The organism is Cognatishimia sp. WU-CL00825, assembly GCF_040364665.1.
Classification (GTDB): domain Bacteria; phylum Pseudomonadota; class Alphaproteobacteria; order Rhodobacterales; family Rhodobacteraceae; genus Cognatishimia.
Genome location: NZ_BAABWX010000006.1, coordinates 1 through 55,589 on the forward strand (window position 1 = coordinate 1; position 55,589 = coordinate 55,589).

Annotated in this window: 59 protein-coding genes and 1 pseudogene (1 of these 60 running past the window's edge); 34 read left to right on the forward strand and 26 right to left on the reverse strand. The window is 55.6% G+C overall.

Annotated elements, in window-relative coordinates:
• The first annotated feature begins 349 nt into the window (after window positions 1-349).
• Window positions 350-2,566 (forward strand): NADP-dependent isocitrate dehydrogenase, encoded by a 2,217-nt coding sequence (locus ABXG94_RS15640; protein ID WP_353535767.1) that lies wholly within the window; start codon window positions 350-352, stop codon window positions 2,564-2,566.
• A gap of 352 nt (window positions 2,567-2,918) precedes the next feature.
• Here ABXG94_RS15640 and ABXG94_RS15645 read toward each other — a convergent pair whose 3' ends face one another.
• Window positions 2,919-3,572, reverse strand: a complete 654-nt coding sequence (locus tag ABXG94_RS15645; RefSeq protein WP_353535769.1) for a GntR family transcriptional regulator — start codon at window positions 3,570-3,572, stop codon at window positions 2,919-2,921.
• 133 nt (window positions 3,573-3,705) lie between these two features.
• Here ABXG94_RS15645 and ABXG94_RS15650 point away from each other — a divergent pair, with 133 nt between their 5' ends.
• The 13 genes and pseudogenes from ABXG94_RS15650 (at window position 3,706) to ABXG94_RS15710 (ending at window position 15,295) form a co-directional block, all read left to right on the forward strand.
• Window positions 3,706-4,980 carry an ABC transporter substrate-binding protein gene (locus ABXG94_RS15650; RefSeq protein ID WP_353535770.1) on the forward strand — a complete coding sequence of 425 codons (1,275 nt, stop codon included), beginning with the start codon at window positions 3,706-3,708 and terminating at the stop codon, window positions 4,978-4,980.
• Window positions 4,981-5,048: 68 nt separating this feature from the next.
• Complete coding sequence (locus tag ABXG94_RS15655; RefSeq protein WP_353535772.1) at window positions 5,049-5,933, forward strand: carbohydrate ABC transporter permease; 885 nt, start codon at window positions 5,049-5,051, stop codon at window positions 5,931-5,933.
• On the forward strand, window positions 5,930-6,745 hold the full coding sequence (locus ABXG94_RS15660) for a carbohydrate ABC transporter permease (RefSeq protein ID WP_353535774.1): 816 nt from the start codon (window positions 5,930-5,932) through the stop codon (window positions 6,743-6,745). The genes ABXG94_RS15655 and ABXG94_RS15660 overlap by 4 nt, the downstream gene beginning before the upstream one ends.
• Before the next feature lie 13 nt (window positions 6,746-6,758).
• Entirely contained in the window at window positions 6,759-7,811 is a 1,053-nt protein-coding gene (locus tag ABXG94_RS15665; protein ID WP_353535776.1) for an ABC transporter ATP-binding protein, read from the forward strand.
• Between the two features lie 14 nt (window positions 7,812-7,825).
• Window positions 7,826-8,953, forward strand: a complete 1,128-nt coding sequence (locus tag ABXG94_RS15670; protein ID WP_353535777.1) for a cupin domain-containing protein — start codon at window positions 7,826-7,828, stop codon at window positions 8,951-8,953.
• Window positions 8,953-9,741, forward strand: a complete 789-nt coding sequence (locus ABXG94_RS15675; protein ID WP_353535778.1) for an HpcH/HpaI aldolase family protein — start codon at window positions 8,953-8,955, stop codon at window positions 9,739-9,741. The genes ABXG94_RS15670 and ABXG94_RS15675 overlap by 1 nt, the downstream gene beginning before the upstream one ends.
• Window positions 9,731-10,438: an alpha/beta fold hydrolase gene (locus ABXG94_RS15680; RefSeq protein ID WP_353535779.1), complete on the forward strand. Its 708-nt coding sequence runs from the start codon at window positions 9,731-9,733 to the stop codon at window positions 10,436-10,438. Before ABXG94_RS15675 ends, ABXG94_RS15680 begins: the two co-directional genes overlap by 11 nt.
• Complete coding sequence (locus ABXG94_RS15685) at window positions 10,425-10,703, forward strand: hypothetical protein (protein ID WP_353535781.1); 279 nt, start codon at window positions 10,425-10,427, stop codon at window positions 10,701-10,703. Before ABXG94_RS15680 ends, ABXG94_RS15685 begins: the two co-directional genes overlap by 14 nt.
• On the forward strand, window positions 10,700-11,974 hold the full coding sequence (gene otnK, locus ABXG94_RS15690) for a 3-oxo-tetronate kinase (protein ID WP_353535783.1): 1,275 nt from the start codon (window positions 10,700-10,702) through the stop codon (window positions 11,972-11,974). The genes ABXG94_RS15685 and otnK overlap by 4 nt, the downstream gene beginning before the upstream one ends.
• Window positions 11,971-12,621, forward strand: coding sequence for a 3-oxo-tetronate 4-phosphate decarboxylase (gene otnC, locus ABXG94_RS15695; RefSeq protein ID WP_353535784.1), 651 nt, complete (start codon window positions 11,971-11,973; stop codon window positions 12,619-12,621). The genes otnK and otnC overlap by 4 nt, the downstream gene beginning before the upstream one ends.
• Window positions 12,618-13,376: a hydroxypyruvate isomerase family protein gene (locus ABXG94_RS15700; RefSeq protein ID WP_353535786.1), complete on the forward strand. Its 759-nt coding sequence runs from the start codon at window positions 12,618-12,620 to the stop codon at window positions 13,374-13,376. Before otnC ends, ABXG94_RS15700 begins: the two co-directional genes overlap by 4 nt.
• Window positions 13,377-13,425: 49 nt before the next feature.
• A pseudogene (locus tag ABXG94_RS17810) lies at window positions 13,426-13,527 on the forward strand (NADP-dependent isocitrate dehydrogenase); the annotation flags it as partial.
• A gap of 523 nt (window positions 13,528-14,050) precedes the next feature.
• On the forward strand, window positions 14,051-15,295 hold the full coding sequence (locus ABXG94_RS15710) for an APC family permease (RefSeq protein WP_353535788.1): 1,245 nt from the start codon (window positions 14,051-14,053) through the stop codon (window positions 15,293-15,295).
• A gap of 383 nt (window positions 15,296-15,678) precedes the next feature.
• Here the strand turns inward: ABXG94_RS15710 and ABXG94_RS15715 are convergent, their stop codons facing one another.
• The gene (locus ABXG94_RS15715; RefSeq protein WP_353535789.1) at window positions 15,679-16,644 is read right to left on the reverse strand and encodes a GntR family transcriptional regulator; all 966 of its coding nucleotides are present in this window, start codon (window positions 16,642-16,644) and stop codon (window positions 15,679-15,681) included.
• Window positions 16,645-16,885: 241 nt separating this feature from the next.
• On the opposite strand from ABXG94_RS15715, the gene ABXG94_RS15720 reads away from it, so the two are divergent.
• From ABXG94_RS15720 to ABXG94_RS15770, 11 genes are all read left to right on the forward strand, one after another.
• Window positions 16,886-17,248, forward strand: coding sequence for a DUF1330 domain-containing protein (locus tag ABXG94_RS15720; protein WP_353535790.1), 363 nt, complete (start codon window positions 16,886-16,888; stop codon window positions 17,246-17,248).
• Entirely contained in the window at window positions 17,248-18,375 is a 1,128-nt protein-coding gene (locus ABXG94_RS15725; RefSeq protein WP_353535792.1) for a glycerol dehydrogenase, read from the forward strand. Before ABXG94_RS15720 ends, ABXG94_RS15725 begins: the two co-directional genes overlap by 1 nt.
• Before the next feature lie 68 nt (window positions 18,376-18,443).
• Window positions 18,444-19,460: a sugar ABC transporter substrate-binding protein gene (locus ABXG94_RS15730; protein WP_353535794.1), complete on the forward strand. Its 1,017-nt coding sequence runs from the start codon at window positions 18,444-18,446 to the stop codon at window positions 19,458-19,460.
• A gap of 109 nt (window positions 19,461-19,569) precedes the next feature.
• Complete coding sequence (locus ABXG94_RS15735; protein ID WP_353535796.1) at window positions 19,570-20,580, forward strand: ABC transporter permease; 1,011 nt, start codon at window positions 19,570-19,572, stop codon at window positions 20,578-20,580.
• A complete protein-coding gene (locus tag ABXG94_RS15740; RefSeq protein ID WP_353535798.1) occupies window positions 20,580-21,539 on the forward strand; it encodes an ABC transporter permease in 960 nt (319 codons plus the stop codon). Before ABXG94_RS15735 ends, ABXG94_RS15740 begins: the two co-directional genes overlap by 1 nt.
• Before the next feature lie 3 nt (window positions 21,540-21,542).
• Window positions 21,543-23,090, forward strand: coding sequence for a sugar ABC transporter ATP-binding protein (locus ABXG94_RS15745; RefSeq protein ID WP_353535800.1), 1,548 nt, complete (start codon window positions 21,543-21,545; stop codon window positions 23,088-23,090).
• Between the two features lie 12 nt (window positions 23,091-23,102).
• Window positions 23,103-24,089: an aldo/keto reductase gene (locus ABXG94_RS15750; RefSeq protein ID WP_353535802.1), complete on the forward strand. Its 987-nt coding sequence runs from the start codon at window positions 23,103-23,105 to the stop codon at window positions 24,087-24,089.
• A 50-nt stretch (window positions 24,090-24,139) separates the two neighbouring features.
• The gene (locus tag ABXG94_RS15755; RefSeq protein ID WP_353535804.1) at window positions 24,140-25,054 is read left to right on the forward strand and encodes an amidohydrolase family protein; all 915 of its coding nucleotides are present in this window, start codon (window positions 24,140-24,142) and stop codon (window positions 25,052-25,054) included.
• Window positions 25,055-25,144: 90 nt separating this feature from the next.
• Window positions 25,145-25,672 (forward strand): 2,4'-dihydroxyacetophenone dioxygenase family protein, encoded by a 528-nt coding sequence (locus tag ABXG94_RS15760; protein ID WP_353535805.1) that lies wholly within the window; start codon window positions 25,145-25,147, stop codon window positions 25,670-25,672.
• A gap of 9 nt (window positions 25,673-25,681) precedes the next feature.
• A complete protein-coding gene (locus tag ABXG94_RS15765) occupies window positions 25,682-26,413 on the forward strand; it encodes an SDR family NAD(P)-dependent oxidoreductase (RefSeq protein WP_353535807.1) in 732 nt (243 codons plus the stop codon).
• A 75-nt stretch (window positions 26,414-26,488) separates the two neighbouring features.
• The gene (locus ABXG94_RS15770; protein WP_353535809.1) at window positions 26,489-26,713 is read left to right on the forward strand and encodes a beta/alpha barrel domain-containing protein; all 225 of its coding nucleotides are present in this window, start codon (window positions 26,489-26,491) and stop codon (window positions 26,711-26,713) included.
• Window positions 26,714-28,014: 1,301 nt separating this feature from the next.
• On the opposite strand, the gene ABXG94_RS15775 is transcribed toward ABXG94_RS15770, so the two are convergent.
• The 7 genes from ABXG94_RS15775 to speB all read right to left on the reverse strand — a co-directional run bounded on the left by ABXG94_RS15775 (window position 28,015) and on the right by speB (window position 34,123).
• A complete protein-coding gene (locus ABXG94_RS15775) occupies window positions 28,015-28,746 on the reverse strand; it encodes an amino acid ABC transporter ATP-binding protein (protein WP_353535811.1) in 732 nt (243 codons plus the stop codon).
• A 64-nt stretch (window positions 28,747-28,810) separates the two neighbouring features.
• The gene (proC, locus tag ABXG94_RS15780; protein WP_353535812.1) at window positions 28,811-29,626 is read right to left on the reverse strand and encodes a pyrroline-5-carboxylate reductase; all 816 of its coding nucleotides are present in this window, start codon (window positions 29,624-29,626) and stop codon (window positions 28,811-28,813) included.
• 11 nt (window positions 29,627-29,637) lie between these two features.
• Window positions 29,638-30,303 carry an ABC transporter permease gene (locus ABXG94_RS15785; protein WP_353535813.1) on the reverse strand — a complete coding sequence of 222 codons (666 nt, stop codon included), beginning with the start codon at window positions 30,301-30,303 and terminating at the stop codon, window positions 29,638-29,640.
• The gene (locus ABXG94_RS15790; RefSeq protein ID WP_353535815.1) at window positions 30,303-30,983 is read right to left on the reverse strand and encodes an ABC transporter permease; all 681 of its coding nucleotides are present in this window, start codon (window positions 30,981-30,983) and stop codon (window positions 30,303-30,305) included. The genes ABXG94_RS15785 and ABXG94_RS15790 overlap by 1 nt, the downstream gene beginning before the upstream one ends.
• 41 nt (window positions 30,984-31,024) lie before the next feature.
• Complete coding sequence (locus tag ABXG94_RS15795; protein ID WP_353535817.1) at window positions 31,025-31,786, reverse strand: transporter substrate-binding domain-containing protein; 762 nt, start codon at window positions 31,784-31,786, stop codon at window positions 31,025-31,027.
• A 32-nt stretch (window positions 31,787-31,818) separates the two neighbouring features.
• Window positions 31,819-33,138 (reverse strand): aspartate aminotransferase family protein, encoded by a 1,320-nt coding sequence (locus ABXG94_RS15800; RefSeq protein WP_353535819.1) that lies wholly within the window; start codon window positions 33,136-33,138, stop codon window positions 31,819-31,821.
• Window positions 33,139-33,142: 4 nt separating this feature from the next.
• Window positions 33,143-34,123, reverse strand: coding sequence for an agmatinase (gene speB, locus ABXG94_RS15805; RefSeq protein WP_353535821.1), 981 nt, complete (start codon window positions 34,121-34,123; stop codon window positions 33,143-33,145).
• Window positions 34,124-34,340: 217 nt separating this feature from the next.
• Between speB and ABXG94_RS15810 the strand changes: the two genes are divergently transcribed.
• Window positions 34,341-35,000, forward strand: coding sequence for a GntR family transcriptional regulator (locus ABXG94_RS15810; RefSeq protein WP_353535823.1), 660 nt, complete (start codon window positions 34,341-34,343; stop codon window positions 34,998-35,000).
• Window positions 35,001-35,095: 95 nt separating this feature from the next.
• On the opposite strand, the gene ABXG94_RS15815 is transcribed toward ABXG94_RS15810, so the two are convergent.
• Complete coding sequence (locus ABXG94_RS15815; RefSeq protein WP_353535825.1) at window positions 35,096-36,151, reverse strand: response regulator; 1,056 nt, start codon at window positions 36,149-36,151, stop codon at window positions 35,096-35,098.
• 315 nt (window positions 36,152-36,466) lie between these two features.
• Between ABXG94_RS15815 and ABXG94_RS15820 the strand changes: the two genes are divergently transcribed.
• From ABXG94_RS15820 to ABXG94_RS15830, 3 genes are read left to right on the forward strand one after another with little or no spacing between them, the layout of a single operon-like run.
• A complete protein-coding gene (locus ABXG94_RS15820; protein WP_353535827.1) occupies window positions 36,467-36,865 on the forward strand; it encodes a flagellar biosynthesis regulator FlaF in 399 nt (132 codons plus the stop codon).
• Between the two features lie 3 nt (window positions 36,866-36,868).
• On the forward strand, window positions 36,869-37,285 hold the full coding sequence (locus tag ABXG94_RS15825; protein ID WP_353535829.1) for a flagellar biosynthesis repressor FlbT: 417 nt from the start codon (window positions 36,869-36,871) through the stop codon (window positions 37,283-37,285).
• Window positions 37,286-37,290: 5 nt separating this feature from the next.
• The gene (locus tag ABXG94_RS15830; protein ID WP_353535830.1) at window positions 37,291-38,115 is read left to right on the forward strand and encodes a DUF1217 domain-containing protein; all 825 of its coding nucleotides are present in this window, start codon (window positions 37,291-37,293) and stop codon (window positions 38,113-38,115) included.
• A gap of 4 nt (window positions 38,116-38,119) precedes the next feature.
• Here the strand turns inward: ABXG94_RS15830 and ABXG94_RS15835 are convergent, their stop codons facing one another.
• From ABXG94_RS15835 to fliF, 5 genes are all read right to left on the reverse strand, one after another.
• A complete protein-coding gene (locus ABXG94_RS15835) occupies window positions 38,120-39,142 on the reverse strand; it encodes a flagellar motor switch protein FliG (RefSeq protein ID WP_353535832.1) in 1,023 nt (340 codons plus the stop codon).
• A gap of 122 nt (window positions 39,143-39,264) precedes the next feature.
• Window positions 39,265-40,041, reverse strand: coding sequence for a flagellar type III secretion system pore protein FliP (fliP, locus tag ABXG94_RS15840; protein ID WP_353535940.1), 777 nt, complete (start codon window positions 40,039-40,041; stop codon window positions 39,265-39,267).
• A gap of 59 nt (window positions 40,042-40,100) precedes the next feature.
• The gene (gene fliN / locus ABXG94_RS15845) at window positions 40,101-40,457 is read right to left on the reverse strand and encodes a flagellar motor switch protein FliN (RefSeq protein WP_353535834.1); all 357 of its coding nucleotides are present in this window, start codon (window positions 40,455-40,457) and stop codon (window positions 40,101-40,103) included.
• A gap of 17 nt (window positions 40,458-40,474) precedes the next feature.
• On the reverse strand, window positions 40,475-41,131 hold the full coding sequence (locus ABXG94_RS15850) for a FliH/SctL family protein (protein ID WP_353535835.1): 657 nt from the start codon (window positions 41,129-41,131) through the stop codon (window positions 40,475-40,477).
• Complete coding sequence (fliF, locus tag ABXG94_RS15855) at window positions 41,128-42,909, reverse strand: flagellar basal-body MS-ring/collar protein FliF (protein ID WP_353535837.1); 1,782 nt, start codon at window positions 42,907-42,909, stop codon at window positions 41,128-41,130. The genes ABXG94_RS15850 and fliF overlap by 4 nt, the downstream gene beginning before the upstream one ends.
• 135 nt (window positions 42,910-43,044) lie before the next feature.
• On the opposite strand from fliF, the gene ABXG94_RS15860 reads away from it, so the two are divergent.
• From ABXG94_RS15860 to ABXG94_RS15875, 4 genes are read left to right on the forward strand one after another with little or no spacing between them, the layout of a single operon-like run.
• Window positions 43,045-43,707: a flagellar basal body-associated FliL family protein gene (locus ABXG94_RS15860; protein WP_353535838.1), complete on the forward strand. Its 663-nt coding sequence runs from the start codon at window positions 43,045-43,047 to the stop codon at window positions 43,705-43,707.
• A gap of 8 nt (window positions 43,708-43,715) precedes the next feature.
• A complete protein-coding gene (locus ABXG94_RS15865) occupies window positions 43,716-44,669 on the forward strand; it encodes a flagellar motor switch protein FliM (protein ID WP_353535840.1) in 954 nt (317 codons plus the stop codon).
• Window positions 44,650-45,018 carry a flagellar motor switch protein gene (locus ABXG94_RS15870; RefSeq protein ID WP_353535842.1) on the forward strand — a complete coding sequence of 123 codons (369 nt, stop codon included), beginning with the start codon at window positions 44,650-44,652 and terminating at the stop codon, window positions 45,016-45,018. The genes ABXG94_RS15865 and ABXG94_RS15870 overlap by 20 nt, the downstream gene beginning before the upstream one ends.
• Before the next feature lie 3 nt (window positions 45,019-45,021).
• Complete coding sequence (locus ABXG94_RS15875) at window positions 45,022-45,687, forward strand: MotE family protein (protein WP_353535844.1); 666 nt, start codon at window positions 45,022-45,024, stop codon at window positions 45,685-45,687.
• A gap of 34 nt (window positions 45,688-45,721) precedes the next feature.
• On the opposite strand, the gene ABXG94_RS15880 is transcribed toward ABXG94_RS15875, so the two are convergent.
• The 9 genes from ABXG94_RS15880 to ABXG94_RS15920 all read right to left on the reverse strand — a co-directional run bounded on the left by ABXG94_RS15880 (window position 45,722) and on the right by ABXG94_RS15920 (window position 52,749).
• A complete protein-coding gene (locus tag ABXG94_RS15880; RefSeq protein ID WP_353535846.1) occupies window positions 45,722-46,387 on the reverse strand; it encodes a hypothetical protein in 666 nt (221 codons plus the stop codon).
• A 147-nt stretch (window positions 46,388-46,534) separates the two neighbouring features.
• On the reverse strand, window positions 46,535-47,662 hold the full coding sequence (locus ABXG94_RS15885) for an EscU/YscU/HrcU family type III secretion system export apparatus switch protein (RefSeq protein ID WP_353535848.1): 1,128 nt from the start codon (window positions 47,660-47,662) through the stop codon (window positions 46,535-46,537).
• Between the two features lie 6 nt (window positions 47,663-47,668).
• On the reverse strand, window positions 47,669-48,424 hold the full coding sequence (locus ABXG94_RS15890) for a flagellar biosynthetic protein FliR (RefSeq protein ID WP_353535850.1): 756 nt from the start codon (window positions 48,422-48,424) through the stop codon (window positions 47,669-47,671).
• A 2-nt stretch (window positions 48,425-48,426) separates the two neighbouring features.
• Window positions 48,427-50,526, reverse strand: a complete 2,100-nt coding sequence (flhA, locus tag ABXG94_RS15895; protein WP_353535852.1) for a flagellar biosynthesis protein FlhA — start codon at window positions 50,524-50,526, stop codon at window positions 48,427-48,429.
• A 6-nt stretch (window positions 50,527-50,532) separates the two neighbouring features.
• Complete coding sequence (locus ABXG94_RS15900) at window positions 50,533-51,333, reverse strand: lytic transglycosylase domain-containing protein (protein ID WP_353535854.1); 801 nt, start codon at window positions 51,331-51,333, stop codon at window positions 50,533-50,535.
• The gene (gene fliQ / locus ABXG94_RS15905) at window positions 51,334-51,603 is read right to left on the reverse strand and encodes a flagellar biosynthesis protein FliQ (protein WP_353535856.1); all 270 of its coding nucleotides are present in this window, start codon (window positions 51,601-51,603) and stop codon (window positions 51,334-51,336) included.
• A 34-nt stretch (window positions 51,604-51,637) separates the two neighbouring features.
• Window positions 51,638-51,970: a flagellar hook-basal body complex protein FliE gene (gene fliE, locus ABXG94_RS15910; protein WP_353535858.1), complete on the reverse strand. Its 333-nt coding sequence runs from the start codon at window positions 51,968-51,970 to the stop codon at window positions 51,638-51,640.
• Between the two features lie 9 nt (window positions 51,971-51,979).
• Window positions 51,980-52,390, reverse strand: a complete 411-nt coding sequence (gene flgC, locus ABXG94_RS15915) for a flagellar basal body rod protein FlgC (protein ID WP_353535859.1) — start codon at window positions 52,388-52,390, stop codon at window positions 51,980-51,982.
• 8 nt (window positions 52,391-52,398) lie between these two features.
• Window positions 52,399-52,749, reverse strand: a complete 351-nt coding sequence (locus ABXG94_RS15920) for a flagellar basal body rod protein FlgB (RefSeq protein WP_353535861.1) — start codon at window positions 52,747-52,749, stop codon at window positions 52,399-52,401.
• A gap of 68 nt (window positions 52,750-52,817) precedes the next feature.
• Here ABXG94_RS15920 and ABXG94_RS15925 point away from each other — a divergent pair, with 68 nt between their 5' ends.
• Window positions 52,818-54,179 carry a FliI/YscN family ATPase gene (locus tag ABXG94_RS15925; RefSeq protein ID WP_353535863.1) on the forward strand — a complete coding sequence of 454 codons (1,362 nt, stop codon included), beginning with the start codon at window positions 52,818-52,820 and terminating at the stop codon, window positions 54,177-54,179.
• 115 nt (window positions 54,180-54,294) lie between these two features.
• On the opposite strand, the gene ABXG94_RS15930 is transcribed toward ABXG94_RS15925, so the two are convergent.
• Both ABXG94_RS15930 and ABXG94_RS15935 read right to left on the reverse strand, forming a co-directional pair.
• Complete coding sequence (locus tag ABXG94_RS15930) at window positions 54,295-55,128, reverse strand: flagellin N-terminal helical domain-containing protein (RefSeq protein ID WP_353535864.1); 834 nt, start codon at window positions 55,126-55,128, stop codon at window positions 54,295-54,297.
• 133 nt (window positions 55,129-55,261) lie between these two features.
• Window positions 55,262-55,589 carry the 3' portion of a flagellar biosynthesis protein FlgI gene (locus tag ABXG94_RS15935; RefSeq protein ID WP_353535866.1) on the reverse strand. 173 nt of this gene lie beyond the right edge of the window, so the window shows 328 of its 501 coding nt (coding positions 174-501); its start codon lies beyond the right edge, outside the window; it ends in the stop codon at window positions 55,262-55,264.

Consider the following 55,589-nt stretch of genomic DNA (forward strand, 5'->3'; position numbering starts at 1 on the left):
GCAAGGATGCAGATCTGGGGCAGGGCTGGGTGTTTGAAAACCTGCAATCCACCGTGACCTTGGGGGACACGCTTTAGCGCTGCGGGGCAGGGGGCGTGCCAGCTTTGCAAGGCAGGTCAAGCTGCCGTGAATTTGCTGCCAATCCCGACACTGGTGCAATTTGTCGCCACAGATTCACTCGCAAGCCAATTGATTGCTGGGCAAACCTGCTCTAAAAGGGCGGCGAATGAGTCCATTTTGCAAGCTTGTGGCAAGCTTTTGGGCTTACGGAATTATTGAACCCGCGTATTTGGCAATGGCGCCGAACCTCGCGAAACCCCTTCCAAGACCGGTGAAAGGTAGAGATCTCATGACCGAAACATCGCAACCAGACGTATTGTATACCATTGTAGACGAAGCGCCCGAGCTGGCCTCTGCGTCGCTATTGCCCATCGTGCGCGCCTTTGCTGGGGCAGCGGATTTGGATGTTGGCACCAAAGACATTTCGCTGGCGGGCCGCATCTTGTCGACCTTTCCGGAAAGCCTGACAGAGGCACAGCGCCAGTCAGATGATCTGGCGGAATTGGGCGTATTGGTGAAAACACCATCGGCCAATGTGATCAAGCTGCCAAATATCTCGGCTTCAGTGCCTCAGCTTGTTGGCGCTGTCCAAGAGCTTCAGGCCAAAGGCTATGCGCTGCCGGATTATCCAGAAGATCCGCAGTCTGACGCAGAAAAAGCGATCCGCGCCCGTTATGACAGCATCAAAGGTTCAGCGGTAAACCCGGTTCTGCGTGAAGGCAACTCTGACCGTCGTGCGGCCAAGGCCGTTAAGAACTACGCGCAGAATAACCCACATTCCATGGGCACATGGGCCTCTGACAGCAAGACCAAAGTGTCCAGCATGCCAGCCGATGATTTCTACGCCAACGAAAAATCTGCCATCGTGACAGCCGCGCAAGCGGGCGATGCAAAGATCGAATTTGTGGCTGCTGATGGCACCGTGACGGCTTTGAAAGCCACTTGGCCTTTGGAAGCGGGCACGGTTGCGGACGCGACATTTATGTCTGCCAAAGCGCTGGCGTCTTTCCTGGCGGATGCGATCGAAGACACCAAAGCAGACGGCACCATGTTCAGCTTGCACATGAAAGCCACCATGATGAAAGTCTCTGACCCGATCATCTTTGGTCACGCGGTCAAAGCTTGGCTTGGCCCGGTTTGGGACAAACATGGCGATGCAATCACAGCTGCAGGTGGCTCTGCCAATTCCGGTCTGGGTGATGTTCTGGCGGCGATTGACGGCATGGACAATGCCGCCGAGATCAAAGCCGACATCGCGGCACTTGATCGCCCAACCATGTATATGGTGGACAGCGACAAAGGCATCACGAACCTGCACGTGCCATCTGACGTCATCATCGATGCGTCGATGCCAGCAGTGATCCGCGCGGGCGGCAAAGGTTGGGACGAAGCCGGCAACAAGGGTGATACAAATTGTGTGATCCCTGACCGTTGCTATTCGACGATTTATGACGAATCCGTCGAGTTCTTTAAAGCCAATGGCGCGTTGAACCCAGCCACAGCTGGGGCGGTTGCCAACGTGGGTTTGATGGCGCAAAAAGCCGAGGAATATGGGTCGCACCCAACCACGTTTGAAGCGCCAGCAGATGGGGTTATTCGCGTGGTTCTTGCCAATGGCGAAACCCTGCACAGCCATGAGGTCGAAGCCGGTGATATCTGGCGGGCGTGCACGGCCAAGGCGGCGCCGATTGAGAACTGGATCGAATTGGCGCTGGATCGTCAGCGCTTGACCGGGTCTGAGTCGATTTTCTGGCTGGACGCAAACCGCGCCCATGATGCACAGTTGATATCCCTGGTGAAACCGGCACTGGAAGCGGCTGGTGTGGCTGATAAATTCCAGATTATGGCCCCACGTGAGGCGACAGCTCAAACGCTGAAAACCATCACTGCAGGCCAGGACAGCATCGCGATTTCCGGCAATGTGCTGCGCGACTATCTGACCGATCTGTTCCCAATCCTGGAACTGGGCACATCCGCGAAAATGCTATCGATTGTGAAGCTGATGAAAGGTGGCGGTCTGTTTGAAACCGGGGCCGGTGGCTCTGCGCCAAAACACGTGCAGCAGCTGGTCGAAGAAAACCACCTGCGTTGGGATTCCATGGGTGAATTCTGTGCCTTGGGTGAAAGCCTGAACTTTATCGCGGACACGCAAAATAACGTGAAAGCGGGCATTTTGGGCACGGCGGCCGAAGTGGCAACACAGGGCATTCTGGACAACAACAAATCACCATCCCGCAAGGTCGGCGAGCCGGACAACCGCGACAGCCACTATTGGTTTGCGCGCTATTGGGCCGAAGCTTTGGCGGCGCAAACAGATGACGTCGAGCTGGCAAACCACTTTGGTGAAATCGCCGATCAACTGGTCAAAGGTGAAGCCGCGATTTTGGCGGAACTGGCGGCGGTTCAAGGCAAGCCAGCGGATCTGGGCGGATATTTCAAAACCGACCCAGAAAAGACCGCAGCGGTGATGCGCCCAAGCGCGACATTGAACGCGATCATCGGCTAAATACGCCGCGTGCTAGATCAGAAAAGCGTCCGGGAGACCGGGCGCTTTTTGCGTTTCCGGGTGTGTGAAATCCCCGCCCGAGGTTTCGCGGCGAAACGGTTGCCTGCGCTGCGCACGCAAAAGGAACTTTTGGTTATTTGTACAATTTGTACGTTTCAGGGGCTGAAACGTACGATTCGTTTGGGGGAAAAGCGCCTTTTTGCCGCAACTGCTCCAATGTCCTCCTTTGAGGCCTTCGATGCACAAATGGGGATCAGTCCTAGCTATGATCTATGTGAATACACCAAAAGGCACCGAGGTTGCCTGGGTTCGGACATCCACTGAATGGTGTCGCTTGGGAAGGTGGGTGGCTTTATTTGGTTCGGGCCCTTGCTCCGAACCGACGGTTGTAGAGTGTTCGGTAGGCCTCGGCAGATGCAGGCAAATGGGCGCGAACCGCCGCGACAAGCGCGTCTTGTGACGTGCCACGCAACGCCGAGATGATGTCAAAGTGCTGGCTGACAATTTGTTTCATATGGGTTTCATCCTCGTATTTGACGACGCGAATGGGCTGCGCTGCGCGGGCATGTTTGCCAATCAGTTCAGCAAGGCGTGGGTTGCCGCAACAGGAATATTGCACAACGTGAAACTCTTGATTGAGCCAAAAGACGGCCCGAAAGTCGTGCTCTTTCACCGCCTTTTCATGGCGGCGCGCGATGTCACATAGCCGCGAGGCAATCTCGGGATCACAAGGCAGCTTAGTACGTGCCGCGGCCGCCGTTTCGAGGATGATGCGCACATCGTAAAGGGCATCAACCTCATCGGGAGTGAAGTCCACGACCTCAACCCCGCGATTGGGCCTCCGCACCAGAAGCCCCCGCGTTTCGAGCTCTGCAAAAGCGTTGCGCACCGCGTGCCGTTTGGCGCCATAGATCTCCATGACGCGGTCTTCGATGATTCTGGCACCTGGCGGATACACCCCGAAAATAACGTCATTCTCGAGTTCCTGTGTCAGCGGGTCAGACATACTGGAGGCTCCGTTTCTTTCAATAAAACCAGTTTAACAGGTTAGAAAAAACTGTCCATTCTGGATTATTAATAATTTTATTGACGAAACTGATAGCCTGCGTTTACGTTGATCGGAGTTTAGGGAGGAAACCATGAAATTATTTACCAGTGCGATTGCGATCGCAGCATCACTCTACGGCGCACAGGCCTTTGCGTGGGAGGCCACTGAAGGTCGACCCTTTGAAGGGCAGACCGTGAATGTCCTTGCAGTTAAGTCCAGCCAGTTTGAGGCCCACGAGGCGCGACTGGCCGAATTCGAAGAGGCGACCGGCATCGACGTCGTCTACGATTACGTGCCGTTCCCAAACATGAAAGAGGCCCTGACGACCGAAATGGTTGCAGGTGGCGACTATGATGTTGTGTCTGTGATGGATCAGTGGGTTCATTCGCTTCAGATGCTCATGCAGCCGATTGGGCCGGGCATTGAGGCTCAGGGCACCGACCTGAACGATTTCCCAGCCGCACACTTGCGTCATGGCATGCTGAATGGCGAATTGATCGGCCTGCCGGTGCGTGGTCACGTTCAACTGATGTTTTACCGCACGGATATTCTGGAAGAAGCCGGCGTGACGCCCCCACAGACATGGGAAGAAATGGTCACAGCTGCCAAAGCCATTCAGGAAAACACCGACGCCGCTGGCGTGGCGCTGCCCTATGGCAAGCTCAATGGTCAGAACCTGATGGTTTGGATGAACCTGCTTTGGGGCAATGGTGGCGATCTGTTTGATGCTGATGGCAAGGCGAACTTTAATTCGGACGCAGGTGTCGCTGCGACTGAAACATACATCAGCTATCTGACCGAGGAAGAAATCGTGCCTGCGGGTTCCGCAGTGTTTGTCGAACAAGACGCCGTCACCAGCTTTAAGCAGGGCAACTCGGCGATGCTTCCTGTCTGGTGGTGGGTGCGCTCACAGCTGAGTGATCCTGAGCAATCCACACTGACGGCTGACCAAATTGGGTTCACGGCCCTGCCAGCGGTCGCTGGTGCAGATCGCACATCCTTCACCAACACGTGGATCTTCGGTGTGACGGCCGAGTCTGACAACAAGGACGCGGCCACTGAATTTCTTGGTTGGCTGACCGATCCTGCACTTGAGCGTGATGTGCTGATGGACCCAGACTTGTCCGAGGTTGTCGCCGTTCACATGTCCAACCTGACCGACGCGGAAGTCAATGAGCGCTGGGGCGGCATGCACCAGGCGGCTGCCGATGCTTTGGCGACGGCTGACGGTGTGGAATTCGGCGACAACTGGCCGCGCATCGTTCTGATCCTTGAGACAGCGATCTCGAGCCTTGCTTCTGGCGAAGCAACGGACGTGCAGGCCGTCTTGAACACTGCCGCCGAGGATATCGCGGCGATCCGATAGCTCCCTATGGCTGGGCGGCAACTGTCGCCCGGTCCCTTTCATTTCCCCAAACGTGATGAGGTTTCCCCGTGAAAGATCGGCTGCTTCCATATTGGTTATTGATCCCGGCCTTCATAATTGTGCTGGCGACTACTATCTACCCGCTCGCCTATTCGTTCATCACGTCTTTTCGCGCGTGGGACCTCACTAAAAGCCGCCGACCTGAGGGTTTCGTCGGCCTCGACAACTACATTTACGCCACAAGCGAAAGCCAGTTCCTGAACTCGCTCTGGGTGACCTTCATTTTCGTCATCACCAGCGTGATACTGACGGTGATTTTGGCCATGGCGCTGGCGCTGTTGCTGCGCCGCAAGGGGCCGATGCACACCTTCACACGTATTATCCTGATTTTGCCCTTCGCCATGAGTCCCGCCCTGATCGGCGTCAGCTATCGTTTTATGTTCAACCCCGAATTCGGAGTGATCGCCAATGGGTTGGGCGCGGTTTTTCCTGCCTTGCAGGGGGTGCCGTGGCTGGCTGATCCGCAACTGGCCATGGGGGTTTTGGTGCTGACAGATGTCTGGCACTGGACCCCTTACATGACCTTCATGTGTCTCGGTGGGCTTGCGTCCATCCCGCGCGAAACCGAAGAAGCAGCCCGCATTGATGGGGCCTCTAACCTGCGCATCATCTTTGGTATCATTCTGCCGCAGATGCGCGGTGTGATCCTTGTGATGGCCGTTTTGAAAACGATTTTTGCGCTGAAGATGTTTGATCAGGTCGTGACCCTAACGGGTGGTGGCCCCGGCACCTCAACAGAAACGCTCGCTTATTTCATCTTCAACGTTGGTTTCCGCTGGTTCGACATGGGCTATGCATCGGCATTGGCCTGGATCCTAACCGCGATCATGATGTTTATCTCAATCTGGTATGTTCGCATGCTGCTGAGCGAAAGAAAGATGGCAACCGCATGAAACGCACTCTCGCTTATGTGGGCGAACGCGCCCTCCTTGTCCTTATTTCCATCGTGGTACTATTCCCGATTGCATGGATGTTCCTGACGGCCTTCAAACAGCCCCGCGACGCTTATTCACTGTCGCTGGTTTTTGAGCCCACGTTGCAGAACTTTGTGACCGTGTTTTCGGCCCCGTGGAACCTGGGGTCGATGGTGATGAACTCTGTCATTGTTGCGACGGTGACGGTTGCCATCGCGGTGCCATGTGCGGCGCTGGCGGCCTATTCATTCTCACGGTTTCGGGTGAAAGGACGCAAGTTCCTGTTCTTCCTGATCCTGTCGACGCAGTTCATTCCAGCCGTTGTCATCGTGCTGCCGTTCTTCTTGATGTTCCGGCAATTGAATATGCTGGATACGCGGCTTGCGTTGATCATTGTGAATCTCGCTATCGTCACGCCCTTCGTGATCTGGATGATCAAAGGCTTCATCGACGCAATCCCAACCGACAGCGAAGAAGCCGCGATGATTGATGGCGCTTCGCGCTTGCGGGTCATCAAAGACATCGTTTTGCCAATGGCTGCGCCGGGGATCATGACCTCTTCGATCTTCTGCTTCATCCTGACGTGGAACGAATTTCTGTTCGCCCTAATCCTGTCACGCCGTGATGCGGTCACCTTGCCCGTGGGGCTTGTCAGTTTCCGCACCGAACGCGGTGATCTGTGGGAATTAATGAGCGCCGCTGGCGTCATGATCACCGTGCCAATCTTCATCATGGCCCTGTTCATTCAAAAACACTTTACGCGCGGCATGACGGCCGGCGCGGTCAAATAGAAGGAAACCGATTATGGCCGAAGTCCGTCTTGTCGACATCGAAAAGAAATACGGCGCATTCCTTGCCGTCCCGAAACAAAGCTTGACCATCCATGATGGTGAATTCCTTGTGCTGCTGGGCCCGTCGGGCTGTGGCAAAACCACGACCATGCGCATGATTGCCGGGCTTGAGGACATTACCTCAGGCGACATCATGATCAAGGGTGAGCGGATCAACGACAAACCGCCCAAAGACCGTGACATCGCGATGGTGTTCCAAAACTATGGTTTGTACCCGCATATGACCGTGAAGCAGAACATCGAATATCCGTTAAAGCTGCGCGGAATGGCCAAGGCCGCGCGCAAAGCCCGCGTTCAAGAAACCGCTGCAACGGTCGAACTGGATGCGCTGCTGGAGCGCCGCCCCTCCGAATTGTCGGGCGGTCAGCGCCAGCGCGTGGCCCTGGCCCGCGCCATCGTGCGCACGCCAAGCATCTTTTTGATGGACGAACCCCTGTCGAACCTGGATGCAAAGCTGCGTGTCACCATGCGCGCAGAGCTGAAACACCTGCACCACGAACTGGGCGTCACCACCGTTTACGTGACCCACGACCAGATGGAGGCAATGACCCTCGCCAGCCGTGTTGCCGTGATGCGTGAAGGGCGCATTGTGCAGCTTGATACGCCAAAGAAAATCTATGCCGAACCTGCCGATCTGTTTGTCGCGGGCTTCATCGGATCACCTTCGATGAATTTGATTGATGGGACTGTTAAGGGTGGGACATTTCGCGCCGACGGGGTCGAAATTGCGGTGGATCTTGGTGACCGTGACGGGGTGGTTCTGGGCATTCGCCCAGAGGAACTCGATATTACACAGGATGAAAACGCAGCAATCAGCGGCAAGCTTTATGCTCTCGAATTGACGGGCGAATCCACGTTGGTGACGTTGCGCAACGGGCCATCGTCGGTCTGCGCGCGCGGCCATGCAGATTTTGAGGCTGACATCAATTCACCCTGCCATTTAACGCCAAAAGACGGCGCGCGCATTCATCTGTTTGATCGCGCAACGGGCGAACGACTCGGATAAACAAAGGACACGACATGACGACGCAGATCACCCAAAACATTGCCGATGCGCGCCACATAAAACGGGACGACTACGTGTCGTGCACGGTGGCCTTTATCGACTGCAAAAAGCCCGGTTCAGACACCAAGGAAAACTATTCGATCATCGGGCCCGGTGTCACATCATCGGATGATCAGGTTATCAACCTACCCGAGGCCCATGGCTTCAATATTGGTGCCGCAGCCATGCCCAACGGCATCACCAACAACCTGCACATCCACTTCACCGCCGAAGTTTTCATCGTGCAGGCCGGAGAATGGACATTCCGCTGGGGTTCGAACGGCGAAAACGAGGTTGTGGGCAAGAAAGGCGATATCGTTTCTGTGCCAACCTGGATCTTCCGCGGCTTCACAAACACTGGCCCCGATGACGGCTGGCTGTTCACCGCCTTGGGCGGCGACAACACCGGCGGCGTCATTTTCCACCCGGAAATCATCCGTGAGGCAGCCGATTACGGGTTGTATATCTCGTCTGAAAACACCCTTATTGATACGTCACGCGGTGATCCCGTGCCTGCTGCCGAGGACTGCATTGCGCCAATGGCAGACGAAGATGTCGCCGCCCTTCGTGATGTGTCGCGCGCCGAGATGATGTCGCGGATCGTGACGCAGGCCAACCGGGATTTCCGCCCCGGCTTCATCGACAGTGCCTTGCCCGGACGCGGCGCCGAGTTGGCCCCGGTCATTGGCTACGGCATCACCCAAAACCGCGAACATGCCGCACCAATCATCAACCCGCACGGGTTCTCGGCTGAATGGCAGCGCCTGCCGGTTGGTGGCTCTGTTGGGCCGTTCTCGATTGATCAGAAAATGGTGCTTATCGGGCACGAAGGCCGGATGCGCATTGATTTTGTCGGTGGGGATGCCAGCGTTGTTCTGGACGCATGGGAAACCTATTCCGTGCCCGCGAACCAGTGGATCAAGATGACCGCCCTAAGCGACAAACCGGTTGAAACCCTGCTGATTGTATCCGGTGATCAACGCAAGCGCCCCGAATTTACCCCAGAGGTTTTGACCGAAGCCCAGAAAGCCGGTGCGGGGCTTGACGCCAGTGGCTTTGTCGCCAAAGCGAGCCTTTTGCCAAGTTACGGGAGGGCGGGCTAATGCGCGCCAACTCTGTCCGAACCCGCCTCGCGGCGTCACAGATCGTCGTGAACGGCTGGCTCTCGATTGGCTCGCCCTATTCTGCCGAGGGCGTCGGCCACAGCGGCGTCCACGCTGTCACGGTCGATCTGCAACATGGCATGCTGGGCTTTTCGGACGCATTGGCGATGATGCAGGCGATCTCGGCCACGCCCGCCACGCCTATGGTTCGCGTGCCAGAGCTTAGTCCAGCGAAGATCATGCAGCTCTTGGATGCAGGGGCTTATGGCATCATCTGCCCGATGATCTCTACGCCGGAACAAACCAAAACGCTGGTGGATGCCTGCCGCTACCCGCCCCTTGGCAACCGCAGCTTTGGCCCCTCCCGCGGGCTGCTTTATGGCGGGCCGGACTATGTCGCGCAGGCGAATGAGACTGTGATGGCCATCCCGATGATCGAAACCGCCGAAGCGGTCGAGCGCATCGAAGAGATCCTCGATGTCGTCGGCGTCGATATGATCTATATCGGCCCCAACGATCTGGCGTTTGAACTGGATGGTCACTCTGGCCATCCCCGCCCGAAATCCGAGGTCGCTTTGCTTCATGTATTGGCCGCAGCCACCAAACGCGGCATTCCAGCAGGCATTTTCTGCGGGTCCGGCGAAGAGGCGCGCACCCGCATCGAACAGGGCTTCCGCCTTGTGACTCCTGGCAACGACTTTGCCCATCTGACCCGCAGTATGCGCGAGGCCGTGCGTGTCACCCTTGGAGACACGAGCCCCGAAACCACCGCTCAAAATGGCTATTGAGGGATTGTCAAACAAGCCTTGGCTGCTCTTGCACGGCACGTTGTGCACGGGGGCGGTGTTTGAAGGGTTTCTTGATGCCCTTGACGTTGCAAACAGCGCGCGGACCTATGTGACTCTGGACCGTCCTTCGATCGAAGACTACCGCATGGATTTCGAAGGCCTTGCAAACGACACGATCGTCTGCGGCTTTTCCCTTGGTGCTATCGTGGCGGCCCATTTCGCAGACAGCATAATCGCTGATCGCCTAATCCTTTTCGGCCTCAATCCTTACGCTGATGACCCCGCCAAGGCCCCGTCGCGTCACGCTCTGGCGCAGGATGTCCAAACACATGGAGGGGCTGAGGCCCTTAGGACCCGCCTTTCGGGCGTCTTCGGCCCCGACCCTGATACAACACGGGCCGCAATCATCCGGATGGCCGAAGTGACGGCACCTCTCATTGGCGCGCAAACCCAGCTGGCCTTAAGCCGACCGGGTGCGCTGCTTGCGTTGAAACGGGCGGTAATGCCCGTTCTGGCCGCAACGGGTACCCACGATCAGGCCGCTCCGACCCCGCAAGGTCAGGCTGCCGCACAAAGTGCGCCCAACGGGCAATTTCGCACGCTGGATGGCTTGGGGCATTTTGCCCTGCTGGAAGACCCAAATACCTGCGCCACAGTGGTGCGAAATTGGCAGGAAGCACTTAATGAACACCTCTGACATCTCCGGGCTCATCAATCGTTTGCACACCTACGATACACCCACCGTCTGCAACGCGTTCGAAATAGCCCAAGGCCGGCGCGGGTTCACGGGATTTACCCACGGCGCGGTCTGTGTGCCGAATGATGTGATCCCGAAGCTGAACGCTGCGCTCGACCGGCTGTTCGCTGCCGAAGCCGTTGCTCTAGACCCGTTGAAAGATGGGCATATTGATTTTGAAACCTTTCAGTCCCCCTGGGCCGACTTCGAAAAGGCACGCACATGAGCGGAACTATTCTAGGCTGCATCGCCGACGATTTCACCGGCGCAACAGACATCGCAGGCCTTTTGGCGCGCAGCGGTGTGCGGGTATCCCTACGTATTGGTGTGCCTGACACCCCTCCCAACGACACCAGCGCATTTGAGGTCATCGCCCTTAAATCCCGCACCGCACCCGTGCAGGAGGCGATTGATGAAACCCGCGCGGCGCTGGCATGGCTGCGCGATGCGGGGGCTCGTCGTTTCTTCTGGAAGTATTGCTCTACCTTTGACAGTACCGCCGAGGGCAATATCGGCCCCGTGGCCGAGGCGCTCATGGACGATCTTGGCACAGATCAAACCATCTATTGCCCAGCCTTTCCCGAAAACGGCCGTTCCATCTTTATGGGCAACCTCTTCGTCGGCCATCAGTTGCTTGCCGAAAGCCCGATGAAGGACCACCCGCTGACCCCCATGCGCGATAGCAATTTGATGCGCCTTCTGGCCCCGCAAGTGCAGGGTCAGGTCGACCTGATTGACCGCCTTACAGTGGCCCAAGGGGCGCAGGCCTTGCAGGACGCCCTTGCGCAGATCCGCGCCGAGGGGACCGCCCATGTTGTTGTTGATGCTGTCGCCAACAGTGACCTTGTGACCATTGCGACCGCCTGCCGTGACATGCCGCTGATGACCGGTGGCTCCGCCGTCGCGATGCCGCTGCCCGCCCTCTATCTGGCCGACGGGTTGCTTTCGGAAGATGCGCCCAAACAGCCGCATCACACCCTTCCTGACGCAACAATCGTCTTGTCCGGCAGCTGCTCGGCCATGACCAACGCGCAGGTCGCAGCCTATATCGCGACGGGTGCGCCCTCTTATCAACTCGACCCGCTGACACTCGTGGAAAGCGGAAAACAAGAGGTTCTCGATTGGTTGGATGGGCAGGACATGACACAAGCACCGCTTGTCTATGCCACCGCTGATCCGGCCAGCGTCAAGGCCGCGCAGGTCAGGATCGGAGTAGCCGAAGTGGGCGCCCTGATCGAAAACACCCTCGCCGACTGCGCCACCGCTGCCCGTGATGCGGGCGCACGCCGCATCATCGTAGCGGGTGGCGAAACGTCAGGTGCCGTGACCAAGGCACTGGGGGTCGCACAGCTCGACATAGGCTCCGAAATCGCTCCCGGTGTGCCGTGGACCTATTGCATCTCAGACGGCACGCAGATTGCGCTGGCCCTCAAATCCGGCAACTTTGGTCGTGAAGACTTCTTTACAGACGCCTTAAGCAAACTGGACAACGCATGACAGCGGAAACCCAACTGCGCGAACAGATCTGCCTATTGGCGAAATCCATGTTTGACCGTGGCCTGACTGGTGGCAGCACTGGAAACATATCCGCGCGCACGGCTGACGGGGGCCTGCTGGTCTCGCCCACGGGCACCAGTTTTGGCCGCCTTGACCCCGCAAAGCTCAGTCGGTTTGACCCGCAAGGCGGGTTGATCGACGGAGACCCGCCGACCAAGGAAATGCCACTGCATTGCGCTTTCTACGACACCCGCTCCACGGCGGGGGCGGTTGTGCATCTACACTCATGTCATTCAGTTGCGCTGTCCATGATGCCTGATGCGAATGAGGATGATTTTCTGCCCCACCTTACCCCCTATGCAATCATGAAACTGGGGCGCGTTAAACTCCTGCCGTTCTTTCTGCCCGGTGATCCGGCGATGGGGGATGCGGTGCGTGGCCTCGCCGGGAAACGTTCCGCGGTGATGTTGGCCAATCACGGCCCAGTGGTGGCAGGCAAGGATATCGAAGCCGCCTGCAACGCGATTGAAGAACTTGAAGACACCGCGCGCTTGGCGATGATGACGCACGGCATGTCACCGCGCGGACTCACACACACAGATGTGGAGCGGTTGGTAACGACATTTGCTGTGGAGTGGGAGGCATGAGGTTTTCCGCCAACTTAGGCTTCCTGTGGGCAGAGTTGTCTCTTCCCGATGCCATCCGAGCGGCGAAAACTGCAGGCTTTGATGCGGTCGAATGTCATTGGCCCTTTGCGACACCTGCGGCGGAAGTGCGCGCTGCCCTAGATGAAACCTGTCTGCAAATGCTAGGGTTGAATACAGCACGCGGCGACGTGTCGGCTGGTGAAAACGGCCTTGCCGCACTGCCTGATAGAATCGACGACGCCCACGCCGCAATTGATGAAGCAATCTCTTATGCAAGTGCCATCGGGTGCAAGAGCGTGCACGTCATGGCCGGCTTTTCAAGCGCTCTGGATGCCCGCGAAACTTTTGTCGCCAATCTAGGATACGCCTGCACACAAGCCGCACCACACGGGATCACAATTCTGATCGAACCACTGAACCGTTATGATGCGCCGGGGTATTTCCTGAAAACGACCGCGCAGGCAGTCGATGTGATCTATAGCGTGCATGCGCCCAACCTCAAGCTCATGTTCGACTGCTACCATGTGCAACTGATGGAAGGCGATCTGACCCGCAAACTGACGAACTTGATGACACACATCGGACATATCCAATTTGCATCAGTGCCGGATCGCGGACCGCCCAACACAGGAGAGGTGAACTATGACCACATCTTCGGTGTGATCGGTTCACTTGGTTACAACAAGCCTTTGGGTGCAGAATATAAGCCAAAGGTGCCGACTGATGAGACTTTGTCTTGGCTGCACAGACGTTGATCTGGCCCGATCTGTTGACTGGATGCACTTTGCCCGTTCAACAGGCCAAGCCCGCAAGCTCGGCGCGCCGGACAACCGCGACAGCCACTATTGGTTTGCACGCTATTGGGCCGAAGCCCTGGCGGCGCAAACAGATGACGTTGAGCTGGCAAATCCCCCCCCCCGAGGTTTCGCCGCGAAACGGTTGCCTGCGCTGCGTACGCAAAAGGAACTTTTGGTTATTTCTACAATTTGTACGTTTCAGAGGCTCAAACGTACGATTCGTTGTGGGGGGGGAGGTGAGTTCGGAGTGGTGTTATTAGTCTAAACTGGTCATTTAGAGACTGCGCAGCGAAGGTCGGCTGTGAGCCCACACCGGAAGTGCCGGATTTGTGCTGCGCGCGCTCGCAGCACGGATTGCGCTGCATCTGCTAATTCTTTCGCGCTGCGTGGCAGCGGGAAAAGCGGCCATTGGTGCGTGGTGCAGCGAGCATTGAGCGGCCAAGGATCAAGTCGCGGGACTTTTCGCCCTTTCGCCGCAGGCGCACCAATGTCTGCTATGCTGATCTTTGATGCTCTGTTAAAGATTGAACGAAGGACTGGCTCGCTCAGAGCTCGCCTTTGATCCCGAAGTTGATCTTCGCCTCTATCTTACCAATGCTTCAAACAGTTTAACCTCTCGCAAAGGCAAGTCTATGGTCAAGAATCCAATCCCGTTGGCGCAAGTCAAAGCACCTCCGACAACGTCACTCAATCGGTCATTGACCCTTCCACTTCTCACACTCTACGGGCTGGGGGTTACTGTTGGCGCCGGGATTTACGTCCTGATTGGCGTCACTGCAGCACAAGCTGGCCCATATGCTTGGATCGCATTTTTGCTCGCGGCGAGTGTCGTCGGATTCACAGCCTTCTCCTATGCTGAACTCGCGACACGTTATCCGGTCAGTGCTGGCGAGTCCGCCTACGTAGATGCGGGCTTCGGCCGCGCGAATCTCGCAACTGCAATCGGTATTCTCGTTGCAATTTCAGGGTTGGTTTCGGCATCAGCCATCACGGTTGGGGCTTCCGGATACTTGGGCAGCCTGACAGGCGTGGAACCTTCCGCCCTCATCTTGGGAATCGTGACCACGATGGGATTACTGGCATGGTGGGGGATCACCCAATCTGTTGTCGTCGCAGGCATTGTCACAGTCATCGAAATTCTTGGCCTGTTTGTTGTGATCGGCTGGAGCATGGCCATGACGGAAAGACTGGGCGTCTCTCCAAAAGACTTGATACCACCTCTATGGGGCAGTCACTGGATGGGCATCATCAGCGCGACGGTGCTCGCCTTTTTTGCGTTCATCGGTTTCGAAGACATGGTGAATGTTGCAGAAGAGGTTGAAGAACCGCGCCGAACACTTCCAAAAGCGATCATCTATACGCTCGTCATTGCGACCATCCTCTACTTGGCCACTTGTGTCGCAGTGACAATGGCAGTCCCGATGGAGGCGCTTGCGGGGTCATCTGCGCCATTAGCCCTCGTCTTTGCTGATGCCCCAGAAGCAATGCAGATCAGCTTCACAGCCATTGCTGTCGTGGCAACGGTGAATGGGGTGTTGATCCAGATGATCATGGTGTCCCGCGTCATCTATGGCATGGCTGATCGCGGCCGGTTGCCCGCCGGTTTCGCGCGCCTATCGGTCCGCACACAAACACCCTCTGTCGCCACCGCATTTGTCGCAATCTGCATCCTCGGCCTCAGTCTGTTTCTACCAATTGCACGCCTTGCAGAGTGGACATCACAAATCGTTCTAAGCGTGTTCGTATGTGTCAATTTAGCTCTGATTGCCATCAAGCGCCGGGCCGAACCTGCGGATGATCATTTTTCGATACCACTGCTGGTCCCGGTATGCGGGGCAATCATCAGCGTTATCTTGTTGGTCGTATCGCTATTCTGACGAAGAATGAGACCGCTTCATCAAAGTAGCGGATCACAATCAACTTAACGCCGCCGTTCGCCGCATGACAGAAATTCAGGAAAAATGGGCGCGTAGCGGCCCAATGCGTTCGCGAACGGGTTTCTGTGGTCCAAAGCAAAATCAAAAAGCCAGTGCAGTTCGAACTGTATGCAGCGAAAAACACTATGGGTGGCGAGGAGACGCTCGCGGCAGGTTCAACGGCGGCCATTCCGGCGAACAAAAGCGGCCATTCGTCTACAAACGGCCGAGCTAACTACATTGTTCCAGAAATCAAGTTCAGTATAACTCGGGGTTGATTATGAAGGAGCTTAAGTTTGCAATTGTTACGGCAACAACGAGCCACCGTTGCAATAGGGAATCCGCTAAGCCGACGCTGGGTTGATATCACTGACGAATGGCAAATTTAGTGGTTCCAGCGCCATTTTTGCGGATTGAACACGCGCGATAACTTTGGGCAAGGCTATCTGAAGGTGTCGAAGAGTCTCGCTTTTTACAATACTAAAGTCTTTGGCCTGCATTGCAGAGATGATGTTCAGGTGCTCTTCAAAAAACGGTTCTGCTTTTGGGAGATCAACTTCATTGCCCAAAACGTAACGGCTTGCCAAATGCAAACAATTGGTACGTCTCAAGGACTCTGAAATTTCTTGATTGGGACAGGCAGTCACGCAATCAATATGAAGATCCTCCTCCATCTTAAACAGATCAGCAGGACTAACATTTGGGTAAGACGCGGTCGCTCGGGTCAAACGCAATGCAATTAGATCAAGCTTGGAAGGCGCAATATCTCCGGCGGTTAAGGCCAATGCCTCAGGTTCCAACAGCATGCGTAATTCGTAGAGGGCGGTGATGCGGTTTTCGTCAAGCGCAACCGTGTGCCAGCGAGAACTTCCGTCGCGAACCACCAGCCCGTTTGACTGCGCTTGCAACAGTACTTCGTGCATGACGGTTCGTCCTACGCCGTAGTGTGTCGCCGCATCGGATTCATTGATTCGAAGCCGCCCGCGAATGGCGCAGCGTACAAGCTCCGCCTCGACTTCAGCATAGAGTTTTTCCGAGGATCGTACCTTGAGAGCACCCGCTTCATCGGATGCCAGTCCAAGTGTGTCGGCGGTGATCGGGCGGCGATCGACCTCGCTGTCTGAAGTTTGAACGATGAAGCCGCGCCCGGAAAATCGTGCAAGGCGCCCTTCGGAATGCAGCTGTGCAATTGCGGCTTTCACTGGTGTTCGGCTCGCCCCAATCAGTTTTGCTATAGAAGATTCAACGATGACACGGCCAGGGTTTAACCGCCCTTTTTCAATGGCTTGCCTCAGGAGCGTGTAGGTCATTGTTTCTAGATTTTGGCTTTGTTCCATAATCGAACTACATCCACTCGGAGGTTAACTCTTTGAATTATATATTTTACTTGGCGTGAAGTCACAACCTTTTCGGGGGGGGTGTCAGGTGAAGGTCTGGCAAAACCTTTTTATTGGATATTGTTGACAAAGACCACAAATGAGGAGTAACGATTGGTTAATCGCCGAATCCCGGATGTCGTTTTCGGGAGGCGGTCGAGGTAGGAGGAACACTTTGACAAGCAAGATTTACACCATCGCGTTTTACGACGAGGTCCATGACGAAACAGCTTTGCAGGCCTATGCCGAGCTCGCGGCTCCCGCTGTTTTGGCCGCCGGTGCGCGGTACCTTTCGCGAGGCGAGCCCGTTGCAACCTATGAGGCTGGCCAGCAGGCGCGTGTGACTTTGCTTGAATGGGACTCTTTAGAGCAAGCCCTCGCGCTGTATGAAAGCCCAGCCTATCTGGAGGCTTTGGAAAAACTTGGCGGATCGGTGCGTCGCGATATTCGGATCGTCCCTGCTTTCGATCGGGCGCTCTTGGCTGCCGACGCAGACGATAACGGTCAAGTTACTGATCATACGGATGGTGACTCCTGATGCTAAAGACGATGGGATTTCCCTCAAGATACATTCAGGGGCCAGGGGCGCTCAACCAGGCAGGCCCATTGCTCTGTGAGCTTGGCTTCAAATGCCCAGTTGTGCTCTGCGACGAAACGGTGCGAATAATTGCCTTACCGAGTTTGCTCAACAGTCTGGAGCGCGCGGGACATCCATCAAGCGTGGTCATATTCCCGGGCGAAATCAATCACGACACGGTGGCTCAATGCAATCAGCAGGTTGCTGGCTTCGCGCCTGATGTTGTGATCGGTCTCGGCGGCGGAAAGGCCGTGGATGCGGCCAAGGCGGCGGCGGCGCAACTGGATATTCCGGTCGTGATTGCCCCTACAGTCGCGTCCAACGATGCCCCGACTAGCCGATTGATTGTCATCAACGATCAAAACAGCACGCCAACCCAGATTGATTTCCTGAAGCTCAATCCGATGGCGATTTTGGTGGATACGGAAATTATCGTGAACGCACCGGCGCGTTTCTTTGCGGCGGGCATCGGCGACGCCATCAGCAAGAGTCTGGAGGCACATCAATGTTCAGCATCGGGGGGCGAGAACTTCTTTGGGACGCCGCCCTCTGCCACTGCGATTATGCTTGCGGACCAATGCTACAACGTAATCTTAACACACTCCGTAAGTGCTTATGATGATGTGAAAAATCACAAAGTCAGCCAGAAAGTTGAGGAGCTCGTCGAAGCAACGGTTCTGCTCAGCGGTCTTGGCTTTGAAAGCGGTGGCCTGTCCTTGGCGCATGCTTTGATCCGCGGGATCACGGCGATCCCGTCCATGGGTAAGAACCTGCATGGTGAAATGGTTGCTTTCGGCGCGCTAGTTCAAACCGTGATCGAGGATCGACCGCAACAGGCCTTGGATCAACTGATCGCCATTCTCGCTTACACCAATCTGCCGACGACATTCGCGGATTTAGGGTATGAGGGCGACATGAGGCCTGCGGATCTGGATCAGATGGTCGCGGCCACCCTCGCACATAAATATGCGACGAATATGACGCCGGCACTGACAGCGCCGCGCCTGAAAGACGCACTTATCAAAACGAATAAATTGGGGATATCACTACGAGGGCACAACGCGCAGCCCTTGGAGCTCCCCCAATAAAAAGGACCCACCGCGCATTTCATGGCGCTGCCGGTGAGAAGACTTAGCCATATCTTGGAGGAGAAGACATGAAACGCATCACTACACTTTTGACTGGAGCTGCGTCGCTCGCCCTTGTGGCATTTGGCGCACAAGCTGAGACCAAAATCGCCCATGTACCAGGCGGCCCACATCCGTTCTTTGCGGATTGGGAGCCCGCGTCGATGGCTGCGAAAGAAGACTTTAATCTTGGCGCAGCGGATTACAGATTCCCGCAAAAATGGGAATTGAACCTGCAAAACGACCTGCTCGAAAGCTTGGTCACTCAAGGATACAACGCCTTTGCAATTCACCCCGGCGACCCGGTTGGCAGCGTTCCGACATTGAACGAATTGGTGGGAACTGGCGCACCTGTGATCGCGGTTTCTGCCTGCGTGAATGACCCTTCTGACGTGTCTTTCTGCTTGGCATCTGATGCCGGTGTGTCGGCCTACACTGGGACAAAGCACCTGATTGAAGCGATGGGACCGGGCACGAAGAAGATTGCGCATTTCACCGGTTGGTTAGTTGAGCCAAACACGCAGTTGCGCATTGATGGTGTGGCAAAGGCCGCCGCTGAGGCTGGCGTTGAAATCGTTCAAGTCATCGCCGATATCGATGCGCCTGAGCCTGCCGAAGAGAAAATCGGTGCCTATCTCGCGGCCCATGGCTCTGAGATTGACGGCGTGATCACTACGGCGTGGGTGCCAGCCGTTGTGGCATCAAATGCCATGCGTCGCATCGGGGATCAGCGTATCAAGATGGTGGCGATTGACCATGATGAAGTGGTTATGGATGCCATCCGCGATGGCTATGTAGTTGGCTCGATGTTGCAAAACCCATACGGTCAAGCCTACGTCGCAGCGTTTGCCGCGGACAAGCTTTTGAACGGCTGTGAAGTTAGCGCGGATGCGCCATTTGCTGATCATCCTTTGACTGCGCGTTTCATAGACTCTGGTGCGCCATATGTGGACGCCGGAAATGTCGACGCCCGTGCAGATGTTGATCGCGCAATGACTGAAGAGTTGATGCGCAAAGTCGAAGCAGACTTCCTGAGCTGTAACTGATGATCGACGAAGGCGGGCGCTTGGGTGTCCGTCCCTTCCTATGCAATGTGGACGAAAGAGCTGACGCTTTTTCATGCGGTCTTTCCAGACCGAAGACTAGGATAATCAAATGTCCCTTGTATCTTTTGACGCTCAAAAAACGGTTTGGGGGCCGACCGTGAGGCGCCTGTTGCTGTCGAACGAGTTTGGCCTACTCTTGCTGATTGTGGTGTTTGGCACGTTGTTTTACTCTGTGTCGTCCGGTTTTCTATCCTCCTTCAATCTCAATTCCATGAGCCGTGCCGCCGCGATCAATGTTATGATCGGGTTTTCCATGATGGCTGTGATTGCGACAGGCGGGTTGAGTTTGGCCGTGGGCGCGATCGGCGTTTGCTCCGCCATGGTCTGCGGGTGGTTGCTGCAAGAAATTGGCATGCCTTGGCCCTTTGCGCTCATCGCCGCGATTGCGGCAGGAGCAATGCTGGGCGCGATCAACGGGACGATCGAGGTGAAAACACGGCTCCATAGTTTCATTGTGACACTGGCGACCATGAGCCTCTTCTTCGGGATCATGATCTTCCTGACGCAGGCTCAGACTTACCGCGGTATCCCCGCGTCCTTCGTCAGTTTTGGGCGCATGAAAGTCATGGGGCTGTCGGCGATGCTTGGGCCAGCTTTGATCGTCGCAGTTGCACTCATCATTTTGTACAGTTTTACCCGTGTCGGCAAAGAGATGTTGGCAGCAGGCGCGAAGCCGGAAGCCGCCATGCTCTCAGGCGTCCGTGTCGGGCGAATGATTGTGCTTGCCCACGCGCTTTCAGGCGGATTGGCTGCGATTGCAGCCCTCTTGTTGGTCGCCCGAAATGGTGCGGCTATTCCGTCGATGGCGGGTCAACAAGGCCAAGATTGGCTGCTCATTGCGTTCCTCGGGCCGGTGCTCGGAGGTGCGGTTCTAACGGGCGGAAAAATTTCGGTGGTTGGCGCGTTTCTGGGCGCTGTTCTTGTCACGGTCCTGAGCAATGGTTTGTTGTTGATGCAAATCGGTGATTTTTGGCTTCAAGCTACCCTTGGTGCAGTTCTGCTACTTGCGGTGCTTGCTGACCTGGCGCGCCGGAAGTTTCTTGAACGGAGAGCACAGTGATGTCTCGTCTATTTGTACAAAGCGACTGGGTGACGCCCTTGATTGTGGCTCTTTCACTTGGTGTGCTCATCAGCCTGTTCAATCCGGCCTTCCTCTCCACATTCAACATCCAAGTGCTTTTGGAAGCTGTTTCAATCAACGTGTTGATTGCATTGTCGCAGATGGTGATTATTGCGATTGGCCAGATGAACCTCTCGGTCGGCGCATTGGGCGGATTGGCTGCTGTGATCTTCGCCGGCTTGATGGAAGTCTTTGGCATCCCACCGGTTTTGGCAGGTGCCATGGCGCTTGGCGTCGGGCTGGCGGGCGGTTTGCTCAACGGACTGCTCATCGGGCTGACAGGGATTTCCGCCTTTGTGATTACCCTTGCGACATTGTCGATTTTCAAAGGCCTCAACCTTGCGATCACGCAGGCCCAGCCGTTCTATGAAATTCCTGATTCTGTGAAGCTCTTTGGCAACTCGACCCTCTTTGGACCGTTCCCCATTATCTTCATACCTGCCGCTCTGACCGTAATTTTGATGGTGGTGTTCTTCAACAGGTTGCCGGTTGGTCGTTGGCTTCTCGCGGTTGGCGGCAATGCCCATTCCGCCGAACTTTCAGGTATTTCCACAACCAAAACCGTGGTCATTGCCCACGCTATTTCAGGTCTTCTGGCGGCCTGCGCCGGAATTTTGCTGGTCGCACGTTTACAGCTTGGGCAACCGACGATCGGAGATGATTGGCTAATCATGTCCTTCGCCGCGCCCATTATCGGTGGCGCGATCCTCGCGGGTGGACATGTGAGTACGGTAGCAACTGTGTTTGGGGTTCTCATTGTGGCCCAGATCACACAGGCGCTTGTGCTGTTTCACATCGACCCGTTCTTGGTTCAGGTGGTCTTAGGCCTGATGATTTTGGCGGCGGTCTTTGCCAACCAATGGCGCGAGTCGCGGTTGCAACGCGCGGGGCAGGAGTAGGTCATGTCCAACATTGCATTCGAAGCGCGCGCAGTGAGTAAGTTTTTTCCCGGTGTGAAAGCGTTGCAGGGCGTCTCCATGCAAATGCGTGAGGGATCAATCCATGCGCTGCTGGGGGAAAATGGGGCGGGCAAATCCACGTTGATCAAACTTGTCACGGGCGTGTATAGCCCCGATGAAGGACAATTGTTCGCAGGTTCCGAGCCGGTGAATTTTGCCCGCCCTCATGACGCCATCGCCGCAGGCGTGGGGGTGGTTCATCAAGAGCGCAACCTGATCCCGCGATTTTCGGTGGCCGAGAATATGGCCCTGAGCCAGCTCGCCGATCATCCGATCACGCCGATTGATTATGCGCAGCTTAATGAACAAGCCAAGCCGTGGCTCGATATGCTCGGCCTCGATATCGATCCCACCACACAGGTCTCGCGGCTCAGTGTGGCCCAGATGCAAATGGTTGAGATCGCCAAGGCGCTGTCGCAACAGACCCGGGTTTTGCTGTTGGATGAGCCGACCGCCTCGCTCACGCCGATGGAATCTAAGGCATTGTTCGATGTGCTGCACCGATTGCGCGACGACGGGGTGAGTATGTTGTTTGTCAGCCATAAGCTCGAAGAGGTGAAGGAGATCTGCGACACGGTCAGCGTATTGCGTGATGGGAAGAACGCAGGTGAAAACATTGCGATGGAAAACCTAGAGCGGCAGGACTTGATTCGCTTGATGATTGGCCGCGAGGAAGGCACCGCCAAAGCCCGGCACCGTCGGGAAGGGGAGCAATCGGTTGCTCTGGAGCTCAAAGATGTGTCAACGGCCCAAGGACATAAGGGTATCAACCTGGACGTCAAACGCTGTGAAATTGTCGGTCTTTACGGGCTGGTCGGCGCGGGACGGACAGAGCTGGCCAAGGCGATTATGGGGGCCGCGACGATCACTAAAGGCGAGGTTCTACGGGACGGCCACACTGTTGAAATTGACAATCCGACGGACGCGCTGCATCGGCACAAGATTGGCTACGTCAGCGAGAACCGTAAGGATGAGGGGCTGATCCTAGAACATTCCGTTTTGGAAAACGCGGGCATCACGGTTTGGCGCAAATCAGCGAACCGTTTGGGATGGTTGACGCGCGCAAGGATCAAGAAACGGACCGTTCCCTTCTTGGACAAACTCGCGGTGAAAACGCCCTCGCTAAACCAAAAGGTCGGCAATCTCTCGGGCGGCAATCAACAGAAAATCGCCATGGCCAAATGGCTCGCGGCGGGTGTGGAAGTGTTGATTGTGGATGAGCCCACAGTGGGCATTGATGTGAAAAGCAAAGCCTATCTGCACGAATTGCTGCACGAGCTCGCCGATGATGGGACGGCCGTGTTGTTGATCACCAGTGATTTGCCTGAAATGATTTCGCTCGCGGATCGAATTTTGGTGATGGATGATTTTATCATCAAAGGCGACGTCACAAACACCGGTGATTATAAGGCCATGAGCCAATCGGTGATGGAGCACATTCACCACACTAAGGATGAATTGCGGCGGGCCAAATCGGCATTGTCGCGTTAGGGAGCGGATCAGATGAAGTTCAACACCATTGCGAATAGCCGCCTTAAGTTGTCTCAGATTGGTCTGGGCACTGGCCCCTTGGGCGGGCTTTACGTCGAAAGCCCACGTGAGACGGCCATGCAGGTTTTGGAGGCCGCCTGGCAAAGGGGTATTCGTTATTTCGATACAGCGCCGTTTTATGGCTTCGGCTTGGCTGAACGCAGGGTCGGGGATTTCTTGCAAGGCAAAAGTTCCGAAGACTGGACCTTGTCGACCAAAGTGGGGCGACTGCTCAAACCGAACTCCAGTTCGTCGCCGGATATTGCGGCCTTCGTCAACGCGCTGAAGTTCGGGGCGGAATTCGATTACACTTATGACGGGATCATGCGGTCCATTGAGGACAGCTATGCCCGTCTGGGGCTGACGAAAATCGATGTGGCCTATGTACATGATATCGGCCAGTTCGCGCATTCCGCCGAAATGAACGAACACTACTTGGGTCAACTTGAAAACGGTGGCTTTCGGGCGCTGGACGAGCTGCGCTCAACTGGCGCGATCAAGGCGTGGGGCATCGGCGTCAACGACGTCGCCATCTGCCACGACATAATGGCGCGTGCGGATTTGGACTGCATCCTATTGGCCGGACGCTATACGCTGCTGGATCGATCCGGTGCGGAACTTGTGGCTCAATGCGGCGCTCGCGGTGTCGCAATCATCGCAGGCGGGGTCTTCAACTCAGGCATCTTGGCGACGGGGGCGACAGAGGGGGCCTATTTCGACTATCAGCCCGCCAGCTCTGAGATCAAAGCACGCGTCGCGACCATGGACGACATCGCCCAGACGCGAGGACATAGCCTCATTCAAGCGGCACTGCAGTTCCCGATTCAAGCTCCCGCCGTAGCCAGCATGCTGCTTGGTGTCGACAGTGTGGACAAGCTTCAAAGCAACATGAACGACCTCGTCCAACCGCTGCCCGACAGCGCTTGGGCCGATTTGGAGCGTCACGCCTTGCAAGGTTGAACCGGCCACACGGGCCATTCATCGACCAACAACATCGAAAGGATCTGAACATGACAAAACGGGATATTATCGATCCACATCACCACCTCTGGTCCTTGGAGAAAGACAAGTATCACTGGCTGCGTAAACCGATGCCGCGCGGCATTTACGGCGATATCGAGAGCATTTCGAAGGACTACCTTCTGAGTGATTACCGCGACGATACAAAAAACTACAATCTGTGCGCATCGGTGCATATCGAGGCCCATTATGATCGGTCTGCCCCTGTGGAAGAAACCGCGTGGATCACAAATGTGGCCGATGAATTTGGCGGCCCAGATGCCATCGTTGTCTATGCCGCACTTGAGGCTCCTAATGTCCAAGAAGTGCTGGATCAGCACCTTGCCTATGGCGATCGGATCAAAGGCGTTCGCCAAATTTTGTGCAACCACGAAAACCCCAGTTACAGCTTTGTTGACCGCGCGGATCTCATGCGCGACGCGCGGTGGCGAGAGGGATTTGGCCGCCTTGAAGGGCTTGGACTGACCTTTGATCTCTTGGTCTATCCGCACCAGCTTGCCGATGCAGCGGATCTTGCCGAGGCTTTCCCTGAGACGCAGATCATCTTGGAGCACGGCGCTATGCCACATGATCGGAGCGCCGAGGGGCTTGCCTATTGGCGCGCTGGCCTCTGCAAACTTGCCGAGCGAGAAAACGTTACGATCAAAGCTTCGGGCTTGGGGCAGACTGACTGGAACTGGACGCAACAGTCTATGGGATCGATGGTCTGCGATATCGTCGACATTTTTGGACCCAAGCGCACCATGTTCGCCAGCAACTTTCCCGTCGACAAGGTCTACAATAGCTTTGATGCCTACTACGCGGCCTATGAGGCGGCCGTGGCCGACCTCTCTGCGGATGAGAAAAACGATCTGTTCTTGGGAACTGCCGACCGCGTTTATCGGCTGGGTGTCGCGCAAAATTGACGCCATATACCCACCCAACCCAACTCTGAAAAGTCAATATGCTAGCGCCTGCAGCAACGCAGGTTTTGACCATAAAATGAAAGAAATCAAATGCCTATAGAAGATACAAAAACCGACCCACGGATGCCTTATCAGTACGACAATCCGGCGGAATGCTTGCCTGATATCGTCATCCCTGATGGCATTCCAGAAGATGAGCGGGTCTGGGTACCGCAAGCCGAGAACGTCTCGTTCCGGCCGCTGATCCTCAACCGCAGCCAAGGCTATTGGATGAACTTGCTGCGCGTGCGCAAATCCGGTGTCCTGTCGCGCCACCGCCACCCACAAGCGGTCCATGGTTGGGTACTCAAAGGGCGTTGGCATTATCTCGAGCACGACTGGGAAGCGCGCGAAGGCGGATTTGTGTACGAACCTCCCGGCGAAACTCACACGCTGATTGTGCCTGACGATGTGGAGGAAATGATCACGCTGTTTCAGGTTCAGGGCGTTATGTACTACGTCGATCCTTGGGGCAAAGGTATCGGATATGAGGATGTCTTCACCAAAATCGATCTTTGCCGCAAGCACTATGAAGCAGTTGGGCTCGGCGCGGATTATGTTGACCAATTTATTCGCTAGGGGGCTCAGATGGTCTGGCCAAATAAGTGTTTTGACGGAGCACATGTCCTAGTCACCGGTGCCACCTCTGGCATCGGTGAGGGGATTGCGCTGGCGTTCGCCGAGGCTGGTGCGCGTGTCACTGTCACAGGGGCAACCCCTGGCGAAGTGCAAACCGCGCAAAGCAATCACGCTGCGTTTGATGTACAGCAGTTGGATGTGCGCGACGACACGCAGGTGAAGGCATTGATCGGGTCGTTTGAACGTCTCGATCATGTGGTGAATTGTGCGGGCGTCATTCGGCGCAGTGAAGAGCACCAACCCGAGGTCTTTGCCGATGTGGTGGATATCAACCTCACGGGCACCATGCGCGTATGCGCCGCTGCCCGCGGTCTTCTGAAAACATCGAAAGGAACCATCGTGAACATGGCATCGATGTTGTCGTTTTTTGGCGGGGGATCGGTTCCTGCATACTCTGCATCGAAAGGCGGGATTTCCCAGTTGACCAAATCACTTGCCATCGCCTACGCCCCTGATGGCATTCGAGTGAACGCCATTGCGCCGGGTTGGATTGCGACACCGCTGACCTCGGCGCTTCAATCAGACGAGGTTCGTAGCAAAGCCATTTTGGATCGAACCCCCTTAAATCGTTGGGGAACGCCTGAGGATGTAGCTGGCGGGGCCGTCTTTCTTTCGTCGCCGATGTCTCAATTCGTTACCGGAACGGTGCTTCCCATCGACGGAGGATATCTTGTCACTTGATGTGCAGGATTTAGCTATAGCAACCCGTCCCCGTTCCTAAACAATTCGCGCAATTGCGCTGAGGGCGGATTTGGTTTGACGATGACCTGCGCCACCAATGTTCAACCGTCGGGGAAGACCTGGCCGGGGCAGCTTGGGGCTTTCGACGACGCGTATATCGAGGGGCCGCCACGCGCGCCTTCCGACTATGCGGAAACAGGTGCATTTGCGTGGAGCAGTGCAGAGGTCCAACAGCTGCGTGACGACTTCATCGCCGCCGCTGTGCGCCGAGATGCTAACGCTGACCCAGACCCTTCTTGAGCAGGAGCTTGTGGACTACATCGACATGTAGATGCATGACGCGTTCAAGCAGCCCGAAGAAGCCGAGTTCGCGGGCAAGTCATTGTCCGAATGGTATCTCGGCCTCCCCCGAGGCAAAACGCGCATGGGTGTGGGTGGCAAGATTTTCACACCATCTGACATCGAAAAAATCGCGTCGCTCGCCCCGATTTCATCGTGTTTGGCCGCGCGGGGATCGTGCATCACGACTTCCCCAAACGCCTGCTCGCCACGCCCGAATTCGAACCGCGAACTTTACCCGCGAGTGCCGCGGCCCTGCTGAGCGAAGGCGCGTCGCAAACCTTGGTCGACTACCTGAGTTCGTTCCCAGATTTTGTTGCGGACGCGCGCTAACAAAAGACTTATTTTATTGGTCGCGCTCGATCAGTCCTGAGGTTCCGTCATCGGGTATTTTGAATTAATCGCTAGCACTATAGACGTTCAGGTGAAACTTGCGGAACTGATACGGCTGGAAAACGCATTGGCCGAGCTGGTCGCAAACTGCGCTAAGGGACAACTTGACTGTCCGATGCTGAGCTCACTTATGGGCCAAAACTCATAAGTTTTTGTCAACGGAGATAACGACCGTTTGTGACATAACCTAACCCTCCAAAGCCGACCTTTGTGCAGCCGCGGCGAATTGAGGCCTTGTCCGCATCTTTCATACTGGCGGAGCGTGCGGCGAAAGTTCGGTCTTGGTTTAAGCGAAATCGGTGTCCATGGACGGCCGGTCTGGCGACGTTCGCTGCGACACAGCGATGGACGTGCCGCGCGTGCGAACGCATGCAGCGTCAGCGAAGCCCGAAAACTGAATGACCGGAGAGTTCGCTAAGCTGACGCTGGCGCAGGTAGCAGCTAATGTCCGCTATCTTTATTCCCCCACAGCGACTTTGTCGTCGCGCATTTCGGCTTTGAGAAGGGCGGCATACATTTTGCGGTCGGCTTGGGTGCTGGTGCCGTCGTCCTTGAGCACAGGGGCGGACATTTGCAGGCTGGTTAGACTGCCGGCGCGGCTCGAGCTTGCCGGCTGCCTTCGCGATCTCGCGCTGTTCAACGTTGCCATTGATAGCAAGCTACGCGGCTGCGATTGGATTAGAACCGAGTGGCTACGGTACCCATTCGCTCCGCGGGACCAAATCCGCCGAGATATACCGCAAGACGAGCCAACGCCGTGGGTGACATAAGGAAAAAGATGTTTGCTGCATGCGATGCTCCAAGTTGCAAATCCCAACACGGTTGGAACCAGCCCAAGGAAGAACGCGGCAAAAGCTGGGCTCTTTGTCTTAGTGCAACAATTGCTGGAGGAAGTCTTTGGTGCGCGTGTGCTGGGGGGCATCAAAGAATGAATCCGGATCGTTCTGTTCGACGATCTGGCCTGCATCCATGAAAATCACCCGATCTGCAACGCGCCGGGCAAAGCCCATTTCATGGGTCACGCACAGCATGGTCATGCCTTCGCTGGCCAGTTCGACCATCGTATCAAGAACTTCTTTGATCATCTCAGGGTCAAGCGCTGAGGTCGGCTCGTCAAACAACATGATCCGGGGCTTCATGCAAAGCGATCGGGCAATGGCGACACGCTGTTGCTGACCACCCGATAGCTGGCCGGGGTATTTATGTGCCTGATCCGGGATCTTGACCTTTTCGAGGAACTCCATGGCGATGTCTTCGGCCTCTTTGCGGGGCGTTTTGCGGACCAGACGGGGCGCCAATGTGCAATTGTCCAGAATGCTGAGATGCGGAAAGAGGTTGAAATGCTGAAAACACATGCCGACTTCTGATCGCACGGCATCGATGTCTTTTAACTTGTCGGTCAGCTCGATGCCATCAACGATGATCTTGCCCTTTTGGTGTTTTTCCAGATGATTGATACAGCGAATAAGCGTCGATTTCCCCGATCCTGATGGGCCGCAGATGACGATCTTCTCACCCTGTTTCACCGATAGATCAACATCCGTCAGAACCTGGAACGCCCCATACCATTTGCTGACTTTTTCAAGTTTTACTGCTTCCATCGTTCTATCCTTCCCTGCGTGGCCAGTTGGTGCGCGCCAAGGTCGGCACGCCCAAGCGGCGGTCTTATGACATCTCAATTGATCGTTGGCGGGCTGCGTGAATGGCCTTTGCCATAACGGTTCGCAAACTGTCATTTTTTGCCAATGCTTCAGTGCCAGCGGCGGTCGTGCCGCCGGGGCTTGTGACTTGCTTTCGCAACGTGGTTGCGTCCGGGGTCCGATCAATCAGCCCACCCGCAGCGGCGCATGTTGCATGGACCAATGTTTCGGCCACGTCCCTTTCAAGTCCGCTGTCCATTGCGACGTCGATCATCGCCTCGCACATGGCAAAGAAATAGGCCGGCCCGCTGCCGGACACAGCGGTCACCAGATGCATGTCCTCCTCGGATTGCAGCCATGTGAAGTGGCCAAGTGCGTCAAACAGCAGCTTAACCAAATCAGATTGCGCTTTGTCGGTTGTCGCAGAGGCGAAACCGGCGCTGGCAGATCGCCCGATCAGCGCGCCGATGTTTGGCATAACGCGAACAACAGCTTGGCCGGGGGCTGCGCTTTGACAAATATCTTTGATCCCAAGCCCCGCCGCGACCGAGATTAGAACCGTCTCCGGAGAGAGGCGATCACGGATCTGGCCAACCGCGTCACAGACATTGTTTGGCTTTGTTGCAAAGATCGCCGCGCTAAGCTGCGTGTCATCGGGAAGCTCGGCCAAATCGGACAGCGCCAAAATGCGCGCGCGCTGCGCGGGTTGTAATGTCTCTAACCGAGGACCGGCGGCCGGATCCACCACCACGAAGCGGTCGCTGTCATCCAGCATTCGCAACCAACCTTGCAACATGGAAAACCCCATATTTCCGGCACCGACAAGAAGAATAGTGTTCATAGGTCTGTTCCTTAGTGCCCAGGCAACCGAAGCCGTTTTTCCAGATAGCGGAAGGCCTGTAATGCCACGAAGCCAATGGCGAGATACACAAGTCCGGCAACCGGGAAGTATTCGAATGGCGAGTAGGTTTTGGCGATGAAGGTCCGGGTCAGCCCGGTCAGCTCCATGATTGTAATGGTGCTTGCCAGCGCGCTGCCCTTGAGCGTGAAGATGATCTCGTTTGAAAGCGATGGCAGCAGATGCCGATAGGCTTGTGGGATCTCGACGTGGATCAGTGTTTTCAGCCTACTGATACCCATCGCGCTTGAAGCTTCGACCTGCCCCTTGGGCAAATTCTTAAGCGCGCCATAGACCAAGATGGTTGAATAGGCCCCGACATTCAGCGAGAGGGCCAGCATGGCTGCGCCCTCTGCGCTGCCGAAAATGACCCACAAAAAGCTTTCGCGGACAAAGTCGATCTGGGCCACGCCATAATAGATGATAAACAGCTGGATCAGCAGCGGCGTTCCGCGAAAAATGAACGGGTAAATTCGCAATGCGCTGTGCAGGACCCCCTTGGTCAAGTGCAGACTGCTCCCCAGGACAAGAGCGATGCTCTGCCCGACGAAGAAACCAACAAGTGTCAGTTTCACGGTAAGCCAGATGGCCTCTGGAAGTTGTGCGATAAAGTCTTCCATCAAACGGTCTCCGTCTCTGTTGGCGCCGTGTGACGGTTCACTCGGTTGGTGACGCCTTTGAGAGCAATTTCAGAAAAGGCTGTGATCGCAAGGTAGAACAACGCCCCATAGCAGTAGTAAAACAGCGGGTCGTGTTTGACACCGGCCGCAAGGGACGATTTGCGCATCAATTCTTCCAACCCGATCACCGAGACCAGCGATGTTTCCTTGAGCAAAATAAGCCAGAGGTTGCTTAGCCCCGGCAGCGCCCGTTGCATGAGTTGGGGAAAGATGATGTGGAAAAACGATTGGACACCGCTTAGCCCCAAAGAGTGCCCCGCCTCGAATTGGCCCTTGGGGATTGCTTCGAACGCGCCCCTCAGGACCTCGTAGGAATAGGCGGCAAACACCAGCCCAAGCGCCAGAACACCGGCAAAGAACGGGCTAAGTTCTGTGTATTTCCCGAAGAGTTTTGTCAGGACCACCGCCGCCCCGAAGAATGTCAGGAAAATCACCAGAATTTCGGGAATGCCGCGAATAACCGTGGAATAGACGCGGATAAATCCGTTGATGAATCGGTTCTTTAGCTGACTGAGCAAAAGAAACATCGTTGCCGTGCTCAGGGCGAAAACGGCACTGAGGATCCCCAGAGCAAGCGTAACGCCAGCGCCAATCAAGAGTTGTAACGTATAGTCGGGCATAAAGTGTTCCCATTCCTATCTGAAAGGCGCTGGCAGGAGGTTTAGTAGATGTCGCGGCCAAAGAACTTTTCGCTGATCTCTTGGTATTGGCCACTTTCACGAATGGCCGCGATTCCGGCATTCAGCTTGTCGCGCAGATCGGTGTCCTCTTTCCGGATGGCAATGGCGATCCCGTCACCAAGCTTCACTTCCGGACCAGTCCAATCGAAACCTTGGCCCGTTTCACTGGCCATGAAGCCTTCGGTCAGTGCTATGACTTCACCCAACAAGGCGTCCAAACGTCCCGCCGCAAGATCCAGATTGGCCTGATCCTGAGTATCATAGAGTTGGACGGTGGATGTTGCGCCATAGGTCGCTTCAAGATGATCCGCCTGAACAGAACCACGCTGAGCGCCTACAGTTTTGCCTGTTAGCCCCGCGACCGAAATCTCGATGTCCGATCCCTTGGCTGCCAAAAACTGCGACGGTGTCTGGTAAAGCTTATCGGTGAAATCGACTTGCTTGCGGCGTTCTTCAGTGGCAAACATTGAGGCCGAGATTGCGTTAAACTTACCGATCAACAGGCCGGGAATCAGACCATCCCATGCCTGAGCCGTAAACTCGCAATCCAATCCGGACGCCTCGCAGACCGCCAGCGAAATCTCGACATCAAAGCCAACAATCTCACCAGAGTCGTTCTTGTAGTTAAAGGGGGGATATTCGGCATCCGCTGCCAACATAATTTTGTCTGCTGCGGCTGGAAGCGCCGACGCAAGGCTCATAACTGCGGCGCAAGCGGCAGCCAAAAACGTTCTCTTTTTCATGTTTTTCTCCATGTTGTATGTAGACTTGATGATTATTCGAAGGTCTTAAGCGCCTCCGCGAAAGCTTGGACCGTTGCCTCGACATCCTGATGGTCATGTCCAAGCGTGCTGCAATTGTGTAGGGTGTTGGACGGGCTGACATAGACGCCAAAGCCCCTCAAGTGATTGGCAAAGCGTGCAAATTTTGCGCTGTCTGCATGTAGGCAATAATCTCGGAAATCCGTGAGTTCAGGCCGATCCGTGAAATAGAATTGGAACAGAGATCCAACCGATTGAACAAGGATTTGATGACGGTTCTGTTTGGCAATAACTTCGTTGATACCTTCAACCGTCGCCTGGCCTATTTCAGTGAGATGCTTGAATCCGGCATTACGATTGGCCGCCAAAGCCTTCGTTCCGGCAAGTCCCGCCGACACACCAACGCGATGCGCATTGAAGGTGCCGAAATGCATAACCTTGCCCCAGCCAAGCCCATCCATGAGCTCATGCGAGGCACAAATAGCAGCCAGCGGGAAGCCATGTCCGATTGCTTTGCCATAGGTGACGATGTCAGGTTCCAACCCGTACATCTCGATGCAGCCGCCCGGAGCCACACGGAAACCGGTGACAGTTTCATCCAGATAGAACAGCACGTCATATTCGCGGCACAGCTCTTGCATGCGCTGCAGGTAACCGTCCTTGGGGCGGATGACGCCGATATTCGCCATTACACCTTCGGTAGCGACGCAGGCGATCTCGCGACCGCGATCCTTGAATAAACGTTCCAGCGCCTCGATGTTGTTCCAAGGCAGAACAATCGTATCCTCGACGGCGCCATGCGGAATACCCGAGCTGTCGACGATGCCAACAGGGGAGTTTTCGTGCCCCAGCGTCGTGACGGGCTGTGGGTTTGTCGTGAGCAGAAGAGAATCCGCCCAACCGTGGTAATGGCCCTCGAACTTCACGATTTTCTTGCGCCCGGTATGTCCGCGCGCAAGACGAATGGCCGCCATACAAGCCTCGGTGCCGCTATTGGCAAAACGCACCTTTTCGGCCACCGAAACCATATCAACGATCAACTCGGCGTATTCGATCTCTTCGGGGATGGCGGCGGCATAATGCGCGCCTGTGGCCACGGCACGGCTGGCGGCCTCGACCACTGCGGGATGTGCATGGCCGGTGGACAGCGCGCCAAAGGCGTTCATCCAGTCGATATAGCTTTCGCCATCGACATCATAGAGCCTGCACCCTTCGGCGCGCTCAATATAGGGCGGATAAGGCTTGAAAACGCGCGGCCCACGAGAGGCAGAATTGCCCCCGTCGACCAATACTTTTTCCGCCCGTTCAGAAAGCGCTTGGGAATGCTGGCCCATGATCTTAGCCCGCCTTGTTGCGGTCGACGCAATCGGCCATCAGGCACATCAGCTCGAACATCACAGTTGCCGCGATCAGTGCGGTGCCGCCAGAGGGGTCAAAGGGTGGCGATACTTCAACAATATCCGCGCCGATGATGTTGAGGTCTTTCAGGGACCGCACCATTTTCAACGCTTCATAACTTGTGATGCCGCCGATTTCCGGCGTGCCCGTGCCGGGTGCAAAGGCCGGATCAAGGCTGTCGATGTCAAAGGTCACATAAACGGGCGTGTCCCCAACAATGTCGGTGGCTTCCTTCATCGCCGCAACGATGCCCATGTCATAGAGCTCATCGATTGTGATGACCCGCATCCCGTGATCATAGCTGAACTTCCACAGGTCGGGCACAATCGTGCCGCCGCGAATGCCGATCTGAACCGATTTTTTGGGGTCGATCAAACCTTCATTCACAGCAGCACTGAACGAGGACCCATGATGGTGTTCCGACCCCTGATACATACCACCCGTGTCGCAGTGAGCGTCAATTTGAACCAATGCAACGGGGCCGTCTTTGGCCATCGCGCGCAGAATTGGAAGGGTCATCGAATGGTCCCCGCCCACGGCCAGCGGGAGAGCACCGGCTTCTTTTATCTCAGCAAAATAGCTCTCGATTTCCTTGTGTGCATGCTCCAACTCGAACGGCATCACCGGCCATGCATCACCGATATCGCCAATTCGCGCCTTCTCATAAGGCGCAGCGCCCGTGGCTTGGTTGTAGCAGCGCATCATGGTGGACTGGATGCGCACATCGCGCGGACCAAGGCGTGTTCCGGTACGATTGGTCACGCCCCCATCATAGGGAACACCACACATCGCAATATCTAGGTCGGAGAGATTCTCGGTGAACGGCGCGCGCATGAAGCTCGGGATACCAGTGAAGCGCGGGTGGGACTTGGGATCTGCAAGTTCTGGGAATTGTGAGAGCATCTGACGGCGAAAGTTCATGAGTAACCTCTAGAGTTTGATGGCGTGTCGACGCAATTGAACGTCCAATATCGTCATTTGATATATCAAAAAATGAATTATGGAAGATATTTTTTCATTTTTTTTCGATTACTCTTTGACCATGGCGCCCGGTTCATAGACATTCACGCATAGGAAATATGGTTGAACAGACCGTTACTTTGCCAAGGAAACGGTCGATCAACTCACGAGGATGCACATGCAAGCCACTGAACAAAAACATAAACTGACGTCGACCAAACTTGCTGACGACCTGCGTCAGCGCATAGTGAAAGGCGAGTTGGCACCCGAGATTCGGTTGCGGCAAAGAGAGATTGCAGCGTACTACGACGTCAGCGGCATGTCGGCGCGCGACGCGGTGAAAATTCTGCTCAAAGAGGGATTCGCGACCCAGGAAGGCGCGAAGACTGTGGTTGTCTCGCCGCTATCCGCGATGGATTTTCTTGAGATCATGGAGCTGCGCCTGATGTTAGAGCCGCGCGCCTTAGAGCTGTCGGGGCCGCGACTGTCATCAAAGGTGTTTACAGAACTGCGCGAAATTCTCGGCGATGAAACCTCTGACTGGACACCGCTGGAAACTGCGGAACGGCATTGGGCGTTTCACGAATTGCTATACAGTCGCGCGTCGCGGCCAAGGTCCGCGGCCATCCTGCAAACTCTTAACGGGCATCTTGTGCGTTATATGCTCCCGCTTTGGACAAGTGTCGGTATCGGTGAAAACTGGCGTCCCCACCATCTGCGCCTTGTCGAACAAGTTGAGGCAGGTGCCTATAAGGATGCCTCTGAAGAGCTTAGAACTGACCTTATGCAAACGAAGACGCGTGTTCTGGAAAACTTGGCCATTGACCCGGTTCCTTAAGACCTCTCATCACGTCAAAGGGCCTTTGGCAACTATGACAACCCATGAGCTGTGGGGGCATAGCCGGGAGCGAAAGCTCCGCTCGTCCGCTATCTCTATTCCCCCACAGCCACCTTGTCGTCGCGCATTTCGGCTTTGAGAAGGGCGGCATAGGTTTCGCGGTCGGCTTGGGTGCTGGTGCCGTCGGCCTTGAGCACACGTGCGGACATTTGCAGGATTTCGTGGTAGCTGACCGAGCGGGCCTCGGCCCGTGCGACGGCGTTTTGCAGGCTGGTTAGGCTGCCGGCGCGGGTCAGCGAGATCAGCGAGACCGGCTCGCCAGCGCAGATCTGGACGGTAACGCCGGAAATGCGGGTGGCGGTCATGTCGCGCACCTTGCGGTTGAGAGTCTTTTCCAGCTCGAATTGCGAAAACGGTTTGCGGCTGCTGGTGGCGCAGGCAAAGACGCCATTGCCACGATAGGTCACCAGATCGGAGTGTTCGCCGTAGAGTTCGGTCAGCTGTTGGCCGATTTCAGTCAGCAACTGGCGAAAGCCAATGCGCGAGATGTTGCGAAAGACTTTTTCAACGTTCAGGATCTTGATGGCAAAAACGCTGGTCATCAGCATTTTCATGCGCGACAGCTGTAGCAGGTAGTTTTCAAACGACACATAGCCAACCAGCCGTTCGATGCCGAGGATTTCGACGGGTTCAGACAGGCTGTGTTCAAAACTGCGGTTCAGATCGCTTTTGAGATTGCTGATCTCTTCGTAGCGGCGCTGCATGCGCGCCTGTTGCTGGATCAGACGTTCGGCGTTTTGCAGGCGGCTAGTGAGTTCGAGGAACTCAAAGGGTTTGGTGATGTAATCGGTGGCACCGGCCAGAAAGGCTTTGTCGACAAATTTCTTTTGCGCCATGGCGGTGAGCATCAGAATTGGGGTGTCTTCATAGTCTTTATGGTGGCGCAGGCGCTCGCAAAGCTCGATGCCATCCATCTCGGGCATCTGGATATCAAGCAGGAAACAGTCAAATTTTGAGGGGCTGCTGGCGCAGGCAGACAGGGCTTCGATGCCCGAACTTGCGGTCCAGATCACGTGATCTGTCTCGGCCTCAATCGAGGTCGCTAAAAGCTCTCTGATGTTCTCATCGTCGTCGACGGCAAGTATGCGCATGGCCTCATCCATTCCAAGGGGTGCAACCGAAACGAGAGGCCTAATTGAGTGCTTCTGCACCTGACCGCTTGCTTATTGGTTACTCAGTACGGAAAAACACAGTTATTTGGTGAGTTTGGCAGGAAATGGGCGAATTGCGGGCGAAATGTGGCGAATATCCTGTGAGTTGAGCAACGGTTCGGTGACGAAATTGAAACAATCGTTAATATTTGACAAATTTTCCGGGTTTTGAGGCAAGGATTAATCCCCCTTTAACCTCGCTGGGCTAGTTTGTTCTTGTGAGGCAAATAAAAAAATAGTTCGAAAGAAACTTAAATGAGCATAACCGCATATAAGCGGACGATATCTGACACAGAATCTCCGCGACAAATAGAACGGCGTGTGTTTACCAGTGTTACGGCAGAAATAGAGCAAAAATACCTCGCCTTTGATCAGGCGGAAAACGGCGGCGAAAAGCTACGCATTTTGGCAGAAGGTCTGCGAGACGCGCTTTGGCGTAACCAACAGGTATGGAATGCGATCCGTGGCGATCTGATTGAACCAGGCAACGCGCTTCCCCCAGATCTAAAAGCCGGATTGATTTCTTTGTCGTTGTGGGTTGATACTCATACGCAGGGCGTCATGGGTGGCACTCTGAAAGTGAAACCATTGCTGGATATCAACCGCAGTATTATTCGCGGGCTAGAAGGCAATCCGATGCATGTCATGGAGTAGGGCTTGGCACTTCGTCTAACGCTGAAACCAAATGAAAAAATCGTCATTAACGGTTGTGTCATTCGCAATGCTGATCGGCGCCAGATGCTGACCATTGAAAACCACGCAGATATTGTGCGTGGGGTCGACCTGTTAGACGAGTCCGAGGCCGGGTCTCCGGTTAAAAAAGTGTATTACTTTATTCAGGCTGCCTTATTAAAGCCAGATATTCGTGATGAACTAGTGCCGGTGATCCAGAAAGATCTGGCAAGCCTTGTGCCGATTTTCCATGAGGAAATAGGCGGACATATTTTTGAAGCGGCGACGCATGTGTCGTGTCGTGACTTTTATAAAGCCATGCGGGCCCTGCGCCCGTTGATCAAATACGAGGCACGCCTGCTGGATATGATCAATGGCAAAACGGTTGCCGCCGCGGAGTAGAGACAATGGTGTTGAGTATTTCGGGATTGGGCAGCCAGATGGCGCTGAACCTGGTGGATCGCACCAAGGATCGCCAGATGGAAACCCTGCGCACCGAAGCGCAGCATCAACGTCTGGCAGATGGTTTTCGCGACCGTATTGCGTCGATTTCAACCCCAGAAGAATTCGTCAAAGACTATGAGGTTTATAGTTTTGTGATGAAGGCCTTTGATCTGGAGGATCAGATTTTTGGCAAGGGCATGATCCGTAAGGTGTTGGAAAGTGACCCGGACGATGACAGTTCGCTGGTCAACCGTCTGACCAATTCCAACTTTGACGCGCTGCATGAGGCCATGGGATTTACCACTGGCAACGGCCCGCAAATCCCTGATTTCAGCGATACAGCCTGGCAGGATGCCATGGTTGACCGCTATTTTGTTACCACTTTTCGCAATGAAAATGCCGATCAAAATCAGACCGTTGGCACGGTTTTAGAGCTGCGCGAAAAGGTTGCAGACATCGACAGTTGGTTTGATGTTCTGAAAGACAAAGAGATGACGGAGTTTTTTCAACGGGCTTTGTTTTTGCCAGAGGAAATGTCTGGGCTTGATGTCGATAAGCAGGCCGAGATTTTTGCGGATAAGTATGATCTTGAAAAATTGAGTGATCCGCGTGAAGTGGATCAGCTGATCACCAAGTTTATTGCGATTTCAGATATCGTTGACCCGCCACAAACCAGCTATAACAGCGTGGCAATCACCCTGTTGAATTCTTCGATTTCCGGGCAATTTGTGCCGATCACGCTGGATATTCCGGCGGTCAACTATTCTCGGGCCAGCCTGTACCGCTAGGCGCTTATTCGATCATGTCGTCTTCGTTTTCTTCCGGCAATTCGATTTCGCCGCTGTCGGCCAATTGCAACGCGGCCTCTACCATTTCAGACTGCGCTTCTTTCACGTCGCGGGATTTGACCGGGCCCATGGCTTGCATTTCTTCGACCAGCATGTCGCGGGATCGTGCGGGCATCGAGCTGAGGAAATGCTCGCGAACTTCTTTTTCGGCGCCGCGCAGGGCCAGGGGCAGGTTGTTGCCGGTGACTTCGCGCATGACTTTGGCCAAGGCGCTGGCTTTGAGTTTGGTCAGATCGTCAAACACAAACATTTTTTGTTTGATGGACCGCAGTTTCTCTGGAATTTTCGCCTCGAGGTCGCGTGACAGGCCTTCGAGCAGTTTGGAATCCAGCTTGTTGAACACTTTGACCAGACGTTTTTCGGCTTCGGCTTCGGCGTTTTCACCAGCTTTGGCCAAGACTTCGCTGCGCAGACTTTCTTCGATGGCCTGAATGGCATCTGCAGGCAATTGTTCCATGGCCACCATGCGTTCGACCAGGTCAACCGAGCGGTCATGGCCAAGCAACGGCAGCACTTTGGCCACCGCATCCGGCGACAGGCGCGACAGGACAACCGCAACGGTCTGATTGTGTTCCTTGCGCAGGTAATCGGCCAGCATTTTTTCGTCGAGCTCTGACAGATCTTTCCACAGGTTGCCGGTGCTGCTGCCTTCGATTTCTTCCAGGATTTCGTTGACGCGGTCTTCGGGCAAAAAGCCCTTGAGCAAGCCGCGCGCGGCTTCGACCGAGCCGGTGATGCCACCGTAGCTGGAAACCTTTTGGCCAAATTCGCGCATGACCTCTTCGACCACTTCGGCCTGCACTTCCCCCATCGCGGAAATGGCGCGGGTGATCTTGCTGATTTCACGCGTGTCGAGCTGTTGCATCAAAGCGCTGCCACGTTCTTCGCCCAGGCAAAGGAACAGAATGGCCGATTTCTCGGGTCCGCTTAGTCGTTTGGCCCGACGGAAGGAGGCGAATTGGTTCATTACCTGTCCCGGTCATGCACGTTGCAAGGATAGTTATTCATGAATAACCCGAACTATTCTTGAAGTCCAACAAGAACCTTAACGAAACGTAAAAACTATCAGCCTATGGGGGAGCGTTGTGCCTATCCGCCGCCCGCATAGGGGAGATAGGATTGCATGAGCGAGCCTGCCAACATGTACCAGCCATCGATCAGCACAAAGAAGATCACTTTGAAGGGCAAGGAAACGATGACCGGGGGCAGCATCATCATACCGGCGCTCATCAGCACAGAGGCGACGATCAAGTCGATGGCGATAAAGGGCAGATAGAGCAGAAAGCCGATGGTAAAGGCGCGGCGCAGTTCTGAGATCATGAAGCTGGGCACCAGAATGCGCCAAGAGACTTCTTCAGGGGAGGCGGGGGCAACATCGGGGTTTTCTTCGCCGGCGATGTCGGCAAACAGCGCGATGTCTTTTTCGCGGGTGTTGGCATACATAAAGGCGCGGAACGGATCGGAAATGGCCATGACGGCCTGTTCTTCGGTGATCGAGTTTTGGATCAGCGGGCGTAGGCCAGCCTGATAGGCGTCTTCAAACACCGGCTGCATGACAAAATAGGTCATGAAAAGCGCCATGGCGTTCAGCACCATATTGGGCGGGGTTTGGTTCAGGCCCAAGGCAGAGCGCAGCATCGAGAAAACAATGACAAAACGGGTGAAACTGGTCATCACCACCAAAAGACCCGGTGCAACCGACAGCACCGTGACCAGCGCAAACAGCTGGATGATGCGGCCCGACAGGGTGGCGTTGGCGTCGCTGCCCGCCTCGGATTGGCCAAAAGTGGACGACAGATCGCGGATCAGACTGCCGATATCGGCATCCTGGGCAAAGGCCGGGCTGGTGAGCACAACAGCGGCCATAAAGAGCGCAGCAAGCACCCAGGATCTTTTGACTTTAAGGGGGGGCAACACCGGTTTGCTTATTGGCCGGGGATGAAGTCTTTGACGATCTCGCGCAGGGCGACGCCAATGAAATCACCGTTGACTTTGACCAGATCGCCACGGGCCACCATGCGGTCATTGATCATGATATCAATCGGGTCGCCGACCTTGCGGTCCAGTTCAATCACCGAGCCACGGGTCAATTCCAACAGATCGGAAATTGACATGCGGCTGCGACCCAGCACAACCCGCACGTCCAGTTTGACGTTATAAAGCGCATCTATATTGCGACCATCGCCGCCCTCGGCCATGGCCTGTAGGGTTTCTGCATCAAGGCCTTCGGTGGCTTTGGGTGCGTCGGTTTCGGTCTCTGGGGTCTGAGTGTCTTCTGACATGGTCTGGACCTTTGTGTTTACGGTTTCAATTGCGCAGAAGCTTGGCGCAGCGCGTCCAATAGCTCTGCGCAGATGCGATCAAGGCTGTAGTTCATAAAGCCGTTTTCCCAGCTCATCTTGGCTTCGCCATTGGTCAGGCTGGGGTCGGCGATGATGTCGGCGTTGGTGACTTGTTCGGCGACAAAGGCGTTGCGCAGATCAGCAGCGATGGCGGCTTCGGTGTCGGGCGACAGGCGCAGCGAAAGTTTGGACTGGCGCGCGCCCAGCCGCATGGCGTCTTTCAGACGCGCCTGAACCAAGTCAGCGGACATGGTTTTGATCAGATCCGGGGCGATGCGTTCGGAAATTTCCAGCACCATATCCACCAGATCGCGTTCTAGTTCGGTGCGCCGGGCCGCGTCTTGTGCAAGGAATTCAGTGAGTTGCTGGCGGATGTCTTCCAGAGCGGTTGCCGATTTGACCTCTTGGGCCTCTAGGATTTCGCGGCGTCCGGCCTGACGGCCTTCGGTCTCGCCCATTTCCATGCCCTGCGCGCGGGCTTCGGCCAAAAGGCCGGTCAGCTCGTCTTCGGTAAAGGTGTAAACCGGGGCGGCGGGTGCTTCGCCCTGCGCGGCGCCGTGACCGTTGATCTGGTCAGTTTCGGCATCAAAATCGCGCAGAATGAGGGCCATCATACTTCAGCCTCGGTGCGCAGCCAACTGCGCAACACGCGCAGCACATCGTCGGGCTTTTCTTCGGCCATGTTCTGGATGGCTTCGACGCGGGCCTTGATCAAGTTGCCACGCACACCCAGGGTTTCGATATATTCGTGGGGGCCTTCGTCGCCATCCAGATCAAAGATGCTGGTGACGCCCGGTGCTTTGGGATCAAAGGGGCCAACTTTGGGCAGTGGAGTTGCGCGGCCCCGTGGTGGCGTTGGGCTGCCATCTTGGGCCAAGGGCATGCCATCGCCAAGGGCGGGATCTGGCGTGACAGAGGATAAGAGTTCGGCGGATTCCGGATTGACCACAGCCGACGGTGTTCCGTCAGGGCCAGCAATGGCAGCGGCGCCTTCGGCCGGTGGCAGTGCCGGTGTGGGCTTTTCAAGCAGGGTGCGCAGGGCCGGGCGCACGCCCAGGATCATGATCAGCGCAACAATGGCCAAGCCAAGCAAACCCCGCAGAATGGGCACGATATTGCGGGTCAATTGCTCGCCCATGGACAGGGTGATCGGGTCGCCGACTTCCATCGAGTAATCCATGAACCGCAGGCTATCGACGGAAATGTCATCCCCGCGCGCGGCGCTAAAGCCAACAGCGGTTTTCACAAGCTCTGTCAGACGTTCGATTTCGGCGGCATCGCGTTCGGAATAGATCACCTCGCCGTCTTCGACATTGTAGATGCCGTTGACCAATACTGCGATGGACACCCGTTTGACTTCGCCGGCTTCGCGAATGATTTCGCGGCGGGTGTTGCCAATTTCATAGGTGACCACTTCGCCGGTTTTGGATTGGCTAGAGGCCGCGCCACCGCCGGCCGCATCTTGCAGGGCGGCCGGGATGTTGTTTTCAACGCCCACGCCGCCGCCATTTTCGGACCCGGCCTGTTCTTCGGTGCGGCTTTCGGTCGAGCGCACAACCTGTTGATCTGGGTTATAGCTTTGTTCCACAACCACTTCGCGGGCTGTGGTCAGGTCAACGTTGACGCGTACACGGGCGTTGCCTGCGCCCACGCGGGCGGTCAGCATGTTGCGCACTTCTTGCGCCAGACGTTCTTCGATGCCGGATTTGGCGGTTTGGCTGCTGCCTTGGCCGGTGCCATCGGCGTTTTCCGCAAGGATGACTTCGCCGCTGGCGGACAGCACCGTCACGCGCCCCAGATCCAGTTCAGACACGGAGGAGGCCACGAGGTTGCGAATGGCAGAGGCCTGTTTGCGGCCAATGGTGCGGCCCGGCACAGGGCGGACAATCACCGAGGCGCGCGGATTGGCGCGTTCGCGGGAAAAGGCCTCGCGTTCTGGCAGCACCAGATGCACCCGCGCGCTTTGCACGCCTTCCAGAGTTTGGATCGAGCGGGCAATTTCACCTTCCATGGCGCGCAGACGGTTCACCCGCTGCATGAAGGAGTTCATGGCAAGACCGGAGGATTCGTCAAACAGCTCCCAGCCGGGATCGCCCTCGATCGGCAGGCCGGTTTCGGCCAGCACCATGCGGGCGCGGGCCAGATTGTTGCCGGGCACCAGAACCGAGGTGCCATCTTCGGACATGCGCGCGTCAAAGCCGGCATTGGCCAGAGTGGCCTCGACCGAGGTGGCCGTAGCCGGGGACAAGTTTTTGTAAAGCGGTGCATAATCTGCTGTGGTGACCGCGGAAATTCCAAGAATAAGGGCCGCCATCAGACCGGTTGCCACCGCCGCCAGAATCATCAGCTTGCGTTGGCCCAATCCGATCAGGTTGTTTATCAGGTTTTGCACGGTGCCTCCGGGGCGTTCTCGGTGTTGTTAAAATAAACTAAACTATTTTTGCCTAACAAGTAAATATCCATGTCTATACTTGCATTCATAAAGAAATAATAAGATTATAGTTCTTGATAGATCTATGGGTAATCAATGGCCAAAGCACCAAAAAACAAGGATCAGAAGCCAGAAACCGACGCCCAAGGCGGCGGGCAGGGTGATGGCGATGAGGCCGCAAAGCCAAAGTCCAGCAAAAAGCTGCTTTTGGCGGCGGTTGTTCTGTCCTTGCTGTCCTTGGGGGGCGGGTTCTTTTTGGCGCGCATGGCCTTTCAGCAGGATGCGCAGCAATACGAACCGGATTACGTCGAAGAATCCGAAAGCGCCGAGATGGCAGATGGCGACGCTGGTGCGCATGGCGATGAGGACGGGCATAGCGATGACGAAGAGCACGCCGAAGAAGGTGGGGCCGCTGGCGAAGAGGTCGCAGATCCGAAGACAGAAGGTTTGTTGGCCTTTGATGAGATCCTGACCAATATCACCAGTTTTGATGCCCATGGCGTGCCGGGTCACTCGTTTCTGAAATTAAGCGTGGTGATGATTTACCGGCCTGATCCCGGTGCCGAAGCCCTGATGGAAAAGCGTCAGCCGTTCATGCGGGATTTGTTCAATGGCTATGCCCGCAGCCTGACCGAGGCTGATGTGCGTGGCATGGCTGGGATTTTGACAGTCAAGGCCGAGCTGTTGAAACGGGCGCGGGCGGCGGCGGGCAATGATTTGCCACAAGAAATTCTGATCAGCGATCTGATCGTACAATAGGGGCGGTGATGAACAAAACCATGTCACCAGAAGAAATCGCAGCGCAAAGCGGCAATCTGATTGATGAGATCATTCGGATGTCTGACTTTAGCTTTGAGCGCTTGCCGATGCTGGACATCATCGGGGAACGCCTGGCGGATACGCTGTCGGTTTTGATGCCCGATCTGACCGGGGTGATTTGTGAAGCCTCCCTGAAGCAATTGGATTACCTGCCGATGGCCCAGGCGATGGACGGGCTGAATATGCCCGCGTTGCTGGGGGTGGTGGCGGCGCAGAACCTGGATGGCGAATTGCTGATTGCCATGGATGCCACCTTTGCGTTGACGGCGATTGAATTGATGCTGGGCGGCACGGCCAAGGGCGAGATGCAGCGCCAATCCGAAGAATTCACCGCAATCGAGCGCGGTTTTGGCCATAAGCTGGCGGATGTGATTGCAGGTGAGTTGCAGCGCGGTCTGGCGATGGTGGGTGATGTGCATCTGGAAATGGACCGGATTGAAACCGATCCAGACTCTGCCACGGTCACCCAGCCGGCCAATCTGTGTGTGCGCATGCGGTTGACGGTGGTCTTGGCGGGGCGCACCGGGTCGGTGGATGTGATCATTCCTTATGATGCGCTGGAACCAATCCGCCCGAAATTGGGTAAAATCCACTTTGGCGAGCCAAGCGAAGACGGCAACCCCTGGAAAGACCAATTGTCAGGCCAAATTGAACGTTCGACCATCGAGCTGGAAGCGGTGCTGACCAATATCGGCGTGCCGATCCAATCGATCATGGATTGGAAGCCCGGCGACACGCTGAACCTTTGGATCGAAGAAGACCACGCCGCCACGGTGGTGTGTGCCGAAACAGAAATGTTTAAGGCAGTGATGGGCAAACGCAACAATGGCAATACGGCCATTCGCATTGTGAAACAGATTGAACAGGAAGAGGAGACCGAAAATGGCCGCGACCCTTACTGATATGGTGATCATTGTCTTGCTGGCAGGCAGCATTGGCTATGGTTGGTATATTTCCCGCAAAGTGCAGGTCTTGATGGCCGCGCTGCAAGAGCTGGAGCCTTTGGTGAACGCGTTTTCAACCGCGGTGGATAAATCCGAGGAATCCGTCAATCAGCTGAAGCTGAATCTGGAAGAACCGCAGCAGCCGGTTAGCACGCAACACATGTTGGCAGAAGAAGACGACGACGAACCGATGTTTGCCACCCGTCGTGCTCCGGAGCATAAAATCCCCGGCGTGCAGGTTGTGCGCAACAAACAAGATCTGGTGCGCCGTTTCTTTGATGCGTCGCGTTCTGAGTCAAAGGTATAGATCATGGCAAAGTTTCTGGTTGGTAAAGTGTTGATTGGCGGGCTGGTGTTGACGGCCTTTGCCAAAGCGGCTGTGTCCTTTCCGGAATTGCCCACACCGTTTGATACGCCGGCGCCGACCCAAATGCCGGTGGTGCAGGCCGCGGCCTCTGCCGAAGAAGAAGAACCGACGGGCCCGGTGCCTGCAGATGCGCCGCCGCCGGTTGTGGCGGGTCTCAGCTCGGTGCCAGCGCAATGTGAAACCCCCGAAGAGGTGTTGCGCGCCTTGTCGGTGGAGCGTGACTTGATCATGGGGCAGCAAAAAACCCTGAATCTGCGCGAATCTGAGCTGGCCCTGGCCAAGGAAAAGCTGAGCATTGAAAAAGCCGCTTTGGTTGAACTGAAAGAGTCGATTCAATCGCTGTTGGGCAAGGTTGAAGCGGCCCAGACAGAAGATCTGGAACGGTTGATCAGTTTTTACAAAAACATGAAACCGGCCGAAGCTGCACGGATTATGGATGATCTGGACATCGAAGTGACCATCATGGTTTTAGGCACGATGAACCCCCGGACGGCCGCGCCGATTATGGCCAAAATGGCCCCGGTGCGGGCACGGGCCGTCTCCAAGATTATCCTGGAACGCAGCCAGTTGCCGGGTGATCAGGACCTGAACGGGATCCGTTTGAAATAGGGACAGATCACTTTATCGTACGGCGGTTGGTGGATCAACGTGTTACTACCCGGTCTGAGTTACGCAGCAGATGAATGCCCACCCATGCAAACCAAACAATAAAACCCAAGCCGAATATGGCGCCGGTTATCGGGGCAAGAGCTGGGACGAGTGTGCTTAGTCCGGCAAGGCCAATCAGCAAGCCACAAATATTCATGGCCTTTGAAAATGCCCTAGTGCGCAAGGCCCCCCAGCTTAGGATCGACACCCACAAACCACCGGCAAGCTCATTACCGCCGCCCAGACCACTTTCCACTGCTGTAAGGCTTTGCAGAAAAATAACCGCTTGTGATGGGTTCAGAGCATAGAGGGTAGAAACTGTGCCCAAGGTGATGTTTGAAAGCATGCCACTGGCCAAAACGAGACCTGCCCAAATCAAAGCAAAAGAAGTGGCCACCTGACTAAATGCGGGTGCTTTTTCTTTAAGCTTGTCATGAATGGCGAGGGCGAGGATGACCAAAACAATGGCATTCAGAATCCAAATTACCAAATTCCAGATATACATGATCAACTGGTTCTCAGAGAAAAACTTGGCCTGCGCAACCATGTCGTTTCCGTCATAGCCAGCGGGCTCCAACACGCCTAGCAACAGTCCAATACCAAACAAGTAGGTTCCGGCTGCGACCAGTCCGGCAATGCCGCCAATCCGTTGAAAATTCATATTGATCAGGCCCTTTCGTGTTAACCGTGGGATAAAACGTGAGATGCGTGCTGTAAACAGTCTTGATGTGCAAAGATCTAGCCTGAGGTTACACAATTCGGAAATCGGTCGCGCTTAGCGCCCTTTCAACTGCCGCGATCGGCTCGCTCACTCCTCATCTTCCCGCAACGTCGATCCAGCTGGGGGTTTGCGTCTGGGGTTGCGTTGGATTTCCATGACAAAGCTGATGATTTCCGCCACCACTTGCCAATGTTCAACAGGCACCACGTCGTCGACTTCGATCACGTCATAAAGCGAACGGGCAAGTGGTTTGTTTTCGACAATTGGCACATCGTGTTCTCGGGCGAGCTGGCGGATTTGCCGGGCCATCAGGTCGGCGCCTTTGGCGACGCATACCGGCACTTCGTCGATGCCCTGTTCATATTTCAGCGCCACGGCAAAATGGGTTGGGTTGGTCAGGATCACGCTGGCGGTGGGCACGGCGGTGGCAATACGTTGCTGGGCGCGTTGACGACGCAGGGCGGCGCGTTTGCCTTTGATCAGCGGATCGCCTTCGGCCTCTTTCATCTCGTCGCGGATTTCCTTGATCGACATCATCTGTTTGCGCCGCCAGTCAAAGCGCCGCCACAGAATGTCCAGAATGGCCACCGGCACCAGAAAGGCGGCAGCGGCGATCAACAATTTGGTGGTGGCGTCCAGCATATAGCCGGGCAGGGCTTCGGGCACAAAGCCCGGGGCCTGCCAAATGTCGCGCACGGCGGTGTTTGTCACCCAAAGCGCCAGACCGCCGACCACCAGTACCTTCGTCAGGTTTTTGACAAATTCCACCACAGTGTTGGCGGAAAACTGGCGTTTCAGGCCTTCGACGATCGAGATTTTGGACAGTTTGGGTTTGACGCGGTCCAATGCTGCGACGGTTTCGCCCTGGATCAGAACCCCAAACAGGCCCCCGGCCAAGAGCAGCATGAATATTGGGGCCAAAGCGGTCGCCACTCGCATGATGAAATCCCAGAATATGGTGCCAAGGGCGGCGGTGCCCGCGCCACCAACCCCCACATCGATGCTGCCCGCGTGATCAATCAGCGAAGACAGCGCATCCACCAGCGGCGGGCCTTGCCATTGCAATGCAAAGGTGGTGATGCCGATCAGCGACACCACCACCATCATATTGCCCGTTTCCCGCGAGCTTGGGACGTCGCCTTTTTTACGGGCGTCGCGGAGCTTTTTCTCGGTGGGCTCCTGGGTCTTACTGCTTTTGTCTTCTTCGTCTGCCATTTTGTATCAGAACCGGAATGTGCCGAACCACTGGATGAAGTCGGACAGGAAGAACTCGATCATCGAGGGGATGGCCACTGAAAAGATCAGCAGGCCAACCGCAATTAGAATGGCTGCGGCAACAAAAAACACCGGCAGCTGGGGCATCATACGGTTTGCCAGCCCCATTCCCAAGTTGAGAATGACGCCCATGACAAAGAAAGGCGCGGCGATGGCGGTGCCGATATACAGCGAATGGCTGCCAGCCTTGACCATTTGCTGGGCAAAATCGCCGGTGATTTGCGGCCCCGGCGGAAACACCACATAGCTTTCAATCAGCCCGCGCAGAATGATGTGATGGGTGTCGGTGATAAAGATCAGCGCCACCGAGCCGATGATCAGCAGCGAGGCCACAAGGGTGGCGCCTTCGAAAGAGCCAAGCGAAGGGCCAAAGGCATTGGCCAGACCCGAGACTTGCCCCACCTGATAGCCGGCAAATTGCATGGCCGACAGCAGCACGCGGGCCACAAGGCCGATCCACAGACCTACGGTGACCTCGGATGCCAGAAGCACAAACATTTCAGCCGGAGCTTGCGGGGCGATATTGGCGGTGGGCACGATGGGATAAAGCGCCAAACACAGCACCAGGGCAAAAGACAGCCGGGCGCGCAGGGGGATTTGGGTTTCCCCAAAGGCTGGCAAAAACAGCATGGCGCTGCCAATGCGCGCGACCACCAGCACGTATCCAAAGATCAGACTGGCGACAAAATCCTCGAGTGACATCGCTATGTCCCGATGGTGGCGACGGTTTTCAGCGAGGCGCGGCGGTGGACTTCGTTGTGGGAAATCACCTGTGTCATCGGGCTGACGCGTTCCAGAATAGAGCGCACATAGGGGCGGCTGTCGGGTGCCACCAAAAGCGCGGGCCACTGGTCGCTGGCGGCAAATTGCTGAATTTCCTTGCGCACGGCCAGAACAAATTCCTGCACCCGTTGCGGCGACATGATGAAATTCACTTCTTCGCCGTTGCGGGAAATTGAATTGTGCATCTCGGTTTCCCAAGATTGGCCAAGGGTCACCACAGAGACATAGCCACTGGCGTCGGTCAGGGCCTGGCAAATCTGTTTGGCCAGTTGGGCACGCACATGTTCGACCACAAGCTGGACGTTTTTGGTGGTGCCAGCGGCTTCGGCCACGGCTTCGATGATTTTGGGCAGGTTGCGGATAGAGACCCGTTCAGAGACCAGAGCCTGCAGCACATGTTGCAGCATCACGGTGGGGGAGTTGTTGGAAATCTCGGCCAGCAATTTTTGATAGTCTTTGGTTTGGCCTTCGATCAATTCTTGGGTGGCGGCATAGGTCAAAAGCTCTGGCATATGCTCTTTGATGATCTCGGTCAGATGGGTGGTGACCACGCTTTCAGGATCAACCACGGTCATGCCACGGCTTTCCGCCTCGGAGGCCCGGCTTTGATCGACCCAGACGGCGTTTAGGCCAAAGGTCGGTTCGCGGGTGCGTTCGCCGGGCAGATCAATTTGTGCGCCCGAAGGTTCGATCACCATCATGGCACCGGGGCGCAACTCGCCGCGCGCGGTTTCGATGCCGTGGATGGAAATCGCATAGGTCATGGCGGGCAATGTGGCGTCATCTTTGATGCGCACGGGTGGGATCACAAAGCCAAAATCGGTGATGAACAGATTGCGCAGGCTTTTGACTTTGCCGGGCAGGGCCGCATCTGGCGAGTTGATCAGGGGCACCAAGGCGGCACCCAGATCCAAGCGCAGATCATCCAGTTTCAGCATTTCCTTGATCGGATCAACCGGGGCTTCGCCAGATTTGACGGCATTGGCTTCTTCGGTGATGCGCAGCTTTTCCTGTTCGGCCAGGTGGCCTTGCATGACATAACCCAGGGATGACATTGCAATGGCCAGCGCGGTGAAAACCAGCATAGGGAAACCGGGTAGAAAGCCGATGACCAAACACAGTGCAGCGGCCATATAAAGCGCCTTGGGGAAATTACCAAGCTGCGCCAGAACCGCCTCGTTTGCAGCCCCTTTTGTGCCGCCTTTGGTGACCAGCAGACCGGCCGCCAAAGATACGATCAGGGCGGGGATTTGTGAGACCAGACCATCGCCAATGGTCAAAACCGTATAGTTGTTGGCGGCTTCGCCGATGGTCAGGCCACGGCTGGTGACACCAATCAGAATGCCGCCGACCACATTGATCAGGGTGATGATCAGCCCCGCCACCGCATCACCGCGCACAAATTTCGACGCACCATCCATCGCGCCAAAGAAAGAGCTTTCTTCTTCGAGTTCCTTGCGACGCGCGCGGGCCTGATGCTCATCAATCATGCCGGCACCCAGATCAGCGTCGATGGCCATTTGTTTGCCGGGCATCGCATCCAGCGAGAAGCGGGCGGCGACTTCGGCGATCCGGGTCGAGCCTTTGGTGATGACGATAAAGTTGATGATCACGAGGATGGCAAAAATCACGATGCCGATGACAAAGTCACCGCCGACAATAAAACGCGAGAAACCTTCGATCACCTTGCCCGCGGCGGCGGTGCCATTGTGGCCTTCGCTGAGGATCAGCCGGGTTGAGGATACGTTCAAGGCCAGCCGCAGCATGGTGACAACCAGCAGCAACGTCGGGAAAGAGTTGAAATCAAGCGCGCGCGGAATCCAGAGGGCGACCATTAGGATCAAGACCGACAGGGACAGCGACAGCGCCAGGCCCAGATCCAGCAAGATCGGCGGCAGGGGCACAAACAACATGCCCAAAATCATCACCACACCCAGCGCAAAAGCGATGTCGCGGTTGGCCAGAAGCCGCGAAAAATCGCGGCCTGCTGTTTGGGTGGGGTTGGTGTCTGGGGCGGTCATAGTGGGTTAAAACATCTCTTTGTGGTCCGGCAGAACCGGGCGCAACGGGCTGTTGGAATAAATACTATAGGTGGCGCCATTTTCTGCGGCGCTCCAGAACACCGGTGGGGCGGGCAATTTTGGCGCAGCTTTGGCCAATTGCACCGCCTGAGGTGCGGCTTGTTCGGCAAGGGCCATCAGACGATCCAGATCTTTTGCCACCACTTTGCGATTGCGTTCCAGCGAGGCCAGATAGCGGGCTTGGTGAATGTCGGTGGCCGAATGATAGCGTCCGGCAGCCAGTTCCCATGTGCCGGTTTGACGGTAGAGGTCCTTGAGAAAGCGCGCGGCGTAATCGGCGTTTAGGATCGGATCAAAGGCCGCGTCCTGACTGGCAAATTGTTCGCCATGCCAGCGCAGATTGATCTGCATGCAGCCCACATCGATGCTGTTGATGCCCTCGGCTTGTTTTTCGCGTACCCAGGCCTGCGCATCAGTCCGGTTTTTGAAAAACGCCCCCTGACCGTTGGCGTTTACCGTCCAGGGCCAAACCGCCAAACCGGCAGGGCCGGTGCGGCCCGCCTCTTGAATGCCAATTGACAAAAGCAAGTGATCAGGAATGCCGTGTTTAGCCTCGGCCTGCAGGATCGCGGCAATACATTGCGCGCCAGTGGTTTCAGTTTGCACTGTTTTGGGCTTTTGCACCACAACCGGGGCGCTAGAGGCATATAGGTTGGAAAACAGATCCGCCACAGCGCGATCAGCAATACAGAGCAGAGCCGCGAGGACCACAAACCAGAACACTCCAGAAAGCCGGGTACGTGTCATCTACACACCGCCGCTGACAATCAGGTCAAACACCCGGTTTGACAGGCGCGACAGGGTGCTGAAGATAAAGGGCAGAGTCAGCGCCAGAACGCCAAAAATCGCGATGATCTTGGGCACAAAGGTCAAGGTCATTTCCTGAATTTGCGTCAGCGCCTGAATGAATGAAATCACCAAACCCACCAGCAGTGCCACCGCAAGGATAGGGGCGCAGGCCACCAGAATTGTGGTGATGGTCAATCGCAGAACCTCGTATGCGCCCGTTGGGTCCAACCCAGTCTCCTTTCTGCGGTTTGTATCGCAGCGCTTAAATCGGCATGCGCATGATGTCTTGGTAGGCCTCTACAATTTTGTCGCGTACGGCAACGGACACCCGCACGGTGCTTTCCATGGTCATTGTGGCTTCGACGACCTGTTGAATACCGGCTTTGCCCGCAAGACCCGCCGTGGCGGTTTCGTCGCCCTGACGCACGTTTTGCACCGATTGCGCGGCCGCATTGCGCAGCATGTCGCCAAAGCTTTCGGTCTTAGCCGCGTCAACATCTTGGCCAACTGCCGCCGGGCCGCCATTCAGCTTGCTGGCCTTGCCATAGGCACCTTGGACAATCGCATTGGGACGGATCGATGAAATATCGCTCATGGGTCAGGCCTATTCTATCAAATCTATCAAACGGTTACGCATGGAGCGCGCGTTTTCCAACATGGTCATATTCGCCTCGTATGACCGCGAGGCTTCGCGCATGTTGGACATTTCGATCAGCGGGTTTACGTTTGGCAACTTAACATAACCATTGTTATCGGCGGCGGGGTGCGCTGGTTCGTAGCGCACGGTAAAGTCTGTCATGTCACGGGAAATGTCGGCCACTTCGACCTGTGAATTGCCGGACCCATCAGAAATGAGTTCGCTAAAGGAAATGACCTTGCGGCGATACGGGTCCCCGCCCGGTTCATTGGCTGTCGAGGCGGCATTGGCAACGTTTTCTGACACAACCCGCATACGTTCGCTTTGAGCGCGCAGGCCGCTAGAGGCAATGCTGGTAATCGCTTTGAAGGAATCCATAGTGGTCTTTACCCTCCTGAAACCATGCGCATCATGTCATGCGCTTTGCGATAAAGGTTGGCCGCGATCCGGTATTGTCCTGCGGTGTCGGTGGCCTCTAGAATCTGTTCTTCCAAGATCACGTTATTGCCGGAAATATCGGAACCCCAACTGGTGGCAGATTCCTGCACTTGGGCATCCAAAGAGGTACCCGCGGCCTCGGCGGCCCGTAAATAGCTTTCAAATCCCTCGACTTCGCGTGCCCGGTACCCGGCGGTATCGGCATTCGCGATGTTTTCAGACACAACCTTCTGTTTGTCAGACAGCCACTTGAGACGATCAGACGCGAGTTGAAACAGATTAGGTGTATCCAAATTCATGATGGACTCCTGCTTAATTCTTGTTGATTATAGCAAGTATAGCAAAGATTAACAGGGGGTTTATTCTTGTGTCCAAGGTTTTTTTGGAACTTAAAAGCAAGATTTCCTCTTTGGAAAGCACAACAATAACCGGTCGCGTGCAATCGGTTGTGGGCATGTCGCTGACGGCGGCGGGGCTGCAACGGGCCGTGGGTATTGGGCAGCGCTGTATGGTGCGGGGCATCAAAGGGCCGGTTTTGGCCGAGGTGGTCGGTGCCAATGATGACGGGCTTAAACTGCTGCCTTTTGGCACTTGGGAAGGTGTAGCGGTTGGCGATCCGGTAGAGCTGGTGCAGCATGAGGAAGGCATTTCGCCGGATGACAGCTGGATTGGCACTGTGGTTGATGGGCTAGGCCGCCCGCTGTCTGATGCGCCAAATTTCAAACGTGGGCGCAGCCGCTCTTCGGGGCGCAATGGCCCGCCGCCCGCCTTTGGGCGCAAGCGTGTTGGACAAAAGCTAGAGACCAGCATCAAATGCATCGATGTGTTTACCCCGATTTGTCAGGGGCAGCGCATGGGGGTTTTTGCGGGCTCTGGGGTGGGGAAATCCACACTGATGGCGATGCTGGCGCGCAACACAAATGCCGATGTGATTGTGATTGGTCTGGTGGGGGAACGTGGCCGCGAAGTACAGGAATTCATTCAAGAAGATCTGGGGCCTGAAGGCATGGCGCGATCCGTTGTTGTGGTGGCAACCGGGGATGAAGCGCCGCTTTTGCGCCGCCAAGCTGCGCTGACAGCGACCACGGTTGCCGAACATTTTCGCACCGCCGGGCGACAGGTTTTGTTGCTGCTGGACAGCGTGACCCGCTTTGCCATGGCGCAGCGTGAAATCGGATTATCAAGCGGCGAGCCGCCCACCACCAAGGGCTATCCGCCGACGGTGTTTTCTGAAATGCCCCATCTGTTGGAACGGGCTGGGCCGGGGCGGGATGGTGAAGGCGATATCACCGCGATTTACACGGTTTTGGTGGATGGCGATGATATGAACGAGCCAATTGCCGACGCCATTCGCGGCATTGTGGATGGGCATTTGGTGCTGGATCGTAATATTGCCGAGCAAAACCGTTATCCGGCGATTAATATTCAGAAATCTATTTCCCGGATGCTGCCTGCCTGCCATTCGCCTGAAGAATACACCATCATGCATGAGGCCCGCAAAGCGCTGGCGAAATATGCGGATATGGAGGATTTGATAAGGGTTGGGGCTTATAAACCCGGCACAGACCCGGAAATTGACGCCGCCGCGCAGTTTTACAAAGTGGCCAATGATTTTCTGGCACAGCGCAAGGCGGAAAAATTGCCATCCGATCAAAGCTTTGCCGAGTTGTTTCGCATGCTGCTGGAAGCAGGGATCGAAGTGCCGCTTGATCTTGGCACCCCGGCGTAAACGGAAATCGGCCGCTATATAAAGCGGCCGATCAAGCTCTGTTAAAAGAGATAAGAACAAGCATTCAATTGCGAAGACTAGCTTCGCCAGAAGCTCTTCCGCTAATTGATATTCCTTAACGGAAGAGCGACAGGATGTTCTGTGGAGCCTGGTTCGCCATAGACAGCGACTGTGTCGCCAGCTGTTGCTGTACCTGATAGGCTTGCAGACGTGCTGCTTCTTGTTCCATGTCGGCATCAACCATCGCAGAAACACCGGAATCCAGTGTGTCTGTCAGAGCTGAAAGGAAGCTTTGCTGGGATTCAACTGCTTTTTCGCCGATACCCAGTGTGGTCGCTGCTGAAGTCGCTGCCTCGAGCTGAGTATTCGCCGATGTCAGGATAACTTCACGTGCTGCAGCATCTGCAGCCGCATCGATATCCAAAGCGGCTAGGGCAGTTACAATCGCACCCAAGTCAACTTCGTCGATGTCCATATTTGTGACGGACAATGCACCTGCTGAATCTCGTGAGATGCCGGATACGATCGAGCGAGTACCGCCACCATCAACCATGCTATCCCCATTGAAGGTCGCATTTCCGATTGTCGATGTCATACGGTCAGCCAGCGCAACAAGCTCTGCTTGTACCAGGCTGTGATCGACGCTTTCGTCTTGTGCAAAGGCAACACGCTCAACAAATTGACGCGCCAAATCTACAACTTCTTCGGCGCCCGCACGCGCAGTGCTGACAGAGTTCTTTGTAGAGGTCAGGCCTTCGTTGATGGCTTTGAACATGCCACTGTCGCTTTTCATGTTCTCAGAAATCGCGAAATAGGCTGCGTTGTCTTTACCAGAGCTGATCTGCAGACCTGTGGACACGCGGTTTTGTGTATCATTAAGACCCTTGTTGACCATGTTAAGGGTCTGAAGGGCTACCATTGCGGAACTGTTAGTGAGAATAGATGACATTTAATGCTCTCCTCAATTTCTCATATTTATATCAGTCTTCTGACTGAAGCTGGTTTTTCACCAGTAATGACAATATAGCGCCTAGGGTTAAAGCGGAGTTTACGTTTTGTTAATTTTTAGAAAAGATCTGTGACTAAAATTCACGATCTATCTGTAATTTGGTGGTTTTATTGTCATTCAGCTTTTGACCGGTCTTGCCATACAGCCCATTCAGGCTGTGGCGTTGGGTGGCCTTTTCAATCTCGCGCACCACAGTGCCGGCGGCAGTGGCCATGCGCGCCAAGAGGGTGCTGTTTTCTTCGACAACCCGCTTAAGCTCGTCCAAACGCTGCGGCAAGCGTCGGGCTTTGGCGGCATCTTCTGCCATAAAGGGTTCGACCAGCGGCATCTTGAGTTCCAACCACTTTAGGGTATCGGCCTTTTGCTCATAAAGCGCGCTGACGACATTGAGGTCGCCGCCG

Excerpts from the sequence above, each read along its gene's own strand:
- ABXG94_RS15640 (WP_353535767.1), top strand. The coding sequence starts at position 350 with ATGACCGAAACATCGCAACCAGACGTATTGTATACCATTGTAGACGAA.
- ABXG94_RS15645 (WP_353535769.1), bottom strand. The coding sequence starts at position 3,572 with ATGTCTGACCCGCTGACACAGGAACTCGAGAATGACGTTATTTTCGGG.
- ABXG94_RS15650 (WP_353535770.1), top strand. The coding sequence starts at position 3,706 with ATGAAATTATTTACCAGTGCGATTGCGATCGCAGCATCACTCTACGGC.
- ABXG94_RS15660 (WP_353535774.1), top strand. The coding sequence starts at position 5,930 with ATGAAACGCACTCTCGCTTATGTGGGCGAACGCGCCCTCCTTGTCCTT.
- ABXG94_RS15665 (WP_353535776.1), top strand. The coding sequence starts at position 6,759 with ATGGCCGAAGTCCGTCTTGTCGACATCGAAAAGAAATACGGCGCATTC.
- ABXG94_RS15670 (WP_353535777.1), top strand. The coding sequence starts at position 7,826 with ATGACGACGCAGATCACCCAAAACATTGCCGATGCGCGCCACATAAAA.
- ABXG94_RS15675 (WP_353535778.1), top strand. The coding sequence starts at position 8,953 with ATGCGCGCCAACTCTGTCCGAACCCGCCTCGCGGCGTCACAGATCGTC.
- ABXG94_RS15680 (WP_353535779.1), top strand. The coding sequence starts at position 9,731 with ATGGCTATTGAGGGATTGTCAAACAAGCCTTGGCTGCTCTTGCACGGC.
- ABXG94_RS15685 (WP_353535781.1), top strand. The coding sequence starts at position 10,425 with ATGAACACCTCTGACATCTCCGGGCTCATCAATCGTTTGCACACCTAC.
- otnK (WP_353535783.1), top strand. The coding sequence starts at position 10,700 with ATGAGCGGAACTATTCTAGGCTGCATCGCCGACGATTTCACCGGCGCA.
- otnC (WP_353535784.1), top strand. The coding sequence starts at position 11,971 with ATGACAGCGGAAACCCAACTGCGCGAACAGATCTGCCTATTGGCGAAA.
- ABXG94_RS15700 (WP_353535786.1), top strand. The coding sequence starts at position 12,618 with ATGAGGTTTTCCGCCAACTTAGGCTTCCTGTGGGCAGAGTTGTCTCTT.
- ABXG94_RS15710 (WP_353535788.1), top strand. The coding sequence starts at position 14,051 with ATGGTCAAGAATCCAATCCCGTTGGCGCAAGTCAAAGCACCTCCGACA.
- ABXG94_RS15715 (WP_353535789.1), bottom strand. The coding sequence starts at position 16,644 with ATGACCTACACGCTCCTGAGGCAAGCCATTGAAAAAGGGCGGTTAAAC.
- ABXG94_RS15725 (WP_353535792.1), top strand. The coding sequence starts at position 17,248 with ATGCTAAAGACGATGGGATTTCCCTCAAGATACATTCAGGGGCCAGGG.
- ABXG94_RS15730 (WP_353535794.1), top strand. The coding sequence starts at position 18,444 with ATGAAACGCATCACTACACTTTTGACTGGAGCTGCGTCGCTCGCCCTT.
- ABXG94_RS15735 (WP_353535796.1), top strand. The coding sequence starts at position 19,570 with ATGTCCCTTGTATCTTTTGACGCTCAAAAAACGGTTTGGGGGCCGACC.
- ABXG94_RS15740 (WP_353535798.1), top strand. The coding sequence starts at position 20,580 with ATGTCTCGTCTATTTGTACAAAGCGACTGGGTGACGCCCTTGATTGTG.
- ABXG94_RS15745 (WP_353535800.1), top strand. The coding sequence starts at position 21,543 with ATGTCCAACATTGCATTCGAAGCGCGCGCAGTGAGTAAGTTTTTTCCC.
- ABXG94_RS15750 (WP_353535802.1), top strand. The coding sequence starts at position 23,103 with ATGAAGTTCAACACCATTGCGAATAGCCGCCTTAAGTTGTCTCAGATT.
- ABXG94_RS15755 (WP_353535804.1), top strand. The coding sequence starts at position 24,140 with ATGACAAAACGGGATATTATCGATCCACATCACCACCTCTGGTCCTTG.
- ABXG94_RS15760 (WP_353535805.1), top strand. The coding sequence starts at position 25,145 with ATGCCTATAGAAGATACAAAAACCGACCCACGGATGCCTTATCAGTAC.
- ABXG94_RS15765 (WP_353535807.1), top strand. The coding sequence starts at position 25,682 with ATGGTCTGGCCAAATAAGTGTTTTGACGGAGCACATGTCCTAGTCACC.
- ABXG94_RS15775 (WP_353535811.1), bottom strand. The coding sequence starts at position 28,746 with ATGGAAGCAGTAAAACTTGAAAAAGTCAGCAAATGGTATGGGGCGTTC.
- proC (WP_353535812.1), bottom strand. The coding sequence starts at position 29,626 with ATGAACACTATTCTTCTTGTCGGTGCCGGAAATATGGGGTTTTCCATG.
- ABXG94_RS15785 (WP_353535813.1), bottom strand. The coding sequence starts at position 30,303 with ATGGAAGACTTTATCGCACAACTTCCAGAGGCCATCTGGCTTACCGTG.
- ABXG94_RS15790 (WP_353535815.1), bottom strand. The coding sequence starts at position 30,983 with ATGCCCGACTATACGTTACAACTCTTGATTGGCGCTGGCGTTACGCTT.
- ABXG94_RS15795 (WP_353535817.1), bottom strand. The coding sequence starts at position 31,786 with ATGAAAAAGAGAACGTTTTTGGCTGCCGCTTGCGCCGCAGTTATGAGC.
- ABXG94_RS15800 (WP_353535819.1), bottom strand. The coding sequence starts at position 33,138 with ATGGGCCAGCATTCCCAAGCGCTTTCTGAACGGGCGGAAAAAGTATTG.
- speB (WP_353535821.1), bottom strand. The coding sequence starts at position 34,123 with ATGAACTTTCGCCGTCAGATGCTCTCACAATTCCCAGAACTTGCAGAT.
- ABXG94_RS15810 (WP_353535823.1), top strand. The coding sequence starts at position 34,341 with ATGCAAGCCACTGAACAAAAACATAAACTGACGTCGACCAAACTTGCT.
- ABXG94_RS15815 (WP_353535825.1), bottom strand. The coding sequence starts at position 36,151 with ATGCGCATACTTGCCGTCGACGACGATGAGAACATCAGAGAGCTTTTA.
- ABXG94_RS15820 (WP_353535827.1), top strand. The coding sequence starts at position 36,467 with ATGAGCATAACCGCATATAAGCGGACGATATCTGACACAGAATCTCCG.
- ABXG94_RS15830 (WP_353535830.1), top strand. The coding sequence starts at position 37,291 with ATGGTGTTGAGTATTTCGGGATTGGGCAGCCAGATGGCGCTGAACCTG.
- ABXG94_RS15835 (WP_353535832.1), bottom strand. The coding sequence starts at position 39,142 with ATGAACCAATTCGCCTCCTTCCGTCGGGCCAAACGACTAAGCGGACCC.
- fliP (WP_353535940.1), bottom strand. The coding sequence starts at position 40,041 with ATGGCCGCTGTTGTGCTCACCAGCCCGGCCTTTGCCCAGGATGCCGAT.
- fliN (WP_353535834.1), bottom strand. The coding sequence starts at position 40,457 with ATGTCAGAAGACACTCAGACCCCAGAGACCGAAACCGACGCACCCAAA.
- ABXG94_RS15850 (WP_353535835.1), bottom strand. The coding sequence starts at position 41,131 with ATGATGGCCCTCATTCTGCGCGATTTTGATGCCGAAACTGACCAGATC.
- ABXG94_RS15860 (WP_353535838.1), top strand. The coding sequence starts at position 43,045 with ATGGCCAAAGCACCAAAAAACAAGGATCAGAAGCCAGAAACCGACGCC.
- ABXG94_RS15865 (WP_353535840.1), top strand. The coding sequence starts at position 43,716 with ATGAACAAAACCATGTCACCAGAAGAAATCGCAGCGCAAAGCGGCAAT.
- ABXG94_RS15870 (WP_353535842.1), top strand. The coding sequence starts at position 44,650 with ATGGCCGCGACCCTTACTGATATGGTGATCATTGTCTTGCTGGCAGGC.
- ABXG94_RS15875 (WP_353535844.1), top strand. The coding sequence starts at position 45,022 with ATGGCAAAGTTTCTGGTTGGTAAAGTGTTGATTGGCGGGCTGGTGTTG.
- ABXG94_RS15880 (WP_353535846.1), bottom strand. The coding sequence starts at position 46,387 with ATGAATTTTCAACGGATTGGCGGCATTGCCGGACTGGTCGCAGCCGGA.
- ABXG94_RS15885 (WP_353535848.1), bottom strand. The coding sequence starts at position 47,662 with ATGGCAGACGAAGAAGACAAAAGCAGTAAGACCCAGGAGCCCACCGAG.
- ABXG94_RS15890 (WP_353535850.1), bottom strand. The coding sequence starts at position 48,424 with ATGTCACTCGAGGATTTTGTCGCCAGTCTGATCTTTGGATACGTGCTG.
- flhA (WP_353535852.1), bottom strand. The coding sequence starts at position 50,526 with ATGACCGCCCCAGACACCAACCCCACCCAAACAGCAGGCCGCGATTTT.
- ABXG94_RS15900 (WP_353535854.1), bottom strand. The coding sequence starts at position 51,333 with ATGACACGTACCCGGCTTTCTGGAGTGTTCTGGTTTGTGGTCCTCGCG.
- fliE (WP_353535858.1), bottom strand. The coding sequence starts at position 51,970 with ATGAGCGATATTTCATCGATCCGTCCCAATGCGATTGTCCAAGGTGCC.
- flgC (WP_353535859.1), bottom strand. The coding sequence starts at position 52,390 with ATGGATTCCTTCAAAGCGATTACCAGCATTGCCTCTAGCGGCCTGCGC.
- ABXG94_RS15920 (WP_353535861.1), bottom strand. The coding sequence starts at position 52,749 with ATGAATTTGGATACACCTAATCTGTTTCAACTCGCGTCTGATCGTCTC.
- ABXG94_RS15930 (WP_353535864.1), bottom strand. The coding sequence starts at position 55,128 with ATGTCATCTATTCTCACTAACAGTTCCGCAATGGTAGCCCTTCAGACC.